The 57671-nt window shown below is 30.8% G+C and carries 43 protein-coding genes (1 of these 43 running past the window's edge); 18 read left to right on the forward strand and 25 right to left on the reverse strand.

The window, feature by feature from the left end; translation table 11 throughout:
* Window positions 1-306: the beginning of an NAD(P)H-quinone oxidoreductase subunit N gene (locus LPC16_RS03890; RefSeq protein WP_229636883.1), read on the reverse strand. Its footprint begins 1257 nt before the window's first position; 306 of the gene's 1563 nt are visible here — the first part of the coding sequence; the start codon lies at window positions 304-306; its stop codon lies off the left edge, out of view.
* A 235-nt stretch (window positions 307-541) separates the two neighbouring features.
* The gene (locus LPC16_RS03895; protein WP_229636884.1) at window positions 542-1084 is read right to left on the reverse strand and encodes a DciA family protein; all 543 of its coding nucleotides are present in this window, start codon (window positions 1082-1084) and stop codon (window positions 542-544) included.
* Between the two features lie 247 nt (window positions 1085-1331).
* Between LPC16_RS03895 and LPC16_RS03900 the strand changes: the two genes are divergently transcribed.
* Window positions 1332-2492, forward strand: coding sequence for a cysteine desulfurase family protein (locus tag LPC16_RS03900; protein ID WP_229636885.1), 1161 nt, complete (start codon window positions 1332-1334; stop codon window positions 2490-2492).
* Window positions 2493-2501: 9 nt separating this feature from the next.
* Here LPC16_RS03900 and LPC16_RS03905 read toward each other — a convergent pair whose 3' ends face one another.
* The 3 genes from LPC16_RS03905 to LPC16_RS03915 all read right to left on the reverse strand — a co-directional run bounded on the left by LPC16_RS03905 (window position 2502) and on the right by LPC16_RS03915 (window position 5342).
* Complete coding sequence (locus LPC16_RS03905) at window positions 2502-3893, reverse strand: TldD/PmbA family protein (protein ID WP_229636886.1); 1392 nt, start codon at window positions 3891-3893, stop codon at window positions 2502-2504.
* A 217-nt stretch (window positions 3894-4110) separates the two neighbouring features.
* A complete protein-coding gene (locus LPC16_RS03910) occupies window positions 4111-4572 on the reverse strand; it encodes an anti-sigma factor family protein (protein ID WP_229636887.1) in 462 nt (153 codons plus the stop codon).
* Window positions 4573-4688: 116 nt separating this feature from the next.
* Window positions 4689-5342, reverse strand: a complete 654-nt coding sequence (locus LPC16_RS03915) for a sigma-70 family RNA polymerase sigma factor (protein ID WP_040054247.1) — start codon at window positions 5340-5342, stop codon at window positions 4689-4691.
* 233 nt (window positions 5343-5575) lie between these two features.
* Between LPC16_RS03915 and dapF the strand changes: the two genes are divergently transcribed.
* Window positions 5576-6415: a diaminopimelate epimerase gene (gene dapF / locus LPC16_RS03920; RefSeq protein ID WP_229636888.1), complete on the forward strand. Its 840-nt coding sequence runs from the start codon at window positions 5576-5578 to the stop codon at window positions 6413-6415.
* A gap of 142 nt (window positions 6416-6557) precedes the next feature.
* Window positions 6558-7334, forward strand: coding sequence for a hypothetical protein (locus LPC16_RS03925; protein ID WP_040054249.1), 777 nt, complete (start codon window positions 6558-6560; stop codon window positions 7332-7334).
* 330 nt (window positions 7335-7664) lie between these two features.
* Here the strand turns inward: LPC16_RS03925 and LPC16_RS03930 are convergent, their stop codons facing one another.
* The 6 genes from LPC16_RS03930 to LPC16_RS03955 form a co-directional block, all read right to left on the reverse strand.
* The gene (locus LPC16_RS03930) at window positions 7665-8555 is read right to left on the reverse strand and encodes a hypothetical protein (RefSeq protein WP_229636889.1); all 891 of its coding nucleotides are present in this window, start codon (window positions 8553-8555) and stop codon (window positions 7665-7667) included.
* A 171-nt stretch (window positions 8556-8726) separates the two neighbouring features.
* Window positions 8727-9392: a translation elongation factor Ts gene (tsf, locus tag LPC16_RS03935; RefSeq protein ID WP_040054250.1), complete on the reverse strand. Its 666-nt coding sequence runs from the start codon at window positions 9390-9392 to the stop codon at window positions 8727-8729.
* A gap of 216 nt (window positions 9393-9608) precedes the next feature.
* Window positions 9609-10421: a 30S ribosomal protein S2 gene (rpsB, locus tag LPC16_RS03940; RefSeq protein WP_229636890.1), complete on the reverse strand. Its 813-nt coding sequence runs from the start codon at window positions 10419-10421 to the stop codon at window positions 9609-9611.
* A 301-nt stretch (window positions 10422-10722) separates the two neighbouring features.
* On the reverse strand, window positions 10723-11931 hold the full coding sequence (locus LPC16_RS03945) for an LptF/LptG family permease (protein ID WP_229636891.1): 1209 nt from the start codon (window positions 11929-11931) through the stop codon (window positions 10723-10725).
* 551 nt (window positions 11932-12482) lie between these two features.
* Complete coding sequence (topA, locus tag LPC16_RS03950; protein ID WP_229636892.1) at window positions 12483-15098, reverse strand: type I DNA topoisomerase; 2616 nt, start codon at window positions 15096-15098, stop codon at window positions 12483-12485.
* 272 nt (window positions 15099-15370) lie between these two features.
* Window positions 15371-16315: a bifunctional riboflavin kinase/FAD synthetase gene (locus tag LPC16_RS03955; protein WP_229636893.1), complete on the reverse strand. Its 945-nt coding sequence runs from the start codon at window positions 16313-16315 to the stop codon at window positions 15371-15373.
* Window positions 16316-16835: 520 nt separating this feature from the next.
* Here LPC16_RS03955 and LPC16_RS03960 point away from each other — a divergent pair.
* The 5 genes from LPC16_RS03960 (at window position 16836) to LPC16_RS03980 (ending at window position 23931) form a co-directional block, all read left to right on the forward strand.
* Window positions 16836-17954 (forward strand): glycosyltransferase, encoded by a 1119-nt coding sequence (locus LPC16_RS03960; protein ID WP_229636894.1) that lies wholly within the window; start codon window positions 16836-16838, stop codon window positions 17952-17954.
* A gap of 339 nt (window positions 17955-18293) precedes the next feature.
* Window positions 18294-18779, forward strand: a complete 486-nt coding sequence (gene ispF / locus LPC16_RS03965) for a 2-C-methyl-D-erythritol 2,4-cyclodiphosphate synthase (protein ID WP_040054256.1) — start codon at window positions 18294-18296, stop codon at window positions 18777-18779.
* Between the two features lie 86 nt (window positions 18780-18865).
* Window positions 18866-21487 (forward strand): ATP-dependent chaperone ClpB, encoded by a 2622-nt coding sequence (clpB, locus tag LPC16_RS03970; protein ID WP_229636895.1) that lies wholly within the window; start codon window positions 18866-18868, stop codon window positions 21485-21487.
* Between the two features lie 124 nt (window positions 21488-21611).
* Window positions 21612-21932, forward strand: coding sequence for a phosphomannose isomerase type II C-terminal cupin domain (locus LPC16_RS03975; RefSeq protein ID WP_229636896.1), 321 nt, complete (start codon window positions 21612-21614; stop codon window positions 21930-21932).
* Window positions 21933-22215: 283 nt separating this feature from the next.
* On the forward strand, window positions 22216-23931 hold the full coding sequence (locus LPC16_RS03980) for a peptidoglycan D,D-transpeptidase FtsI family protein (protein ID WP_229636897.1): 1716 nt from the start codon (window positions 22216-22218) through the stop codon (window positions 23929-23931).
* A gap of 150 nt (window positions 23932-24081) precedes the next feature.
* Here the strand turns inward: LPC16_RS03980 and LPC16_RS03985 are convergent, their stop codons facing one another.
* On the reverse strand, window positions 24082-25659 hold the full coding sequence (locus tag LPC16_RS03985) for an NAD(P)H-quinone oxidoreductase subunit 4 (RefSeq protein WP_229636898.1): 1578 nt from the start codon (window positions 25657-25659) through the stop codon (window positions 24082-24084).
* A 292-nt stretch (window positions 25660-25951) separates the two neighbouring features.
* Here LPC16_RS03985 and LPC16_RS03990 point away from each other — a divergent pair, with 292 nt between their 5' ends.
* Window positions 25952-27286, forward strand: coding sequence for a TIGR03279 family radical SAM protein (locus LPC16_RS03990; protein WP_229636899.1), 1335 nt, complete (start codon window positions 25952-25954; stop codon window positions 27284-27286).
* A gap of 27 nt (window positions 27287-27313) precedes the next feature.
* Here LPC16_RS03990 and LPC16_RS03995 read toward each other — a convergent pair whose 3' ends face one another.
* Together LPC16_RS03995 and ctpC are read right to left on the reverse strand one after the other, a co-directional pair.
* Window positions 27314-27823: a hypothetical protein gene (locus LPC16_RS03995; protein WP_229636900.1), complete on the reverse strand. Its 510-nt coding sequence runs from the start codon at window positions 27821-27823 to the stop codon at window positions 27314-27316.
* A gap of 342 nt (window positions 27824-28165) precedes the next feature.
* The gene (gene ctpC / locus LPC16_RS04000) at window positions 28166-29458 is read right to left on the reverse strand and encodes a carboxyl-terminal processing protease CtpC (RefSeq protein WP_229636901.1); all 1293 of its coding nucleotides are present in this window, start codon (window positions 29456-29458) and stop codon (window positions 28166-28168) included.
* A gap of 200 nt (window positions 29459-29658) precedes the next feature.
* On the opposite strand from ctpC, the gene LPC16_RS04005 reads away from it, so the two are divergent.
* From LPC16_RS04005 to bchB, 6 genes are all read left to right on the forward strand, one after another.
* The gene (locus LPC16_RS04005; protein WP_229636902.1) at window positions 29659-30492 is read left to right on the forward strand and encodes a cell division protein FtsQ/DivIB; all 834 of its coding nucleotides are present in this window, start codon (window positions 29659-29661) and stop codon (window positions 30490-30492) included.
* Between the two features lie 81 nt (window positions 30493-30573).
* Window positions 30574-31845, forward strand: coding sequence for a cell division protein FtsZ (gene ftsZ, locus LPC16_RS04010; RefSeq protein WP_229636903.1), 1272 nt, complete (start codon window positions 30574-30576; stop codon window positions 31843-31845).
* Window positions 31846-32249: 404 nt separating this feature from the next.
* Window positions 32250-33038, forward strand: coding sequence for a sulfite exporter TauE/SafE family protein (locus LPC16_RS04015; RefSeq protein WP_229636904.1), 789 nt, complete (start codon window positions 32250-32252; stop codon window positions 33036-33038).
* Between the two features lie 234 nt (window positions 33039-33272).
* Window positions 33273-36518 (forward strand): carbamoyl-phosphate synthase large subunit, encoded by a 3246-nt coding sequence (carB, locus tag LPC16_RS04020; RefSeq protein WP_229636905.1) that lies wholly within the window; start codon window positions 33273-33275, stop codon window positions 36516-36518.
* 393 nt (window positions 36519-36911) lie between these two features.
* Entirely contained in the window at window positions 36912-38270 is a 1359-nt protein-coding gene (der, locus tag LPC16_RS04025) for a ribosome biogenesis GTPase Der (protein WP_040054265.1), read from the forward strand.
* Between the two features lie 179 nt (window positions 38271-38449).
* Complete coding sequence (gene bchB, locus LPC16_RS04030; protein WP_229636906.1) at window positions 38450-39976, forward strand: ferredoxin:protochlorophyllide reductase (ATP-dependent) subunit B; 1527 nt, start codon at window positions 38450-38452, stop codon at window positions 39974-39976.
* Window positions 39977-40215: 239 nt separating this feature from the next.
* Here bchB and LPC16_RS04035 read toward each other — a convergent pair whose 3' ends face one another.
* The 4 genes from LPC16_RS04035 to menA form a co-directional block, all read right to left on the reverse strand.
* Window positions 40216-40746 carry a DUF4330 domain-containing protein gene (locus LPC16_RS04035; RefSeq protein ID WP_229636907.1) on the reverse strand — a complete coding sequence of 177 codons (531 nt, stop codon included), beginning with the start codon at window positions 40744-40746 and terminating at the stop codon, window positions 40216-40218.
* A gap of 89 nt (window positions 40747-40835) precedes the next feature.
* On the reverse strand, window positions 40836-42128 hold the full coding sequence (gene stpA, locus LPC16_RS04040; RefSeq protein WP_229636908.1) for a glucosylglycerol 3-phosphatase: 1293 nt from the start codon (window positions 42126-42128) through the stop codon (window positions 40836-40838).
* A 187-nt stretch (window positions 42129-42315) separates the two neighbouring features.
* Complete coding sequence (locus LPC16_RS04045) at window positions 42316-43284, reverse strand: serine hydrolase (protein ID WP_040054269.1); 969 nt, start codon at window positions 43282-43284, stop codon at window positions 42316-42318.
* A gap of 44 nt (window positions 43285-43328) precedes the next feature.
* Complete coding sequence (gene menA, locus LPC16_RS04050) at window positions 43329-44243, reverse strand: 2-carboxy-1,4-naphthoquinone phytyltransferase (protein ID WP_040054270.1); 915 nt, start codon at window positions 44241-44243, stop codon at window positions 43329-43331.
* 134 nt (window positions 44244-44377) lie between these two features.
* On the opposite strand from menA, the gene LPC16_RS04055 reads away from it, so the two are divergent.
* On the forward strand, window positions 44378-45829 hold the full coding sequence (locus LPC16_RS04055; RefSeq protein WP_229636909.1) for an isochorismate synthase: 1452 nt from the start codon (window positions 44378-44380) through the stop codon (window positions 45827-45829).
* Window positions 45830-45887: 58 nt separating this feature from the next.
* Here the strand turns inward: LPC16_RS04055 and LPC16_RS04060 are convergent, their stop codons facing one another.
* The gene (locus tag LPC16_RS04060; protein ID WP_040054272.1) at window positions 45888-46382 is read right to left on the reverse strand and encodes a hypothetical protein; all 495 of its coding nucleotides are present in this window, start codon (window positions 46380-46382) and stop codon (window positions 45888-45890) included.
* Window positions 46383-47303: 921 nt separating this feature from the next.
* Between LPC16_RS04060 and LPC16_RS04065 the strand changes: the two genes are divergently transcribed.
* Complete coding sequence (locus LPC16_RS04065; RefSeq protein ID WP_229636910.1) at window positions 47304-48260, forward strand: glycosyltransferase family 2 protein; 957 nt, start codon at window positions 47304-47306, stop codon at window positions 48258-48260.
* A gap of 4 nt (window positions 48261-48264) precedes the next feature.
* Here the strand turns inward: LPC16_RS04065 and LPC16_RS04070 are convergent, their stop codons facing one another.
* Window positions 48265-49002 carry a GUN4 domain-containing protein gene (locus LPC16_RS04070; RefSeq protein WP_229636911.1) on the reverse strand — a complete coding sequence of 246 codons (738 nt, stop codon included), beginning with the start codon at window positions 49000-49002 and terminating at the stop codon, window positions 48265-48267.
* 285 nt (window positions 49003-49287) lie between these two features.
* Window positions 49288-50124 (reverse strand): ribosome biogenesis GTPase YlqF, encoded by an 837-nt coding sequence (gene ylqF, locus LPC16_RS04075; protein WP_040055005.1) that lies wholly within the window; start codon window positions 50122-50124, stop codon window positions 49288-49290.
* 51 nt (window positions 50125-50175) lie between these two features.
* On the opposite strand from ylqF, the gene recJ reads away from it, so the two are divergent.
* Window positions 50176-52128: a single-stranded-DNA-specific exonuclease RecJ gene (recJ, locus tag LPC16_RS04080; RefSeq protein ID WP_229636912.1), complete on the forward strand. Its 1953-nt coding sequence runs from the start codon at window positions 50176-50178 to the stop codon at window positions 52126-52128.
* Window positions 52129-52252: 124 nt separating this feature from the next.
* Here recJ and LPC16_RS04085 read toward each other — a convergent pair whose 3' ends face one another.
* The 4 genes from LPC16_RS04085 to bioD all read right to left on the reverse strand — a co-directional run bounded on the left by LPC16_RS04085 (window position 52253) and on the right by bioD (window position 57284).
* On the reverse strand, window positions 52253-53221 hold the full coding sequence (locus LPC16_RS04085) for a heme o synthase (RefSeq protein ID WP_040055007.1): 969 nt from the start codon (window positions 53219-53221) through the stop codon (window positions 52253-52255).
* Between the two features lie 52 nt (window positions 53222-53273).
* On the reverse strand, window positions 53274-54188 hold the full coding sequence (locus tag LPC16_RS04090; protein WP_229636913.1) for a COX15/CtaA family protein: 915 nt from the start codon (window positions 54186-54188) through the stop codon (window positions 53274-53276).
* A gap of 495 nt (window positions 54189-54683) precedes the next feature.
* Complete coding sequence (gene argS, locus LPC16_RS04095) at window positions 54684-56441, reverse strand: arginine--tRNA ligase (protein ID WP_229636914.1); 1758 nt, start codon at window positions 56439-56441, stop codon at window positions 54684-54686.
* A gap of 171 nt (window positions 56442-56612) precedes the next feature.
* Window positions 56613-57284, reverse strand: coding sequence for an ATP-dependent dethiobiotin synthetase BioD (gene bioD / locus LPC16_RS04100; protein WP_229636915.1), 672 nt, complete (start codon window positions 57282-57284; stop codon window positions 56613-56615).
* Window positions 57285-57671 lie beyond the last annotated feature (387 nt).

Genomic DNA, 57671 nt, shown 5'->3' on the forward strand with positions numbered 1-57671 from the left:
ATATCGAATAGACATAGAAATAGTAATAATTGTAGATAAAGCAATAATTACTCTAAAAATAATACTTAAATGATCTCCATTAAAGCCTCCTAAAAAACTTATAGTAGAGGGATTGTTCCAATTAATGTAAAGAGAAATTAGTGAAGCAAACAAGCCAATTATTGCTCCATAAGGAAGCCATATTCTGGCGTTACGTCCTCCAATTAAATCTCCAACGAGAATCAAGATCAAAGTGATAATGACAATTCCTTCAGGAAGAATTGTTCCAGCATTGAGTTGGCTGGCAATATTGCTAGAAAAGTCCATAAGTTAATTAGTAACAGAGGTTCGTAAAAAATATCTAAGCTCTTAAACTTGAGATATCTGTATTTGATGAGATAAACGTCCTTCTGCAATCATAAGATATAGAAGTAAAATCATGCTAGTTTTTATACAAGTAATCACGTCTCAAAAAAATTATTTCAATATCGTTACTATTATTTTTTATTTAAAATACTCATTTTTTGCCAATAATTCTTAACTTTATGTGTCGTTAGAGTATCTATCTTATACAAAGATAACATTTGGACCATCTCTGTAATTCGCGTAAAGAGGCTGGACGTTGGCATTTTGGACAAATTGAAAAAGATGTTAATTTATTTTTTACGGCCATAGTCCATTTCTCAAAAGCTTCTTGAGCGGTTTCATCTTTTCTTATAGTAATTTTAGAAACAGATGAATAAGAATTTTTATGTGAGAAAAAACAAGCTTTTTCTTTCTTATATGGAGGACTTTTAAAAAGTTTCTTTTCAGACCATTTAGCTGAAGAGAAGTGAAGTTTATTAATGGAAGTAACTAATAAATGCTGATTAATTTTTTTAAGTAAAGAATATTGTTGGAATGATAATTCTTGAGACCATCCTGAGCTTGAAGTTGCAATATAAACAATATCTTGACTAATAGATAATATATCTGTGTTGATTAGAATATCATGTGTAACTATAGCTTTCCATATGTTACATATCTCCATATACCTATGGTAATCAATCCAATGTCCTTGTTTTGCTAGTGATTCTAGTGGTGTATCGAGTGAAGTAAGTGCCATCTTGACAAAAGTGGTAAATATAAAAGTATTTTTGTTTTAGTCTATTTTTGCGGAATATGTATTAATTTACTATATGGCTAAATAATAAAATATGTGTTCATATTGTTATTAGCAATCTCTTAAAACAATATAAAATCTGTTAATAAAATTACGACATATCTATTATAAAAATGTTGTTTTAATATAAATAAGTTAATTAATTTTGTTAGTATAAATATTTTAATCAAATTACTATTGTCACTATATTATGCAGATTTATCTCGACTATAGTTCTACAACTCCTCCCCGGCCAGAAGTAGTTACTTGTGTTAATCAAGTGCTTTCAGAAAATTGGGGTAATCCCTCCAGCATACATCAGTGGGGAAAGAAAGCTTCTATGATTCTAGAAACAGCAAGAAAACAAATAACTAATTCAATCAAAGCTAATGATCTAGAATCAATTATTTTTACGTCAGGGGGAACTGAAGCTAACAATTTAGCTATTTTAGGTATTGCCAAACAATATAAAAAAAGACAACATATTATTATTTCTAGTGTTGAACATTCATCAATTAATAAACCTATAAAGTTTTTAGAAACTCATGGGTGGAAAGTAACTCGTTTACCTGTAAATTGTCAGGGTAGAATTAATCCTCATGATTTAAAAGCTGCTATTAGAAAAGATACTATTCTTATTTCTATAATTTATGGGCAAAGTGAAGTAGGAACAGTACAACCTATTAAAGAACTATGTCAAATTGCAAAAAGTTATGATATTCTTTTTCATACAGATGCAGCACAAGCAATTGGTAAATTAGCTATTAATGTTCAAGATTTAAATGTTGACTTATTATCTTTCTCAGCTCATAAAATTTATGGAATTCAAGGGGCCGGAGCTTTATATATACGTCCAGGAATTAAAATTTCTCCTTTACTTTATGGAGGAGGACAAGAGCAGGAAATACGTTCTGGAACTCAATCCTTAGCTACTATCGCTGGTTTTGGAGTCGCTACGGAATTAGTCTGCGAGGAAATAATTGAAGAAAATAATAGATTAATACAGTTACGAAATCAATTATTTAAGTATATGTCTGATTGTCCTTATCTAATTCTTAGTGGACATCAAGAATATCGTCTTCCTCATCATGTAAGCTTTATTGTTTCGAATTTATCAAAGAACCAAAAATTGAAAAAAATCACTGGTCAAACTATTGTTCGTCATATGAACTTAGCAGGTATTGGTATTAGTGCTGGCTCAGCCTGTCATAGCGGTAAATTGATTCCCAGTCCAATACTATTAGCCATGGGATACTCCGCAAGTGATGCAATAAGCGGAATTCGTTTAACTTTAGGCAAAGACACTACTATAAATGATATTACTTGGACAGCTACTGTTTTAAAACAAATTCTTAGTCATTTATTTGAATAATTTATATTATTATATTTCCCCTCCAATAATTATGTTATTAATACGTAAACTTGGCCCTCCACAACCTACAGGTAAGCCATTTTGACCTTCTTTACAACAACCTCCTGATTCATCCCAATCAAAATCATTACCAATTGCCTCAATATTTCTTAGTGTCTTAAATGTATTTCCTGATAGTGTAACATCTCTTATTGGTTCGGCAATTTGACCATTCCTTATCATCCAAGCTTCCCCTGCACTAAAAGTATATGTTTCTCCATTAGTCATCCCTCCCAACCAATTTTTCGCATAGACTCCTTTCTTAATACCATCGAATAAATTTTTAACTGGAGTTTTTCCTCGTTCAATCCAAGTATTAGTCATCCGAACCAAAGGAGGATAGTAGTAGTTTAAACAACGTGCATTACCGGTAGGACGTTCATTAAGTTTTCCTGCTGTTTCACGAGAATGAAGTCTACCAACTACTAAGCCATTTTCAACAAGTTGAGTAGTTGTAGCTGGAACTCCTTCATCATCATAGAAATAGCTTCCTCTATGTCCCTGAGGTGCTGCTCCATCAAAAATTTGTAATATTTTAGGTCCAAATTTTCTCCCTAAGCTAATTACTTCTGAAAGTTCTGGATTTTTACAAAATATATCAGCTTCTGAAAAATGTCCAAAAGCCTCATGAACAAACAATCCGGTTAAAATTGGATCTATAACTACTGTATAGCAACCGCCCTTTACTGAGGGCATGGTCAAAGCATTGATAGCTCTTGTTGCTGCACTTCGTACTTTTTTATCTAGTCCAGTTAATTTGTCATAGCCCTCCCTGGATCCAGTAGTTTCTCGCCCGATCTTTAAATTTTCACCATTTTGTGCAATTGCAGAAAATCTCATTTCGATATCAATCCAGGATTGATCAATCATCATTCCTTCAGATGTTACAATAATTACGTGATGAGAACTATCATTGTAACTAACTAAAGTAGTTGTAATCTGATGACTTACAGTTTGTAAAATATCATTATATTTATAACATAGTTCTTTTTTCTCTAATAAACTAACCTTGAATGGATTACGACTAGTTAAAGGAAGTTCACATGTAGTCTGAATAGGGATGACAGGTGCAAGAATAGTTCTATTTGTCCCTACAAAAATTGCTGAGCCAATTGCTTTTTCTATACTTTGAAACAAATGAGAAAATGAATCAAAAGAAGAAAAACCCCATCCTCCTTTATGACAAGCACGTACTTGTCCCCCTTTTGAAGTAGTTTCACTAAAATTTTCTGTTGTATTTGTCCGTAATTGAATATTAGTTCCTTCACAAGTTTCAAGTCTAATAGCTAAATAGTCAACACGATAGCGATTTTTAGCTATTAAATCATAAAGTATATTTTTATAGCTGTTAATATTATGCATAACTAGAAAATTGTCTTAGTCATTAGAATCATACGATAATAATTAACTTAATTAAAATTATTTTTTTTTAATACTATTAATAACTATATAGGTAAAATTATGGAATGATAAATTGAACTAAAAGTTATTTTGGTGTTATGGAGGTTGAATCAACTTTTAGAGTGTACTAATATCCACGATATCAACAATTACGTAGTATAAGATGGTAAAGTTTCTATTATCTATTTCTAGTGTTTGGTATCTCTAACACAGGTCTATTTAAAGCAATTGTTAGAGCTTGATTTTCATTTTTCTGAACATAATGATGAAATATAAATCCGTCTTGTAACCAAATACCACTGAATATCATAACCATAGTACCTAAGCTGCCAAGAATAGTATTAAATTTTTTACGCTGTTGACGATCAATTTTATCAAAGATGTCTTGAGAAAAAGCGGATTTAGATTTAATACTTACAGGTGTAGAAATAATAAAGGTTTCTCTTTTAATTCGTAGTAATGCTTTATATGATTTATTAAAATTTGGATCAGTATCTAACCAATATTTTATCATTCTACTTTCTTTAGATGTAACTTCACCATCGATATAGGCACTTAATAATTCGAAACGCTTAGATTCGTCTTTTACGTTATTGTATTGTTCTGTTATAGACCTTTTCTTATGTTTAGAATTAGACAATGTGACTAAACTCCCTATATATAGACCAAGAACTTTGGTTGCAGAGGCGGGAATTAATATTAGTATTGTCGTGATACTCCTTATTAATGAAGAAGAAAACCACAATGAAACTAAAATTAATCAATATATTTTTGTAAAACAGTTTGAAGCTTTGCTCTAGCCCTCGCAATTCTTGACTTAACTGTTCCTAAAGAAACTTCTGTCATTTCTGCAATTTCTTCATAGGCTAAGCCTTCTATTTCACGAAGAACTATTGCAACACGAAATGCCTCTGGTAGGCCAGCAATTGCAGCTTGTAAGCGGTCGTAAAATTCACGAGTCGCAAGATTGTCGTCAGGACTTGGATAATCTGAAACAATATCCCATTCTATTTCTCCATCATCTACTCTTCTAGGTGCGTCTAGGGACATAGGATGGCGAACTCGTTTACGTTTCCGGAGTTCATCATAAAATAAGTTTGTTGCTATACGACTTAACCATCCTCTAAATTTTACTGGTTCATTAAGTCTTTTTACATTTCTATAAACACGAATCCAAACCTCTTGAGCAAGATCTGCACGATCCTGCCAATCAGGTGCTAAGTGATAAAGAACTCTGTCAACATGAGATTGGTAGCGATTTAATAATTCGGTAAATGCTCCTCTATCAGGATTAACTCCTTTCTGACATAAGATAATAAGATCATAATTGGAGAGCTTTTCTGGAGGCACTTTAGATTGATACTTTTGCCATTGGCTGAACAGACCAGGTGCCGAAATTGCTTGACTCATAAGTTTACCCAAGATATATCTTTTTATCCCTGATATTCTTCATCAGAGGACGTAAATCCATAAAAATAGTTCCTTAAACTTCGAAATTTTAGAATAGTCTAATTTTAGTTACTAATAGTATGGAGAATAACTTATTACACTTACAATAATAATGCTGTAGATAGTCAGTAATTTTTGCGTATTATTATTCTAATATCAAAGAATTATTTCAATAGTTAAATTAGAGCTAAATTATGTATTTTGCTAAATATCAAGGTTTAGGTAATGATTTTATTTTGATTGATAACAGAAGTAGTTCTAAGCTTCTATTATCTTCTGAACAAATATTGAAAATGTGTAATCGTCATTTTGGAATTGGGGCTGATGGAATTATTTTTGTTTTAGCTGGAAATGAAATTAGCGACTATGGTATGCGCATTTTTAATTCTGATGGCTCAGAGCCGGAAATGTGTGGTAATGGGATTCGTTGCTTAGTAAGTTTTATTAGTACTTTAGAAAAGTTTGAAAAGACTAGTAAAACTTATAAGATAAGTACATTGGCAGGTATTATAAGCGCTGAACTACAAACTAAAAAACAAGTAAAGGTAGAAATGGGAATTCCTCTACTTTTAAATAAACAAATTCCTACAACTTTAAAAGACAAGAACAACACAGTTATAAATTATCCATTAGAGATAGAAAAAGAAATTTGGCCGGTTACCTGTATTAATATCGGCAATCCTCATTGTGTTACTTTTATTAAAAATAGTGATTTGATTGATTTGGAGAAGTTGGGTCCATTATTTGAACATCACTCTGTTTTTCCAGAACGTATTAATACAGAGTTTGTTGAAGTTATACGTTCTAATTACTTAAAAATGCGAGTTTGGGAGAGAGGTGCAGGAGCTACTTTAGCTTGCGGAACAGGTGCTTGTGCATCAGTTGTTGCAGGAGTTGTGGCTAAAAAAAATGATCGAATATGTACTGTTGAATTACCTGGAGGATGTCTTTCTATTGAGTGGATGGAAGATAACGGTAAAGTATATATGACCGGAAGTGCAGAAGAAGTTTTTACAGGACAATATACTCAATAAATTCTATTGTACTAATCTAGTAGATGGTTTTCTAAATACTCTTTGAGTATAGATTAGGGCATTTATCTTTTAAAACAATAAATACTCTAATCTATATACTTTATATATGAATATATAAAAACCACGTTTAATAGTTCTATGTATGGTATTTTTTAATTATCTTAAATTACTGATTATTATTTTTGGCTTATTCATACCAAAAATATCTACACTATGCGCACAAGATAATGATTTTATCAATTTTTTGTCTTTGCCTCAGACACATCCTTTACCAATTACCCTAAAACAAGTCAATGATCAGTCATATTCAAATAATTATTTGAATATTATTAAAAGTGATCTTATAGGGTATCTCGTGTGGTCTAGATTCCCTGTAAAAGTCTACATAGACAAAATTAATTACTCAAATATTGATCAAATATCTACTGAACAACTAAGAATCAATCAATGGTTCAGTATTGTCAAGAAGGCTATTTTTGAGTGGAGTTTTTACTTACCTATAGTAGAAACTTCTAATATCGAGCTTGCAGAAATTATTATTTCAAGAACGGAACCACCATTAATGATCAAAAACCTTTTAAGGAAAGAACACTTACAAATAATAAAAGCGAAAACTGCACAAACTAGTTATAAATTTTATATCCATAATGACATATTGCTTCATAGTATGATGATAAATATTAGTTCAAATTTAGGAGAAATTTCTACTTTGTCTGCAGCACGACATGAACTAGGACACGGGCTAGGTATTTGGGGACATAGTATGGACAAAGGTGATGTTCTTTACTATTCTTCAACTAATTTACTTACTCCTATATCTTCAAAAGATATTAATACATTAAAACAAATATACAAGCAACCCACTCGTTTAGGATGGAAAGTATTTAATAATAAGAAGTTAAGCATAGGAGAACTGTAAAGTATATAAGTTCTTATTATCCTCAGAAAAATTTTATATACTATAGGTAGTACATAATCTATAGCAATATGATTACTCAATAAACATACTAGATTTTTAAATAATATTTCTCTATATTAGATTTAGAAGTTTTCTAAAAATTAATATTTAAATACAATATTGAGTTAACGAGATTTTTTTCTGGAGTAATTAATCTTTACTCATAATTGACAAAGCGGTTAAGCTATAGATTTAATTTGGTGTATTGATACTATCAAGTTTCTTTAAGTTTGAAATTATATATTTATAATAATTTTTAATATCTACTATTACATAATTTCAATAGTAACTTTAATCGCAGCAACTTAATTCCCATAGCGATTCTGCTTTTGATTGAGTATATTCTTTTTTTATTTTTTGATAGTTCTTTTCTATTTCATTCAGTTTCTCAACTTGTTGATTTATTTTTTTTCTCTGAAAACTTAATTGAGAATCATTAAACTCAATATCAGATAATTTGAGATAAAGTGTAGATATTTTTATATTAGAAGGTTCTCTACTATCTTTCCCATCTAAATCTAATGTTTTATTATTTACATTTTCTTCTACTTGTAAGTTAAGGATATTAGGATAACTTTCTGGTAAAAATCTCTTTTCTTCTACTTGCGATGTTACTTCAAGTAAATGAGATGGTAAATGATTAGAGATGATTTTATTTTTTTTCAATTTATTGTTAACTTCTTGAGAGAGGCTATTCAAAGTTATTTGAATTCCTTGTTCAATATCTCCACACCACTTAACTAAATCTTCAGGATTTATAGTTTCAGGTACATCGTACTTATCTAATTTGTTTGCAAAAAATAGCTTTTTTTTCTCATTTTTGAGGTGCTTCATATTATTTTTTTTGTACGGGAATAGATTTTTTGATATATATCTAATAACCATTTTTGAAGTTATAGGTTGTGGAAAAGTCACATATGATAACAATTCGGATTCAGATTTATTACACAGTTCTCTAATTTTCTCTTGCATCTCTCTTCTTTGATCATTAGATAATCTTAAAAATGATTCAGGGTAGATATGGGTGCAAATTTGATAAACTGCTAATATTAATTGTTTATTTAATGCAGAACCTAACAACTTTAAGTAATCTCTATAAATGTTATTCAATTCAGTAAAAAGCTTTATTGACTTTTTTTCTAATTCTTTTTTTTCCTTATTAATTTTTTGGAAAGATCTCATAATATACTGAACATTGCAAATAAATTTAAACATAAAAAAGACAAAAGTTAGAAATATTTTCCTACTTTTGTCTCATTATTAGACAATCATCTTTTAAAGAATCTACTTTCTTTTTACTTTTCTTTGTAAATATCAAGTTTTTGCTTAAATAAAAGTTATTCTTAGGATAACTTACCCTATACTTTGCCCTGTTTGCGCAGCAACTTCAGCAGCAAAGTTAGTTTCACGTTTTTCAATTCCTTCTCCTAAAATAAAACGAGTAAAACGACGAACTTGAATGTTTTCTCCAAGCTGTGAAATATTGCGTTTCAATAATTCTTCAACTGTAATATTAGAATCTTTAATAAAAGGTTGATCTAGTAAAGAAAGCTCTTTTTTACGCTTCTCGATACGCCCTTGGACTATCTTCTCTTTGATATTTTCAGGTTTATTTCCTAAATCATCTCTTCCCATCTCAATTTCTTTTTCTTTATCGACAATTGTTTTAGGAATATTATCCTGATTAACATACTCAACATTAGGGCAAGCAGCTATTTGCATAGCAATATTTTGAGCTAATTCTTTAAACTCGTCTCTACGTGCGACAAAATCTGTTTCGCAATTAACCTCTACAAGAACTCCTATACGACCTCCTGTGTGTATATAACTATGAACTAAACCTTCTGCTGTTTGTCTACCTGATTTCTTCTCAGCAGAAGTGATTCCTTTTTGTCGTAGCCATTCTGTTGCTTTCTCTACTTCACCTTGATTTTCCTGAAGTGCTTTTTTGCAATCCATCATGCCTGCACCAGTTTTTTCGCGGAGTGTTTTAACCAGTTTTGCTGAAATTTCAACCATTTTAGTTTTTGTTTTTACTGTAGATGATCATGACATAAGAGAGGATAACATTAAGAGTAGTTTAAATGAACTTTTTTTTATATAACTGAAAAGATTAATTAGCTGACTCACCTGAGTGAAAAAAGTGTCCTGGGACGTTGTCAGCTTAAACTTTAGTAAAAGCTTCTTTAACAACTCTTATTTTGTTAAGACTATGTCTTAACAAAATAAGAGTTGTTAAATTTCTTTCTCTTCTACATTTTCACTTTCTATATTGGGTAATAGAGGATCAACTTCTTCACTTTTCTCATCATTATTTTCTGTGAGACTTTCGCCAAGAGTCTCGTAGTCATCGTTTGCCTCTAAACGACTATGAGAGCCTTCATGTATAGCATCCGCCAATTTTCCTAAAATTAGTTTAATAGAACGAATTGCATCATCATTAGCTGGGATAGGAATATCTGCATAGTCAGGATCACAGTTAGTATCCAATAAAGAAATCATTGGAATACCTAGTTTTTGACATTCTTGGATAGCATTGTATTCACGTCGTTGATCTACAATAACAACAACATCAGGAGGTCGTCGCATTGTTTTAATACCTCCTAAATATTTTTGCAATTTACCTAATTCTCTTCTCAATACTGCGCCTTCTTTTTTTGGACGTCTTTCAATCTGACCATCTTCTTCCATTGCTTCTAATTCTTTTAGACGCTCAACTCGGGTTTTAATAGTCTCCCAATTAGTAAGCATTCCACCTAACCAACGTTGATTAACATAGTTAGCTCCACAGCGAGAAGCCTCTTGAGCAATAATTCCTGCTGCTTGTCTTTTAGTCCCCACAAACAAAAATCTTTTTCCTTTATCAGACCCATTACGGACATACCGATAAGCATCTTCCATTAACTGTGCAGTCTGCACTAAGTCAATAATATGAACTCCATTACGAGCTGTATAGATATACTGGGACATCTTGGGATTCCAGCGACGGGTTTGGTGTCCAAAATGAACTCCAGATTCTAGTAATTCAGAAAGAGATACTACTGGCATAATTTATTTTCTCCTATTTCGGGTTAATCCTCCATTCAAGTGGATTTCGTTTCGGAAACACCCGAAGTCTTGAATGTGTGGTATTTTAACGACCTTTATAAACTAACATAATTTTGTCTAACTTTAAACTTAATTATCAATAGGAGAATCTTTCCTTTTATATTAATTGACTCACTACTTAATATATTTTTTGTTGTCGCATAGACATAACAAAAAAAATTATAGCTTTGAAAAATATTATGTAAAAAATAAAAAGTATATTAATTTCTCTGGTTGAGAATAGAACTATCTCACACTTTGTTTAAGATTCAGCAAACCAATAAAGTAAATATACTCCTATACCCAATCCAATAATATTTGGTAGCCAACCAGCAATAAATGGTGAAACTAGACCTATCAACCCCAAACTACCAATCAAGAAACCAAGAAGATAGTATACAAATACTACTACTACACTTAAGCCAAATCCTATAGCACGGTTTATATATTGAGGGCTTGTACCTAGAGCAGATCCAATCACTCCAAATACAACACATATAAATGGAAAGGCTATCTTCTGTTGAATTCTAACCTGAAAAGTACGGAGTTTTTGCTCATCTTCCATAACTCTTAAAATTTTCATATATTTTTGTGCTTGAAAAATATTCATTTCATAAGGGTCACGTCCTTGTTGAGCAAACTCAAAAGCAGCCTTAGTGAGAGGTAATTGTCTATGTTTAAAAGAGTAAGTATCTTGATAGGAAGAATCTGGAGCTAATTGATAAATAGTACCATTGAAAAAATCCCAGGTTTCTTCTTGTCTATTCCATGTTGCTGAATCTGAAACGACAATACGATTTAATTTCTTTTCAAGCCACTCTAATACTGTTAAGGTTTCAAGCTTGTGACCATCAAATTTTTCTGCAAAAAATAAATGCTTAAGTTGTTTTTCAGTACTTCCATCAGGAAGAACTACTTTTTCATAATCAGGATAAAAAATATCTTTATTTTGCCAATACGGTCGTTCTTCCTGAAGATGTTCAACTAATATACTAGTAACACGATAATTAGCTGCTGGAACTATCAATTCACTAAACATAAAAGTTATGCCTGTCATTATCAGACTTACGATAAAAGCGGGTATAACTAAGCGGTAAAGACTAGCTCCACAAACTCGTAAGGCAATTAATTCACTATCATTGCTTAGACGCCCATAAGTTAATAAAGTACTTAACATCATGGAGATCGGTAATGCATAGGCAGTAAATTCTGGAATTTTTAATAGTATTATTTCTAATGCTTGTATTAAAGGTAAATTAGACTCTACTACTTTATTCGCCAGATCAGATAAATAACCAATAGCTACTCCAAGTACGGACACTAAACCAACTGAAAAAACTAGTGGTCCTACTAGTTGTGATAGGATGTAGCGGTCTATCAAATAAAAGGACCAAACATTCTCAACTGGTAATATTTTTAGAAAGTGGCCTAAAAATTTAATAGCTTTCATAAATATTGTTTGTAGAGGCATAATAAATATTATTCGAGAAAAAAGTTGAGAGATTCACAAAAGTTAATTTTCTCAAATTTGGTCATTAAATTTTTTCATATACATCATATATATTAGAGCTATAAATAATACTAACCCTCTTAAAATTTTAGGAAGCTTGATATACAAACTTATTTACAAGAAATATTTTATCGACTTTTGATAAAAATATGGTGAAACATAGATTTTTTATCGAATTATTTTTTTTTGAAATAGATTACAGATGTCATTTCAACATCATATTACTGTATTTTGTATATAACAAAAGTATTGCTCTAATTCTCAAAATAGTACTATTAGTTAATAAGTTCAAAATTAAATAGTTATAAAAGTATAAAAATACTTTTATAACTATTTAATTTTAAATGTACTTTTTATACTTATAAAGTCAAGCTTATATAATTTTATGTTAGTTTAATAATATTTTATGAAGCAAATATCTAAATAAAATCAAGAAAAGCAAAGTTAAGTAAGTTCTATTTAAAGATTTTCGATATTTTAAATAGTAATATGTTATTAGGAATCTAATCTAATTAATCCTTTTTTCTTTTCTTTGTAGCAGTTGTTTTCTTTTTTACGGTTTTCCTAGTATTTTTCTTCTTAACAGGTGTTTTCTTTGATAACAATTTTAATGCTTTTTCTAAGGTAATACTATCAACTGTTTCCTTTTCTGATAAGCCCACATTTATTTTTTTATGGTTAATATAAATACCATAAGGTCCTTCGTAAATATTAATAGGCTCGCTATCTTCAGGATGAAGCCCTAATTCTTTTAATGGTTTTTTTGCTTTTCGACCTCTCATAAGTTTCGGCTGAGATAGTAATTCCAGTGCTCTATCTAGAGAAATGGTTAATAGATCATCTTCTTTTTTAAGGGATCTATAATCTTTTCCTTTTTTTCCTTGATCATGTACTACATAGGGCCCAAATCTTCCGATGTTAACTTTAATATTCGCTTGGGTATCTGGATGAGTTCCCAGTAGAAGAGGTAATGCTAGTAATCCTAGAGCTATTTCTAAGTTTACATCTTCAGGATTAATATTTTTAGGTAAAGAAGTTCTTTTAGGCTTTTTGTTTTCTTCTGTAATTTCTCCTAGCTGAACATATGGCCCATAACTACCAATTAATAAATAAATAGGTTCACCAGTCTCAGGATGTAATCCAATCTTCTCTGGGCCTTCAGTTTTTTGTTTTAATAATTTTATGACTTGATCAATATTTAAATCGGATGGAGTCAAATTTGTTGGAATGGAAGCAGTTATGATCTTCCCGTCTTGTTCTACTTCTATATAAGGACCAAACTTCCCAATTTTAATTGTTGTATCCAAATTATTTAGATTAATAGCCTTGGCTAAATTTGGATTAATTTCGTCAGTACGTACTTTTACTTGAGTATCTAAACCCTTGTCACCAAAATAGAATTGTTCCAAATAAGGAACTCTTTGTACTTCTCCTGTAGCAATTTCATCAAGTGCCTGTTCCATTGTTGAAGTAAACGTTGTATCTACTAAATCAGGAAAGTAGGTCTCTAGTAAGCTTACAACAGCAAATGCTGTGAAAGTTGGTACTAATGCTTTACTGCGCATTTGAGAATAACCACGATCACGTATAGTCCCAATGATACTAGCATATGTACTAGGACGACCAATACCTTCTTTCTCCAATACTTTCACTAAAGATGCCTCAGTGTAACGTGCAGGAGGCTGAGTTTTATGATCTAGTACATCTATCTTTTCGCATTTTAGCTGATCTCTTTCTTGAAGATATGGAAGTATAATTTCTTGGCTCTCTAGTACTGTTTCAGGATTGTCTGATCCTTCAACATAGGCACGGAAAAATCCTGGGAAATCTATACGTTTTCCATAAGCTCGAAATTCTGCATTGTCTACTTCTATGACTACTGAAATTTGTGTTAACTTTGCATCAGCCATTTGACATGCTACAGTCCTTTTCCAGATAAGATCATAAAGAGAAAATGCTTGATCAGACAATTCTGTTTCTTTAGGTGTAAGAAAATTATTGCCTGCTGGACGGATTGCTTCATGAGCTTCTTGTGCTCCTTTACTTGTAGTGGTATATTTGCGTGGGCGAGGACTTAAAAATTCTTCTCCATATTTTTGAGTTACACATGCTCTGGCTGCATTAATAGCTTCACTAGACAGATTCACAGAATCTGTACGCATATAAGTAATATAGCCTTCCTCATAAAGCTTCTGAGCTGTTCGCATAGTATCCCGTGCCGAGATACCTAACTTTCGATTAGATTCTTGCTGCAAGGTTGAGGTTGTAAAAGGAGGAGAAGGTTTATTATTAACCTGTTTTTCTTCAACTTTAGCTATATTCCAAAGTTTAGTTTCATCTTCTAATTTTTCTTTCAGAATATTAGCTTCTTGTTCATTAAGAAGAATAACATTTCGATTATGAGATACTTTGCCAGTTTTAGAATCAAAGTCTGAACCTACGGCAACTTTTTTTCCAGAGATACTTATTAATTTAGCTTCAAAAAAAAATTTTTCTTTTTCTAATAAAACCTTTAAATTCCAATATTCACCAGATTCAAAACTAAGACGTTCTTGTTCTTTTTGCACTAGTAAACGCACTGCTACTGATTGTACTCTACCAGCAGATAATCCCCAAGCAATCTTTTTCCAAAGCAAAGGAGAAAGTGTATAACCATATAAACGGTCCAGTATCCTCCTAGTTTCTTGAGCATGGACTAAGTTTTCGTTAATATCACGACAATTATTCAAAGATTTCTTAATTGCATCTCTGGTAATTTCATGAAAAACCATACGCTTAATAGGTACTTTAGGTTTTAAAATTTGCAGTAAATGCCAACTAATACTTTCTCCTTCTCTATCTTCATCTGTAGCTAATATCAGCTCATCTACATTTTTTAAAGCTATTTTCAACCCTTGGACTACTTTCTTTTTATCTTTTGGAATAACATAAATAGGATCGAAATTATTTTCTATATTAACACCTAAATTTGCCCAGTTTTTACCTTTATAAGAAGCAGGAATTTCACTTGCTGAGGCTGGAAGATCTCGTACATGTCCCATAGAAGCTTCTACCTGATATTCATTAGGTAAAAAATTTCTTATAGTGCGAGCTTTAGTAGGTGATTCAACAATAACAAGAGTTGACATAATCGTTGTTAGTAATCAAACAAATTTAGTAAATAAATAGGATTTCTTAAAATTGAGTTTAATGCTCATTTGTTAGTTGGAATAATTCTAACTAACAAATGAGCACCACTAAAGTTTATACATAAACATGATTTTTAATTATAAAAAGAAAATTACTCTGAAAATTCTTTTGTTAACTACTAAGTACCTAATAAAATTTATTTACTAGGTACTTAGTTAGCCTAATGGAAATTCTATTAAACCACTATAGATGTAGTCAAGTTATGACTTTTTTATATTAATATTGACCTTGCTTTTCTACAATCTTGTTCAATTTGATCTTTTAGAGTTTTTAAAGATGAAAACTTTTGCTCAGAACGTAAAAACTTTTCTAAATAAACAGTTAGTGTTTTACCATACAAATTACCAGACCAATCTAATAAGTGTACTTCTACTGTCGAACCACTATTAATCGTTGGACGTTTTCCTATGTTAATTACTCCTTTACTGATATTTTTATTTTCAAGTTCTACATAAACACAATAAACTCCATCACAAGGTAATAGTTTATCCTCAGGTAGTTTTAGGTTAGCAGTAGGAAATCCAATTGTTCTTCCTATTTTTTGTCCAGAGACAACAAGACCTCTTAAAAAATAGGAGTATCCTAACATTTGCTTAACTTCTGTCATATTTCCATCTGTTAAATATTTACGAATTCTAGAGCTACTAATTCGTAAAGGAGTCTTTCTATTAGAATTCAAAAAAGTTTGTAATTTTGTAGTGTGGACAGAAATCCCAAATCTTTCTGTAAAATCTCTTAAAAGCTCGACTGTTCCTGTCCTTTTGTATCCAAAGTAAAAATTTTCTCCAACTGAAATATATTTTACGTTTAACTTATTAATTAAAATGTCTACGACAAACTCTAAAGGACTAAGAGATGCTAAATCTTGATTAAATGGCAATCGGATTAATTGTTTAATTTTAAGAGAGCTTAGTATTTGAATTTTTTCGTTTGTAGGCGTTAACAGCTGACGAGATTCTCCACTAAAAAACTCTTGGGGATGGGGTTCAAAAGTAACTACAGTAGGAGTATATTCCTTAGTTAGTTTTAAAATTGGTTTAAGGACCTGTCGATGCCCAAGATGAATTCCATCAAAGTTTCCTAAAGCGACTGCTGTGGGTGTCCTAGCATTATTAATTGAAGATGGTATCCATACACCGAATTTCCTGTGTATCATTTTGTATTTATATACTTCAGCAGTACTTTTGAACTAACATTTACGGAATCATACCCCAAATATACACTCAATTAATAGTCTTTTCCATAGTCCATACAATAATTGTTAACTTATTGAAATTTTGGTGAATAGGAGGATTACACTCTTATCAGCTTTAATAAACATAATCTTAATATGTATTAAGAGTTGCAACAATTTGCAAAATTTTTAAATAATAGAAATATGATTCTATTAGAAGTAGTTAGTGATAATAAAAAGTATTATAAATTTAAGAAAGTTATGTATATCTTATAAGTATTAATTAATATAAATAAATAGAAACTAATTTTTTTTATTTAAAGTGAATAATAATTGATTACGTAAATAGTTATCATAATAAATAAATGATAGAATGCTTTGCTGTTACAAGTTTATAAGAATAAGGTATGTTCCTGAACATACCTTATTCTTATAAACTTGTAACCCAAAAGGCGTTTAATCGCCTACTATATTTATTGTGATTCTCAAAATTAATAGTAGTATGCGAATTGCTTTATTCACAGAAACTTTCTTACCTAAAATTGATGGTATTGTTACACGTTTATGTCAAACGATTGACTATCTACAACGTTCTGGCGATCAAGTCATGGTATTTTCTCCTAATGGAGGAATAGAAGAATATAAGGGAGCAGAAATTTATGGAGCTAACGGTATTCCATTACCTCTTTATCCTGAATTGAAATTAGCTTTTCCTACTCCTACTATTGGCAAAAAGTTAGAAATATTCAAACCAGATTTAATACATGTAGTAAATCCGGCCTTTCTTGGATTAGGAGGAATCTATTTTTCTAAATCTAAAAATATTCCCTTAGTTGCCTCGTATCATACCCATTTACCTCAATATCTAAAACATTATGGTTTGGGTTCATTAGAAGGATTATTGTGGAAATTTTTAAAGTTAGCTCATAATCAGGCACAGCTAAATTTATGCACTTCGACGGCAATGGTGAAAGCACTAGAAAATCAAGGTATTCAAAGGGTGAAACTATGGCAAAAAGGTGTAGATACAGAAATGTTCCAGCCCGGATTAGCATCTAATAAAATGCGTTCATATCTATCAGAAGGACATCCTAATGATTCTTTATTACTTTATGTGGGAAGGGTTTCATCTGAAAAACAAATTGATAAAATAAAACCTATTTTAGAAGCAATACCGAATACTCGCTTAGCGATTGTTGGTAATGGCCCTAACAGAGAAGCATTAAAAGTACATTTCTCTGGTACTAAAACTCATTTTGTTGGCTATCTTCAAGGATTAGAGCTAGTATCGGCTTTTGCTTCTGCAGATGCTTTTATTTTCCCTTCTAGTACTGAAACACTGGGACTAGTTTTGTTAGAATCCATGGCTGCAGGGTGTCCTGTCATAGCAGCTAATTCTGGAGGAATTCCTGATATTGTGACTGACAAAATTAATGGTTACTTATTTGATCCTGATGATCCAAATGGAGCAATTGTTGCAACTAAACGTTTATTAGAAAATAAAACTGAGAGAGAACAGGTACAAAAAAATGCTCGTAAAGAAGCAGAGAAGTGGGCATGGCCTATGGCTACTAATCAATTAAGAAATTACTATAAGACTGTAATTAATTCAAAATTGTGAATTTTTGATTACTTTGCTTTCAAAGCAATAAGAATTTGACTTTTTCTATACCAAAAAATTATAAATTGTATTTTATATTTATAACTATAATTTACTGTCCTGATTAATAAACTCAGATGATATATAACATTCTCTAACAACTTAATATTAGCTGTTTTAGCTAAAAAGTGAATATTGAACTGAGATGGCCAATGTTTAACTATTGTTAATTTTAAGCCTAAACAATTAGTATCTTAGGCTTAGGAAATATATATTGAGAGTACCTTATTCTTTCATGTAGAGTATATTTTAGGAATAAACAACCTGTTTACTAGTTTAAAAACTTAAATTTTATAGATCATGGTAGATATTCGAATTGGCAATGGATATGATATTCACCGCCTTGTCTTAGGAAGACCTTTAATTTTAGGAGGTGTTCAAATTCCTCATAAATTTGGTTTACTAGGTCATAGTGATGCAGATGTCTTAACTCATTCTATTATGGACGCAATGCTAGGAGCATTAAGTTTAGGAGATATTGGTCACTATTTTCCACCTTCTGATTCTCAATGGGCAAATGCCAATAGTTTGGTATTATTGAAACAAGTAGATCAGCTGGTTAAATCAGAAGGATGGTATGTTGGAAATATAGATTCAACGATTATTGCTGAAAAACCTAAAATAAAACCTCATATTCAAGTTATTAAGGAAAGACTTTCTCAAACTTTAAATATTTGTGAAAATGAAATATCTATCAAGGCAACTACTAATGAGAGGTTAGGACCAGTAGGAAGAGAAAAAGGAATATCTTCTTATGCGGTAATCTTATTATTTAAAGGCTTATAGAATTAATCATTAAAAATAATAATGACTGAAACTTGATATCTATTCTTTGTAATTGTTATTATATCAAGAGATTTATTGAGCTGTTCATGCAACCAACTGATTCTGCAAAATTTACCGAACAAGCTTGGGATGCCATTGTAAAATCGCAAGAAGTAGCCCGACGTTTCCAAAATCAAAACCTAGAAGTAGAACATTTGATGCTTTCACTTCTCGAGCAAGAAAAGGGGTTAACTTTACAAATACTGGAACAATTAGAAATCAATAAAATTGAATTTGTTCAATATGTAGAAACTTTTACAGATAAACAACCCAAGTTAATTGCTGTTGATCAGCTATATCTGGGAAGAAATTTAGATTTGTTGCTAGATAAAGCTAATGTTTTATGCACACAATGGAATGATAAATATATTACAGTTCAACATCTTTTGATTAGCTTCACTGAAGATAAGAGACTTGGAAAACACTTCTTGAAAAGTTTTCAGTTAGAAAGAAAAGATGTAGAAAAAGCAGTCAAGATAGTGAAAGAGATTCAGAAAATTACCCAAAATGATCAAGGGATAGCTTACGAAGCTTTAAAAAAATTTGGACGAGACCTTACTGAACAAGCTAAGCAAGGTAAGCTAGATCCAGTTATTGGAAGAGATGAAGAGATACGTCGTCTGATCCAAATTTTATCTCGTCGCTCTAAAAATAATCCTGTTTTAATTGGAGAACCTGGTGTTGGCAAAACTGCTATAGCTGAGGGGTTAGCACAACGTATTATTAATGGTGACGTTCCTGACTCTCTTAAAAATCGTCAATTAATATCTCTAGATATGGGAAGTTTAGTTGCTGGTGCAAAATATAGGGGAGAATTTGAAGAACGTTTACATAAAGTTATGCGGGAAGTTACAAATTCTAATGGACAAATTGTATTATTTATTGATGAAGTCCACACTGTTGTAGGAGCGGGATCACGAGAAGGAAGCTCTATGGATGCAGGTAATCTCTTAAAGCCTATGCTAGCAAGAGGAGAACTACGTTGTATTGGTGCAAGTACATTAGATGAGTATCGTAAACATATCGAAAAAGATCCAGCATTAGAAAGACGTTTTCAACAAGTATATGTGAATCAGCCTAGTGTGGAAGATACTATATCTATTTTACGAGGGCTTAAAGAACGTTATGAAGTTCACCATGGAGTTAAAATTACAGATGCTGCCTTAGTGGCTGCGTCTAAGCTCTCTGATAGGTATATCACTGGAAGATTCTTGCCTGACAAAGCGATTGATCTTGTTGATGAAGCTGCAGCAAAACTAAAAATGGAAATTACGTCTAAACCAGTTGAATTAGAAGATATTGACCGCCGTTTAATGCAATTACAAATGGAAAAACTTTCTTTACAAAGTGAAGAGAAAAGAGCAACTTTGAAAGTAGACTCAGTTTCCCAAAAAAGTTTAGAAAGAATTGAAAGAGAAATTAAAGATTTAGAAAATATTCATAAGAGATTAGATGACCAGTGGAGATTAGAAAAACAAATGCTAGAAGAAATTAATACTTTGAAAGAAGAAGAAGAGCAGTTAAGAGTTCAAGTAGAACAGGCAGAAAGAGCATATGATTTAAATAAGGCAGCTCAACTTAAATATGGTAGGCTTGAAGGCCTACAAAATGATTTAAAAGAGAAAGAGACAAAATTAATTAATATTCAATCTCAAAGCGAAACCTTTTTTCGAGAACAAGTAACTGAATCTGATATTGCGGAAATAGTAGCTGGATGGTCTGGAATTCCAACTAATCGTTTGCTAGGTTCAGAAAGAAAAAAGTTACTTGAATTGGAAGGTTATTTACATAAACAAATTATTGGCCAAGAAGAAGCAGTTGCGGCTGTTGCGGCTGCAATTCGTAGAGCTAGAGCTGGAATTAAGGACCCTTCTCGTCCTATTGGCTCTTTTCTCTTTATGGGACCTACTGGAGTAGGTAAAACTGAATTGGCTCGTGCAATTGCTGCATTTCTTTTTGATTCTCAAGATGCAATGATTCGTATTGATATGTCAGAATATATGGAAAAACATACTGTTTCTAAGCTAATTGGTGCTCCTCCTGGTTATATAGGCTATGACCAGGGTGGTCAGCTTTCAGAAGCAGTACGTCGTAGGCCTTATTCAGTAATTTTATTAGATGAAATAGAGAAAGCTCATGTTGATGTTTTTAACATTCTTTTACAAATTCTTGATGATGGTCGTGTAACTGATTCTCAAGGACGTATAGTAGATTTTTGTAATACTATTATTATTATGACTAGCAATATTGGAAGTGAATACATTTTAGATATAGTAGGAAATAATAATAGCTATGAGGTAATGAGAAAAGAAGTCCTAATGTCACTGAGCAAACACTTTAGACCAGAATTTTTAAATCGTATTGATGATTTAATAATATTTCATGCACTTCAAAAAGAACATTTGAGACGTATCGTGACACTACAAATTAAACGTATAGAACGTTTACTAGAAGAACAAAACATTTGTTTACAATTAAGTGGTGCAGCCCTTGACCATATTGTAGATACTGGATACGATCCAGTATATGGGGTAAGACCTTTAAAGAGAGCAATCCAACGGGAGTTAGAAAATCCAGTAGCTACAAAAATTCTAGATATGACTTTTACTTCTGGTGATGTTATTTTAGTTGATTTAGAATCTAATAAGCTATTTTTTCGTAAAAAGTGAATAATTGTAAAACCTATTTATTTTATTGACCGCTTCTATTCAGGAATTTATAAGTAAAATAATAATATATGAAAGAATGGCTAAGCTAATATGAATAACGAGAAAAAAAAAATCTGGTGAACTTATGCGTACACCTCCTTGGGGTACTGTAACTATTTTAGAAGAAAGTATTCATTATCGTATTAATCGTATCGAGGTTAAGCCTGGTCAACATATCAGTACTCAAATGCACTATCATAGGAGCGAACATTGGATCGTAGTTTCTGGAACAGCTAAAGTTATTTTCAATGGGAAAGAACATCTTCTAAAACAAAAAGAATCAACTTATGTCCCTATGAACACTAGGCATCGTGTAGAAAATCCAGGTGTTATTCCTCTAGTAATGATTGAAGTACAAAATGGAGAATATTTAGGTGATGATGATATTATCCGTTTTTCTGACTGACTAAGACTAAGTATTTATATTTATAATAAATAACGATTTTTTCTAATTAATATTATTTATATTAAAAAATAAGTAATAGGCTTACATAAGTTATCTAATCTTTTATTTTTCTAAAACTAAGTATTTCAGCAATTTTTTATTTCCTGCGTACTTAAGAATGTAACGTTTGATATTAAAACGAATTATAAGCAACTATGTATATTAATAGAGATGGATTTTTTTATATAAATTTTTTATTGTATATTACCTTTCTAATTATTTGGAAATAAGACTTAACATCATAATGAAAAAATTATCTCTACTTAATTTTCGATTACTTATGGTCTGGACAATTATTGTTTCGGCCATACTTGGATTAATTGGAAAAATTTTCTTGTTACAGTTTGTTAAAGTCACTGAATTTAGAAGAAAAGCAGACAGTCAACAAAATGAAGAAATACGTATTGATAACCCTAGACGACCCATTATAGATAGTGAAGGTAATATATTAGCTATGGATATAGAAAAATTCGACCTATTTATTTACCGTGATCGGCTACCAAAAGATGAAGATAAAGAAAAAATAGCAAAACAACTTAGTCAGATACTAAATAAGAATTATTATGATTTAACAAAATTACTGTTAGATAAAAGAAATGTAAATAGGGTTGGATTAGACAAAATAACTACACATGAATATCAAAGAATCCTTAACAAGACTACAAAGAAGTATAGACAAGCTTTTGAATTTATTAAAAACTTTGATCGTTCCTATCCTCAGAAAGAACTAATGTCTGATGTAGTGGGTTTTGTTAACGATAATCAGCAAGGAAAAGCAGGTATCGAAATGAGCCAAAATAATTTATTACACCGACAAACTAAATATGTAACAGTACGGAAAACTGGTTCAGGAGGCATCATACCAACTTCTCTTCCTAGAAACTTTTTCAGATCAAATGATTGGAAATTACAATTAACAGTTAATATACGATTACAAAGAGCTGCACGTTTTGCTTTAAAAGAAAAATTAAATACTTTTCAAGCAAAACGCGGTGCAATAATTATTATGAATGTAATAGATGGTTCTATATTAGCTTTAGTTTGTGAACCAACATTCGATCCTAATGTTTTTTATAATGTTAAAGGTGAGCTATTAAAAAATTGGACGGTTACTGATCTTTATGAACCAGGCTCAACATTTAAGCCTATCAATATTGCTTTAGCTTTAGAAGCTGGAGTAATAAAATTAGATACTGTAATCCAAGATATAGGTTTTATAAAAGTTGATAATTGGAATATCTATAATGCTTCATTATCAGGAAATGGATTAATTAATATTGCTGAAGTTTTACAAACTTCGAGTAATGTAGCTATGGTTCAAATAATGCAACGCTTAAAAAAAGAAGATTACTATAATAGATTACTACAACTAGATATTACTCAAAAAACAAATATTGACCTACCTGGAGAGGTAAAAGGACGATTAAAAAGTAAAGAAGTATTTACTACAAGTTCTATAGAGGCAGCTGCAACTTCTTTTGGACAAGGCTTTTCTTTAACTCCTATTAAGTTGGCACAATTACACGGAGCATTGGCTAATGGAGGAAAATTAGTTACTCCTCATTTAACAAAAGGATTAGTAAATCCTGAAGGATCCTTAGCCTGGATACCAGAATATAAGTCTAAACAAATTTTTTCTCCTTCTGTAAGCACAAAAGTCATAGGACTTATGGAAACTGTAGTTAATAAAGGATCAGGAAAAGCATCTAAAATACAAGGATATCGTATTGGAGGTAAAACGGGCACAGCCCAGAAAGCTGGTAAGGGGGGATATTTACCTAATTCGAAAATCACTAGTTTTGTTTCAATTCTACCTATAACATCTCCAAAATATTTAGTCTTGGTAGTTTTAGATGAACCAAAAGGGAATAATACTTCTGGGTCTACAGTAGCAGCACCTGCTGCAAAAATAGTAACTGATGCTTTGATATATATAGAAGGTATGCCACCAACAAATTAAAGTCCTAATAGGCACTATACATATAGTACAAAGCTAAAGAACAATCTTACTATGAATTAATAACTAAGTTTAAAAGATTAATGTATGTACCATATGGTTATGTTCAAAATTTATAAAAAATACTTTGAACATAACCTATTGATAAAGTGTTTAAATATTTGGTGCTCTAAATATTTTGCTATGAATAGCTGCAACATTAGTTTTTTCAGCCAATGTTGGAGCAGAATTACGCAACAAAGTATTTAACTGATCAGTTGTAGCACTATACATTTGAGTAACAATTTTAGGATATAAACCAATACCAATTATAGGAATTAATAAACATGCAATAATAAATACTTCTCTTGGCTCTGCATCAATAAGCTTTACATGAAATGTTAAATCCTTATTTTCTGGTCCGTATAGTATTTCTTTAAGCATAGAAAGTAAATATACAGGGGTTAGAATAACTCCTACTGCTGCCAAAGTAATAACAACTATTTTGAAAATGGAATTATAGGCATCACTAGTAGCGAATCCAATAAATATCATTAACTCTGCTGCAAAGCCACTCATCCCTGGCAAAGCTAAGGAAGCCATTGAACAGGTAGTCCACATTGCAAACATTTTTTTCATCTTATGACCAATTCCACCCATTTCATCAAGCATAAGAGTATGAGTTCTATCATAGGTGGCGCCAACCATAAAGAATAAGCTTGCACCAATTAATCCATGAGAAATCATTTGTAGCATTGCTCCACTAAGACCTATAGATGTATATGAAGCAATTCCTATTAAAACAAAACCCATATGAGAAATAGAAGAATAAGCAATTTTTCTTTTTAAATTTTGCTGAGCGAAAGCTGTTAATGCTGCATAAATAATATTCACTACTCCTAAAATAATTAATATAGGAGCAAAATAAACATGTGCATCAGGTAACATCCCTACATTCATTCTTAGAAGAGCATATCCTCCCATCTTTAACAAAATACCTGCTAATAGCATGTGGGCAGGAGCAGTTGCTTCTCCATGAGCATCAGGAAGCCAGGTATGAAGGGGAAAAATAGGTAATTTCACGCCATATGCGATAAGAAAACAACCATATAGTAATAGTTGTAGTTTCAAAGGGATATCTTTAGATGCAATTATACTCATATCAAAAGTTACTGTATCACCAAAGAAAGCTAAGGTAAAAGCAGCTAAAAGAATAAATAACGATCCCCCTGCAGTATATAAAATAAATTTAGTTGCAGCATAAAGACGCTTTTTGCCACCCCATATAGAGAGTATTAAGTAAACAGGTACTAACTCTAATTCCCAAACTAAGAAAAAAAGTAACATATCTTGCACGGCAAAAACTGCGATTTGTCCACCATACATAGATAACATTAAAAAATAAAAAAGTTTAGGCTTAAAAGTTACTGGCCATGCAGCCATAATTGCTAATGTTGTTATAAAACCAGTTAATAATATTAAAGGCATGGAAAGTCCATCAGCACCAACGGACCATTTTAGATCGATTTGAGAAATCCAAGTATAACTCTCAACTAATTGAAGATTAGGATTATTGAAGTCATATCCTGTGTAAAAGGCGTAAACAATAAAAATAAAATCAATTAATCCTACTGTTAGTGCATACCAACGTACAGTTTTACCGTTTTCATCAGGAATAAGTGGTATTAATAAAGCACTAATAATCGGAAAAAAAATAATGGTAGTTAACCATGGAAAATTAACAAGGTTCATATGCATTTTCTAAGCATTTATTAATATTTTGGTAATTCACAGAGACAAAAAAGTATTTATCTATTTGCAAATGTGTCAATAACCGTTAGTGTATGATCATGGCAATCCTAAAGCTGTATTAAACACTGTGATATAAAGACTGCCATGTCACTAATAAATTTAACAATATTTTTCAATAGACGCTATAAATGTTATTCTAAAAAATTTAAATTGATTAAGATTATAATTATCTTCAATATAATTTTGATCAGTTTAAATAGTTTTTTATATTTATTATTTTTATCAGTTAATTATGACTTCATCTTTAAATTATTCTGCTAGAGTAAGTAATATTTTACTTAGTTCTATCGCTGAGGAAGTGGGCTTTAAAGTAGGTGATACCATTATTTCTATTAATGGAACAGCGCCTAGGGATTTAATTGATTATAATTTTTTATGTTCTGATGTTTTTTTGCTCTTGCAAGTATTAGACACTCAAGGAGTATCTTATCAAGTAGAAATTGAAAAAGATTATGATGAAGATTTAGGTTTAGAATTTGAAACAGCCTTATTTGATGGATTAATACAATGCAATAATCGTTGTCCTTTTTGTTTTATTGATCAACAACCTTTAGGAAAAAGAGATAGCTTATATCTTAAGGATGATGATTACCGATTAAGTTTTCTTTATGGTAGTTATTTGACTTTGACTAATTTAACAAAAAAAGAATGGAAACGTATTGAGAATATGCGTTTATCTCCCCTTTTTGTTTCAGTTCACGCAATTGAGCCTGACATTAGAGTCAAACTTTTAAAAAATGAGAGAGCTGGAGAAATTAAAAGACAATTACAGTGGTTCCGAGATAAAAGATTACAAATTCATGCACAAATTGTAGTATGTCCTGGAATAAATGATGGTATCCACTTGGAAAAAACTCTGCTTGGATTAGCTGAATTTCACTCAAAGGAAAATCCCACTGTGATATCTACTGCTGTAGTCCCTGTAGGTTTAACTCGCTTTCGTCCTAGAGAGAATGAGTTAATTCCTGTAGACGAAACCAAATCAAAGGAAGTTATCAGACAAGTTCAATTATTGCAAAAAAAATTTCTTTCTGAGCTAAATAGTCATTTTGTTTGGTTAGCAGATGAATGGTTTTTAATAGCAAAAAAAGAATTACCCCCTGAATTTCATTATGAAGACTATCCCCAAATTAGTAATGGAGTTGGATCTATTAGAAAATTTATCAAAGAGTTTTATTCAATATGTGAAAAAAGATTGCCAATAAAAATTGATAAAGAAAAAACTTTGATCTGGGTAGTAGGAAATGCGGTTGAGAAGGTTTTTCAGCCTCTAGTAAAAAAAATTAATCAAGTTGAGAACTTAACGGTTACGTTAGTTGCACTTAAAAGCGAATATTGGGGACAAGAGATAACTGTAACAGGTTTACTTACCGGTAAAGATTTAATATCAGGATTACAAAATATATATTTAGGGGATGGAGTTTTAATACCTTCAGTCATGTTAAAAAACGATAATGATATTTTTTTAGATGATATAACGATTCAGGAAATATCATCAATTCTTAAAACCTCATTGATTCCTATAGATAATATTACGAATTTCATTGAAATTTGCCTATCAGAATAGGTTAAAAAATAACTTAAAGGGTAAAACTTAATTAGGAATGTTTTTTGTTTTAGACTCAAGAAAAACTTTAACATTGGGAATATCAACTGGAGCAAGAAACAAAAGAGATGTATGAGGATTTGGTGGAGTTAAATTGGAGTGGGGTTTTTTAGCTTCTTCTGCTATCGTGTATTTTAAAGATTCACCAAAAGAAGCAAGTGGAATTTCGTACGTTTTTATATTTTTTAATTCAAAATATTTTTTGTTCCATTCAATTGTTTTATTTGCAGTACAGGCATATATCCCCAGCATAGTAGAAACTAATCCTACAGTTAATACTGTAAAACCTTTTTGAATAGACAGCAGAAATTGTAACTCTGAAGGAAATTGCTTGAAACTATTTTTTGTAGCAACACTATCAACTATTTGATTAACACCATAATCGTCAAATTCAATTTTTTCTTTAAAATTATAGTAATATCCAGATTTCAATTTTACTTCACTATTTGTAGAATTATTTGAAGCAGAATTTAGCGAATAATCATATTCAGTATTCATATTTTATGAATCTTAGTTGTTTTCTAGCTAGTCGATATTCTCTAGTTTTCTTGACTTTAGAGTTATTATTAATTGACGGTAAATATCAGGACTATGTTGCATTATAAAATTATTTATTTAAAGTCTTATGAATATACTTGATAACAAGTTATTGTTGATTGTTAAAAAATTAATTTATGTCAGAGTAATTGATAACTTTTTTGTTCAATCTAGCTGTGATTGAATTTGTAGCCCATAGAATATTCTAGACTAATAAACCTGATAAAATCTATTTTATGTATCAGAGCTTTGTATTGTTTATATAATATAGGAACAAACCTTAAACTTTTGGACGTATATTTTTTATTTAATATTAATCTTACTAAAGTGAGATATCTCTTCGTTCAAAATTTCTAAAGCTTTATCAAATTGAGGATCGCCCAAGTACCCTATTTTTTCTCTAGACTGCTGTAAATCCTTTCTTTCTTTATCAGTTAACTCTATTAGAATATCAGGCTCAATTCCTTGTTTATTAATATCTCGACCACTAGGTGTTAAGTATTTAGCTATAGTTACGGCTAATCCTGAAGAACCGTCTCCTAAACGTCTAACCGATTGAACTAATCCTTTACCAAAAGTTTTAGTTCCTACTAAAGTAGCTCTATTATTGTCTTGCAAAGCTCCTGACAAAATTTCGCTAGCACTTGCTGAACCACCATCTATGAGTATTACTAAAGGTTTATTTGTTAAAGCTCTATTAGTAGCTCTTTGTGCTTCTACTTCTCCACTACGACTAACTGTCGAAACAATTTTTCCTTTATCAAGCCACATTCTTGCTATTTCTACACTTGCATAAAGTAAACCTCCTGGATTAGATCTTAAATCTAAAATATAACCTTTGACCTTAGCCGTCTCAGCTTTCCGAATTGAATCACGCATTTCTTTTCCAGCATGAGCACTAAATTGAACTAAGCGAATATACCCAACCTTCCCAGAAGATGTTTTTTGAATACGAGACTTTACTGGATGAAGTTCAATTCTAGCTCTAACAATAGGATAGCTAAATTCTTGGTTAGTACGGCGAATTGTCAATATTACTTTGCTACCTGGTTTTCCTCTAATAAGTTGGACTGCATCTTCTACTTCCATTCCTTCTGTAACTTTACCATTAATTTTAGTTATGACGTCTCTGGATAGTATTCCTGCTTTAAATGCTGGCGTATCTTCTATAGGTGCAACAACAGTTAGTTCTTTTGTTTCTTCGTCCTTAGTTATTTGTATACCGACTCCAGTAAGTTCTCCCGAAGTATCAATCTGCATATTTTTAAACTCTTCTGGATCCATGAAACGAGTATATGGATCGCCAAGTTGCTCTAGCATCTCACGAATTGCTTTATATGCTTCTTCTTTAGTTTGATAAGACTGAGAATCTCCAACAACGTAATCTTGGCGAACTGCAAGCCAGTCTACCTGATTAAAAGTATCATCAACATATGTATCGTTGATTATATGCCATACTTCATCGACAAGTCTTTTAGGGTTATCTTCTAAATAAGCCAAACTACGGGAAAGATGAACTCCTGATCCAGTGACAGCGACAGTAGTCAAAATCGCAGCAGTTGCACCTAGTATCAACCCTTTTTTATAATTAATCATAGACTAAGTATATATTTATTAAACTTACACGAGTTTTCAGTACTAATCCTAAAATAAAAAGTTGTCTGAACTATACTTGAATAGTCATATTCTAGACTTTTTTTACACTACTTAGTTAAACTTAATCTTATTGATTTGTTTTCCAATAAATTAGCACTATTTGAGTATAACATTTTCTGAATATTGATGATTATAGTTTAATGATAGATGGTAACTTGAGTACTTTTAACTTTTTTGAAAAAGATCGTAGGACTTTGTATTATAAACAAAAATTAAAGGTATTACAGAAAGGATGGAGGTTACTAATCTCTTTTTTCTTAACTGGAGGGCTATTATATAGCAGTAGTCTACCTTATTGGCTAATTCGTAATCAGTCACAAATTAGAATTATAGGAAATCAACTATTATCAGAATCTGACATTCTAAAAATGTTAGACATCAGTTATCCTCAATTAATTTGGAAACTACCCATTCACCAGCTAAGAGAAAATCTTAAACCTCAACCTTCTCTTGAAAATGTCTATATTATACGTAGTTTGCTACCGGCAAAAATCAAAATTATAGTTAAAGAGAGAAGACCAGTCGCTTTTGCTCTTATGGCAGAAAAAAAAGGTTTCCTTGACTCTTTAGGAATTTGGATATCGAGTGAATTCTACAATTTAGAATATGAAACTATATCCTCTGTTAAACTAAAAGTTTTTGGTCAAAAACAGCGATCTTTTATCTCCTGGAAAAATATTTATCCTCTATCTTTATATTCTCCTATCAAAATTAAAAATTTTAATTTGCAAGATTCCAATAACCTAATTTTAGACACTGAGTTAGGAATAGTGCATTATGGAATATATGATAAAACTTTTTCAAAAAAACTTATGGCACTAGGCAAGATGAAAGGATTGTCTTTCAAAAATAAAACAGAATTATTAGATTACATAGAAGTGTATAGCTTTGACTCACCATCAATCTACTACAAGCCTTATATATCTTCAAATCAGAAGAACTTACCTACCACTAAAAGATATATATATTATTAATAATATATAGCGATTCAAGTGTCCTTAATGATACACTGATTCCTGAAATTTTTGATTAAAATAACTAATTCGATATTCGATATGGATACTTCTAATAGCAAATTAATGAATGATTATTTTGGTTTTAATCACAATGACAAATCTTTACCATCAAATAAAATAAAAAGTCATCTTAGAAACAATCATGATTTATCTTTCTCACAAGGTAACTTGTCTTCAACAAGTTTTTCAGAAAATAATGAAAAAGGACAAATAATACCAAATAGTACTGCAAGAATTAAAGTTATTGGAGTAGGTGGAGGAGGATGTAATGCAGTTGACAGAATGGTTGAAAGTTCATTAACAGGTATTGACTTTTGGACTATTAATACTGATGCTCAAGCCCTTAGTCAATCTTTAGCTCCTAATCGTATACAAATTGGGAAAAAATTAACTAAGGGATTAGGAGCTGGGGGTAATCCTAATATTGGTAAAGAAGCTGCCATCGAATCTCGTGAAGAAATTACAGAAGCCCTTCAAGACACTGATTTAGTATTTGTTACTGCAGGGATGGGTGGTGGCACAGGAACTGGAGCAGCTTCTGTAGTAGCAGAAATAGCAAAAGAACAGGGTTGCCTCACCATTGGAGTTGTAACTCGTCCTTTTGATTTTGAAGGTAGAAGACGTATGGTACAAGCACGTCAAGGTATTGAGGAATTAACTAATAATGTAGATACTTTAATCGTTATACCTAACAATAAATTGCTACAAGTAATTGATCAAGAGACCTCACTTAAACAAGCATTCCTTTTTGCTGATGATATCCTAAGGCAAGGAGTGCAGGGAATATCTGACATTATAACTATCCCAGGATTAGTTAATGTAGATTTTGCTGATGTTAGAGCGATTATGTCTGATGCAGGTTCTGCTTTAATGGGTAGTGGAAATGGTTCTGGTAAATCACGTGCTCTTGATGCAGCCTCCTTAGCTATTTCTTCTCCATTATTAGAACATTCCATTCGAGGAGCAAAAGGAGTAGTCCTCAATATAACGGGTAGTAGTGACCTTACTTTGCATGAAGTAAGCATTGCTTCAAAAGCTATATACGAAAAGGTTGTAGATAATACTGATGCTAATGTAATTTTCGGTGCGGTAATAGATGAAGAACTGCAGGGAGAAATACGTATAACAGTAATTGCAACTGGGTTTAGCCGAAGCAAGGATTCTGAAGAAAACTTAGAAATGGTATCTAGCGATGATATTAATACCTTAAAAAATTCTTTCGCTACTCCAGAACAGAAAATACACTCTATAGATCTAGGTGGAATAGATATTCCTTCTTTCTTATCTAATCGTCGTGATACTTCTGAATAATAATATTTCACTTTTATAAAAAAAACTGAATTCTGTTTGAATTATTATTTATTAATAATAATATGGCTAATGTATAATTAAATAATTCTTTACAAATAATGTAATTCAAAGAATAATACTAATGTGACTTAATAAGAAACGTAAAATCTTTTTACATGAATTAAGAATACTCAACCAAATAGTATTAAACGAAGCACAGAAATTGAAAAATTAGATTGCTAACTATAAAATCTTTTATTTAGTTACAGATTTAAAACTTACCTCTATGTAGTAAATAATCTTTGATTTTATCCAAAAAAATGACATTATTTTTTAATACTTTACCTTTAAAGGACTAATATATATGTAAGGTAAGAAATAATTTTTTTGTTTTAAAAAGGCTTACATCTACATGTAAATAAAAAATGTTAGATTACATTCTTATATTGAGTATTAGTGGGCTGCTTTCTGGATTATTAGCAGGAGTTTTAGGGATAGGAGGAGGAGCTATTCTAGTTTCCTTACTACTGGCATTCCAAAATACACCATTGCAAGCAGTTGCTACTAGTAGCGTGGCTATTGTAATTATTGCTTTTTCAGGTAGTTTACAAAATCGTCGAATGGGGAATCTAAGTTTACAGAAAGTTTTTTTACTAGGAACACCAGCAATTATAACAGCGCAAATTGGTGTAAAAATTGCTAACTATATTCCTGAGTATTGGTTGTTACTTTTATTTAGCATTCTTTTAACTTTTAATATCTTTTTATATAGTTACCGGCGTTATTTAACTAAAGTGATATATAAAGAGAATAACTCTGTTTTTATATATCACTTTTTAAGCTTATTCACAGGAGGAATAGGCGGTTTACTAGCTGGTTTATTTGGAATTGGAGGAGGAATAATTATGGTTCCTCTACAAATTTTATTATTGCGAGAAACCATGCAGATATCAATTCAAAACAGCTTAGGTGTAATTTTTATTACTTCAATTTCTTCCAGTATAGGCCATGCTTTAAACGATAATGTACTCTGGCTTACTGGCTTTATCTTGGGATGTGGGGGAGTGTTAGGAGTACAAATGGGCACACGTATATTATCAAAATTGTCAAATAGAATGATAACCTTTGGTTTTCATCTGGTGTCGATCATAATATCTATATATACTTTTAAGCAAGCATGGTTCAGTTATTTAAATTTTTTAGAAGTAAATTAAAGAGAAGATTTGAATATATGAATTATCTTAACTTTTTATCAATTTTTGATCTCTTACTAACTAGTCAAGTGAGTAATATTGATTCCTCTTCTAATAAACTCTTTCCGACAGAATAGATGAAAATTTTTCACAAAGAAGATAGTATGTATATAAATTGAATAATTATTCTAGATTAAATCGAGAAATCATAAAATAGCTACACAATAAAACGATATTACATTTATAAATTTGCCTATGCCACGCCGGGATGACTTGAAAAAAATTATGATTTTAGGAGCAGGTCCTATTGTGATTGGACAAGCTTGTGAATTTGACTATTCTGGTACTCAAGCTTGTAAGGCTCTAAGAGAAGAAGGCTATGAAGTTGTGTTAGTCAATTCTAATCCAGCTTCGATCATGACTGATCCTGAAATGTCTGATCGAACTTATATTGAACCTCTTGTTCCTGATATAGTCGAAAAAATTATTGCTAAAGAACTTCCGGATGCATTACTAGCAACGATGGGAGGACAGACTGCACTTAACATAGCTGTATCTTTAGCTAAAAGTGGAGTCTTACAAAAATACAATGTTGAATTAATTGGAGCAAAGCTGTCAGCTATTGAAAAGGCAGAAGATAGGGAATTATTTAAACAAGCAATGAATAATGTTGGAGTCCCTGTCTGTCCTTCTGGTATTGCCAATACTTTAGAAGAAGCCGAACAAATTGCAATTGATATTGGCTCTTATCCTTTAATTATTCGTCCTGCATTTACCTTAGGAGGTACAGGAGGGGGCATCGCTTATAATCAAGAAGAATTTGGAAGTGTTGTACAACTCGGTTTAGATGCATCTCCAGTATCTCAAATATTAGTAGAACAATCATTGCTAGGATGGAAAGAGTATGAGTTGGAAGTAATGCGAGATTTAGCAGATAATGTTGTCATTATCTGTTCTATTGAAAATTTTGATCCAATGGGAGTACATACAGGGGATTCGATTACAGTTGCACCAGCTCAAACTTTAACAGATAAAGAGTATCAAAAGTTGAGAGATTATTCTAAATTAATAATTAGAGAAATAGGTGTAGAAACAGGAGGTGCCAATATCCAGTTTTCTGTAAATCCTTTGAATGGTGATATGATCGTTATCGAGATGAATCCTCGTGTTTCTCGCTCATCTGCTCTAGCTTCTAAAGCTACAGGATTCCCTATTGCTAAGTTTGCCGCTAAGCTCGCTGTTGGTTATATTCTTAATGAAATTAAGAATGATATAACTAGAAAAACTCCAGCTTCATTTGAGCCAACTCTCGATTATATAGTAACAAAAATACCACGATTTGCTTTTGAGAAATTTCCTGGTTCTCAAGCAATTTTGACTACTCAAATGAAATCAGTGGGAGAAGTTATGGCTATTGGTCGTACTTTTCAAGAATCTTTCCAAAAAGCTTTAAGATCATTAGAAACAGGATGTCATGGTTTTACTTGTGATCAAACCTCAGATTTCTCCTCTTTATCCGAAGTACGTTCTAAACTAGAAATTTCAAGTCCTGATAGAATTTTTTTAATTTATAAAGCCTTAAAATTAGGTATGACGATAGAAGAAATTCATGAATTAACTGCTATTGATATGTGGTTTCTAGATAAATTAAGAGATATTTTTAATACTGAAAAATATCTTAAGCAGTTTATTCTCAAGGATATAAGCAAAGTACAAATGAGATTAGTCAAGCAAAAAGGTTTTAGCGATTATCAAATAGCTCAAATTACTGAAACTACAGAAAATGAAGTTAGAGAATATCGTAAAAGTTTAGGTGTTATTCCAGTATATAAAGTCGTAGATACTTGTGCTGCTGAATTCGAAGCATTTACTCCTTATTATTACTCTACATATGAATTAGAAGATACAGAAGTTTTATCGACTCAAAAGCCTAAAATAATGATTTTAGGTGGGGGGCCTAATCGTATTGGACAAGGAATAGAGTTTGATTATTGTTGCTGTCATGCTTCCTTTGCCCTTACTGAGGCTGGTTATGAAACTATAATGGTTAATTCTAATCCAGAAACTGTATCCACAGACTATGATACAAGTGATCGTTTATATTTTGAGCCCTTAACAAAGGAAGACATTTTAAATATTATTGAAGTGGAAAATCCTGAAGGAGTTATCATTCAATTTGGGGGACAGACCCCATTAAAGCTTGCGGTCCCATTACAAAAATATTTTGACAGTCCAAATTGTTCTGTTCAGACAAAAATATGGGGAACCTCTCCTGATTCTATTGATTTAGCAGAAGATAGAGAGCGCTTTGAAAAAATATTATATGATCTTGAAATTAAGAAGCCTCCTAGTGGAATTGCTCGTAGTTTTGAGCAGTCTTTAAATATTGCTTCTCATATTGGATACCCTGTAGTAGTTCGTCCCTCTTATGTATTAGGAGGACGAGCTATGCAAATTGTTTTTTCTGATAAAGAACTACAACACTATATGAATTATGCAATTCAAGTAGAACCTGATCATCCAATTTTAATTGATAAATTTTTAGAGAATGCTATTGAAGTCGATGTTGATGCTCTATGTGACAAGACTGGTATGGTAGTCATTGGAGGAATAATGGAACACATTGAGCAAGCAGGCATACATTCTGGGGATTCAGCTTGCTCAATTCCTTTCATAACACTCTCTCAAAAAGTACTTAATATTATTCGTGGTTGGACATCTCAATTGGCAAATAGTTTAAAAGTTATTGGACTAATTAATATTCAGTATGCAGTACAGGGAGAAGAAGTTTATATCTTAGAAGCCAATCCACGTGCATCTCGTACTGTTCCATATGTATCTAAAACTACGGGAAGACCTCTTGCAAAAATTGCTTCCTTGCTCATTTCAGGAAAAACTTTGTGTGAATTAGGCGTGCATACAGAACTTATTCCTCGCTATGTTTCTGTTAAAGAAGCTGTTTTACCTTTTCAAAAATTTCCTGGGACAGATACTTTGCTAGGACCAGAGATGCGTTCTACAGGTGAAGTTATGGGTATAGATAATGATTTTGGTAAAGCGTTTGCAAAAGCAGCAATTGCCTCTGGCGTAAATTTACCTATTAGTGGAACCGTTTTTATTTCCACTAGCGATATAGATAAAATTCTAACTGTTCCAATAGCTAAAAATTTAGAAGAATTAGGATTTAAAATAGTTGCAACATTAGGCACTCAAAAAGTCTTAGAAAATAATGGAATCAAAGGAGTAGAAATAGTTCCAAAGCTTCATGAAGGTCGTCCCCATGTTATTGACTGGATTAAGAATAAAAAAATTCAACTTATTATAAACACTCCAAATGGAGAAGAATCACAGGTAGATGCGCAAAAAATCAGAAGAACAGCATTAGATTATCAATTACCAGTAGTTACAACAATAGCTGGTGCGAAAGCTACAGTTACTGCTATTCGTTCTTTACAAAGTCAACCTCTTAAAGTTAAAGCATTACAAGACTATATCTGCTAATATTCTATAGTATTTTTTAGTGGTAAAGATTCTTAGTTTATACTTAAATTTAAAGATATTTCATAGAATTGTAATAACAAAACACATCATGTTTTATACAATATATTGACTCGGGTTTATATGAATAATTTCTGTGGGACTTGCTATAAAGAACATTCTTATATAAATAGAAATATCTTCTATAAAAAGTCTACTTAATTACTAATAATTAATAGTATGTTTTTTTATTATTACTCTAGTAATATTAGCAGTCTTATAACTTCCATGATATTTTTATTAGCAATTAAGGTAATATTTGCAGATATATACTACAGACTCTAACTCTAGAAGTATTTTAATATATGACAAAGTAGAATTATTATTCTAAGATCTATTAATTTAAAATTTGATTATATGACATTACCCATTGTTGCAATTATTGGACGTCCTAATGTAGGTAAATCAACATTAGTTAATCGTTTGGCAAAAGACCGACAAGCAATTGTTCATGATGAACCAGGAATTACCCGCGATCGCACTTATCGGCAAGCTTTTTGGCGTACTCATGATTTCCTTGTAGTAGACACAGGGGGTTTAGTATTTAATGATAATACTGAATTTCTTCCTTTAATTCGAGAGCAGGCCATGACAGCATTAAGTGAGGCTCATGTGGCTGTTTTTGTAGTAGATGGACAATTAGGACCTACTGCAGGAGATTATGAAATAGGAGGCTGGTTGAGACAACAAAAAGTTCCAGTGTTACTTGTAGTTAATAAGTGTGAATCCCCTGAATATGGCTTGATACAAGCAGCACAGTTTTGGGAGTTAGGGTTAGGAGAACCTTATCCAATTTCAGGAATTCATGGAAATGGAACAGGAGAATTTTTAGATAAACTTATTTTAAATTTACCATCTTCTAATAGTATATTTAATACTGAAGAAATAAATGTTTCTATTGTTGGACGTCCTAATGTAGGTAAATCAAGTCTTCTAAACGCATTCTTAGGAGAGAATAGAGCTATTGTTAGTCCTATCTCTGGTACTACAAGAGATACCATTGATACAGTTGTAGAACGCAAAGGAAAAGTTTATCGTTTAGTTGATACAGCAGGAATTCGTCGTAAAAAGAATGTTGAATATGGGGCTGAATTCTTTAGTATTAATCGAGCCTTTAAGGCAATCCGGAGAGCAGATGTAGTGTTACTAGTTATTGATGCTATTGATGGAGTCACAGAACAAGATATTAAGCTAGCAGATCGTATTATTGAGGAAGGAAGATCAGCAATAATTGTTGTCAATAAATGGGATGCTGTGGAAAAAGATGCTTACACTATTTATTCACATAAAAAAAATGTAATGAATCGATTATATTTCATGGAGTGGGCAGATATTATCTTTATTAGTGCAAAATCAGGACAACGCATTGAAAAAATTTTTCCTCTTGTAAATACAGCAGTAAAAGAGCATCGTCGCCGTATTAACACTTCTGTAATTAATGAAGTTTTGGAGGAAGCTATAAGATGGCATTCTCCTCCTACAACAAGACAGGGAAAGCAAGGTAAAATCTACTATGGAACTCAAGTATCTAATCAACCTCCAACTATCGTTTTATTTGTTAACGATCCTAAAAGATTTAATGATAATTACCGACGGTATATAGAAGGTCAGTTTCGTCAACAAATTGGTTTTTCTGGAACTCCTATTCGCTTGCTCTGGAAAGGTAAAAAAATACGAGATGTTGAGTCGAAATTGGACCATACGGTTAAGATTTAAAAATTAAGATGATTTTTTATCATCTTAATTAACTTCTATAAACTTTAAATACTTAGTATTTATTAAATATGCTTATTGTTAATATAAGATTTTTTAAGCAACAATTTAGTAAATGCAATTGTTTTGAGATAATGAAGAGGATTGAAATTATTTTATGAAGTGTGTATGAGGAGAAATTTATGAAACTTGCTTATTGGATGTATGCTGGACCAGCCCATATTGGTACCCTTCGTATTGCTAGTTCTTTCCATAATGTTCATGCAATTATGCATGCACCTCTTGGTGACGACTACTTTAATGTTATGAGATCTATGTTGGAAAGAGAAAGAAATTTTACCCCTGTTACTACAAGTGTAGTAGACCGTAATGTTTTAGCTCGCGGATCTCAAGAGAAAGTTATTGATAATATTGTTAGGAAAGATCAAGAAGAAAGTCCGGATCTTATTGTCTTAACTCCTACATGCACTTCAAGTATTCTGCAAGAAGATTTAGGTAATTTTGTAGAACGTGCACAGATGGATACAAAGGGAGATGTTATTCTAGCTGACGTTAATCATTATCGTTACAATGAGTTGCAAGCAGCTGATAGAACTTTACATCAAATTGTAAAATTTTATCTAGATAAGGCAAAGAAAAAATGTGAATTGGCAATTGAAAAAACGGAAAATCCTTCTGTTAATATAATAGGTATATCGACTCTTGGTTTCCATGCTAAGCATGATTGTACTGAATTACAAAAATTAATGAAAGATTTAGGAATTACTGTAAATATTATAATTCCTGACCAGGCATCAGTTCACGATTTAAAAAATCTAACTAAAGCATGGTTCAATTTAGTTCCTTACAGAGAGTTAGGATTAAGTGTTGCCAAATATTTAGATTCGGAATTTGATATTCCCTATGTTGATATAACACCGATAGGAGTTGTTGAAACTGCAAAGTGTATTCGCAAAATTCAGCAAATAATCAATACACAAGGTAAAGATGTAAATTTTGAAGATTATATTAATAAGCAAACATTATATGTTTCTGAAGCGGCATGGTTTTCAAGGTCCATTGATTGTCAGAATTTGACTGGTAAAAGAGCAGTGGTTTTTGGTGATAACACTCATGCTGCAGCTATGACTAAAATTTTAGCTAGAGAGATGGGAATTCATGTTGTCTTAGCTGGCACATATTGTAAGTATGATGCTGAATGGTTTAGAGAACAAGTTGGCGATTATTGCAGTGAGATATTGATTAGTGAAGATAATGGTGAAATTGCCAACACGATAGCACGCTTAGAACCTGCTGCAATATTTGGAACACAAATGGAGCGTCATGTTGGTAAAAGGTTGAATATTCCATGTGGAGTAATTGCATCACCAATTCACATTCAGAACTTCCCTATAGGATATAAGCCTTTTGTTGGATATGAAGGAACAAACCAAATTACCGATTTAATTTATAATTCTTTTACACTAGGAATGGAAGATCACTTACTTGAAATTTTTGGGGGACACGATACTAAAGAAATGATTACTAAAGGAATATCTAACAATTCTGATTTAGCTTGGAATAAAGAAGCACAAGTAGAATTAAATAAAATTCCTGGTTTTGTACGTGGTAAGGTAAAGCGTAATACAGAGAAATTTGCTCGTGAACGTAACTGCTCTGAAATTACACTTGAATTAATGTATGCAGCCAAAGAAGCAGTTGGAACTTAAATTTATCCAAAATTGATATAGATCTCATAAATAAGTTACTAAAACATAAATTAGTTATGTTTTAGTAACTATATACTACTAGTGTCGCCCACTAAGTAGAATAAAAAAGCTTAAAAAGTTATTTATAGCCTAGATAACACATGACAGTATTTATGTATAAAAGTATATACATAAATTTGAATTCTATTGAAATAGAAGAGCAGTCTATTATAGTTTTGCAATGATAGTAGATTAATAATTTATTTTAAAATTCTTACTGCGATAGTACTTGTATTAAAATTATAATCCTTACCTTCTAATTCAATTTTAGTACCAATTTTAATTTTTTGCTTTCCGACAACTGCTCCTGTATCCGTAAGTTGTGCATTTCCTTTCAATGTCAAAATCATGTCTTGGAAAAATATAATTTCTGGCCTTGGATCAGGAAGAGCTTTTACAGAACCATCAGGCTGAGGAACTGCTATAGTTCTAGGAAGTGGTGTAATCTTCCTGATTTCAAATTCTCCAGCAGGTTGATGACGAATTACGATGTTGGTAACTTTAGTTTTTTTAAATTGATTAATGAAGGAATTTGGATCACCTACTCCTAGGCCTCTCACGATAACATCAACTTCAATTGGGGTTCTAACAACTTGAGCGATAGTGCTTGTTCCAGACTTATTTGGAACAATAAAAATACTAACAATAGCTAAAATAATAGCTAATCCAGCTCCCAGATCTAGAATGCTAATTCTTCCCAGTAAACGACCTTTAGAATCTAATAGTTCCATAAATATATCCAGTTGCTATGAAAAAAAAATTTATTAAAGAGACGAAATATTGAAGGCAAAATATCCCTAGTCTTTAAATAAAGTACAAATTATTTATATATTTTCAAAAAATTTTTTCTTATCCTAGATGCCTTTTTAAAACAGTTTATATATTGTTGGTAACCCTTAGAAAAAACAATATTTAATTTGAGAGGATCATCTTGAAGTTTATCCATGCCATTTATAGTGATGTTTTTACTTTTATGAGAGCTGATTTTTAATGCTTTATGATTCCTAACTTCTCCGGTACTACTATTAACATAAGCAATAATATTGCGTTTATTAAATCTTTCGCCTATTAACTGAATTAATTCTAAAAAATTTCTATCACTACCTCCCCTAACACAACTGAATTTACCACAACTTTCTATAATTTCATTAGTAACTGTATCACCCACACCTATAATAGTTGGAATATAAGAAGGATTAAAGTGATCTCTTATCAAAGATAATATTTCTTGCCTGGTTGTCGGTACTTGTTTAAAATTAAAATCTTTTCCTAAAGGATAATCACCAGTTTTTTTGTACATATAATTATTTAAAATTAATAACACTCCAGCCTCTTTTGTAGCGTCCTTTAGCATAAATTGAAAATCGGTTGTCCCAGAACTTTTATCTTTAGCAAATTGTATAATTTCTTGTCCTTGTTCATCTTTACCTAAATTAGCTGTGCAATGTATAGAAAAAGAATTATATAAATCTTCTTGTTGAGCTTTTTTCAACAATTTATACATTAATTGATAAGTAAATTTTTGTAATTTTATATAATTATCTGTTTGTTGACTTAAAAGATCATACAATATATTGAGGTTAACAGTAGGAGATACCTTGTTATATAAAACTGTTTTTTTTATTGACTTTCTTATTGTCTCTTCACTTAAATTAAAATTATTTTTAGAAAAAAACTTTATAAAGTTTTTTTGAATATATTCAGGTACTGAAGCTAAAAAAAACAATTCTTTTTCACTTACGCCTGGATAAGTAACATCTCCATTAGATTCTTGCCATTGTGCACTTCCTGCTGCTAATCCTGGTAAATATAATTTTTTATCTTTTACTAATTTAATTTTATTTTGGTAAGCTTTTTCTATAATGAAGTTAACTCCATTTTTTCCTATATGTTCTCCATTTGTTAGGACATAAAAATGATCTTTGAATATTTGTACAGCCTCTACATACTTTTTATCTATAGTTCTAGCTGAAGGTTCCTTTACTAATTCCATACAAACTCCATCGAGGTCTTGAATTATAAGTAAATTTGACTCACTAGCTAATTGTTTAATAAATTTTTTATAGTTGAAAAGTGAAGAATATTTGTCGAGTTTTAATGATGAAGTTGACATAATATCTTAAAGTATAAAATCATGTTAACAATAATAAATTTTAAAACAGCGATTAGTTTTGTTTTTTTAATTTCTTCTAACTTTTTGTTAATACTAAAAATTAAAAGAAATACAGTTAATTCAACAAACTATATAATATTTTAAATTATTTTGAAAAAGTTATTGTGTAGAATTGAGTAAATAATACTTATTTTTTATCATTTAAATAATGAAAATACTCTTTATTTAAATGAAGAATCTCTATTATTAATTTAGAGACAAAAGGAAAAATTTTCTTGTTTGCACTATTTTTGTTCCCCTCTATAAACATCACAAAAAGGAAGGAAGGTAAGCCTGGTACTCTTATATATGCTGCATCGTGGCGAACTTGACTAGTCCATCCTGCTTTTGACCATAATTCAGCATTCTTAGGAAGACCTTCTCCAAGAAAACCTGTAACTTGGTTTTCTATTAAATCATTACTAGAAACAGTATTGACTGTTCTTTTTAATAAGCTCATCATTTGCAATGACCGTACTAAAGAAACAGCTGTACCAGAAACAATATCATGAAACAATCTTGCAACTGCATTAGTAGTTAAAATATTTTGATTTCTTTTAATGTCTCCAAGAAATTCTTTCTCTCTTCCATAAGGTCCATCAGACCAAGTCTTTTGATTAATATTAATTTTTTCTAATTCTTTCCAGCCTAGTGCTTTAAAATAAATGTTGACAATATTTCGTTTGTATTTCCAAGCTAAAAAATTGTTATTAACTAATTCTGGTCCACTATTCGTATTTGTTAAACTATCTATTACTAAACTAGTTGCATCATTGCTAGATTGGACTATCATATCATTTATAGAACGACTTAGCTCAGAAGAAAGGTGTACTTTTCCTATTTCTAACCATTGGTGAATAGCAACTAAATAAAATAATTTAACAATACTAGCTGGATAAATAGATTCAACACCACGATGATTAAATCCATATATTGAATTTTTAAAAAATTTTTGCGGAAAAACCGATTGTTTATTTTTAATAGTTCTTGTTTTTTTATAAAGAATCCAAGTAAATGAACACTGTTCAGCATTAAGCGTGGGAAATCTTACTAAGGTTCTTTCTAAAATTTCATTTCCTAACGATTCTAAGGTGCTATCTGATCTAAAAAAAGTCATAGAATTATTCTCATTATTTTGCCGACATAATATTCAATTTTCTTTTATACTAATTTTGATAAAATTAAACTTACTGATAATAGTATTCCATTGAAAAAGTGAAATTTAATAGCTATAAACTTGCTATTTTTTACATTACTAGCTTGATTGTGATATTTTAAAACATGACATACAAGTTGATAAGCGATAGGAAAGCTAAGTAAGCTTAAAAAGGTCCAGAAAGATAATATTTTTAATATTGGAAATAATAATACTAAAAACATTAAGAGAACAGTTATTATTGTTAATACTATAGATCCTAATTCTGTGCCAAGAAATACGATTGGTGATCGTTTTCCTGCAGAAAAATCATCCTCTATTTGATGAAAATGAGAACAAAATAAAATAATAGATGTACTAATTCCAATCAAAATTCCAGATGCTAAACTTATAATGGAGAAATGTTGAACTTGAGAATAGTAAGATGCTGACACTGCCATTGGGCCAAATGTGATAAAGCATATAATTTCACCCAGCCCTTTGTATCCTAGCCGAAAAGGTGGGCCTTGGTAACTATAACCTAAAATACAACAGACAGTTACTATACATAATACTGTTAAGTCTTTTTGCCACCAAGAAATTAATATAATTCCCACAATACCTAGGATCAAAAATATATTAGACAACCAAAATATTAGAGATTTATTTTTAGTCAAATTAACAATAGAGTGGGCTTTGTTTTTATCAATTCCTGTGTCAGCATCAAAAATATCATTACTAACATTTATCCAAGCAATAATTAAAATAGAAGATATTAAAAAGGTAGTAAAAATTCTAAAATTGAATGTTGAAATATTCTCGAATGCAGCCGAACTTCCTACAATTATCGGAATAATAGATACACTGTATACTGGTATTTTAATTGCAGCAAGCCATAATTTTTGTTTAGATGTTAATTTTTTTGTGGATACTATACTCATAAAATTTCTTATTTAGAATAATCTCTATGATATGATTTTCAGAAGAACTGTAATTCGAAATATGTTTAATATTCAAGGCGTGGCATTAATATTAATATTGTACAAAAGTGGAACAAATTATAAATAAATTTACGATGTCTATTACCCCAATATTTATTCCTAATAGTACTAGCTTTATAAATAACCCATGCTATCTCGAAAATTTATTTGAGACTTATCAAACAAAGTTTAAAAGTCATGATCAATCAGTCATTATAAGCTTATCTTATGTTATCAATGCAGTTGACACCTTGTCTGTTTTAAATTTTTTGACTAACAAAAACAAATCACCCTCTTCATCAGATACAATTTATTTCTATTGGGAGAATAAGGTCAATAATGAAGAAATATTAGGGTATGGTGCAACTCAATACTTTTGTATTGATTCCTCAGATAGGTTTTTTAGATCTAAAAATTTCATTAAAGATTGTTTAATAAAGATTATTAGAATAAAAGAAAAAAAAGAAATAAAATCTACCCCTCGCATTTTCTCTAGTTTCACTTTTTTTGAAAAGATCGATGATCCTCATTACCCTTTTCCACCAGCCCTTGCTTTTTTACCTTATGTTCAATTAATCAAATTTAAGAACAGTAGTATTTTGACTTTCAATATATTAATTGAAAAGAAAACAGATATAAAGCAAACAGTTTTTAATATTTTAGCTACAAAAAAATCAATTTTATCTTTAAAGGCATACCAAAATAAAAAAAGAAAATCAAAAGATATAGATCGCCTTGATATTAATTTAGCAAAAATTCAAAAATTCAAGAATTCTGTTAATTTGATATTGAAGTCTATAAAAAATAATGAATTTAAAAAGTTAGTATTAGCTGATTTTTTAGATTTAAAAAATTCTGTGAATTTTTCTATTCCTAATTGTCTAGATAATTTGCGTTTCCACTATCCAGATTGTTATGTTTTTGCAATTAATAATGGAAAAAATCATTGTTTTATTGGAGCCAGCCCCGAACGATTACTCAGCATCAAAAATCAAAAACTGATAACTGATGCTTTAGCAGGTTCTTCTTCGAGAGATAAAGATAAATACAAAGATTATTACCTGTCCCAGAAACTTTTAAAAAGTTATAAAGAAAGATATGAGCATCAAGTAGTAATTAAATATATTGTGAAAAGTTTATTAAATATAGGTCTAAGTCCAAAAGTTCTTCCTCTTAAAATTTTAAAATTGTCTAATATACAACATCTCTGGACTCCGATTTATAGTAAATTAGAACTTAATATTCATCCTATAGATATAGTTGCTACTTTACATCCGACTCCTGCTGTTTCTGGTTTTCCTACAGCTATAACTTGCAGAAAAATTGAGCATTATGAACAATTTATACGTGGACTTTACGCAGCTCCTTTAGGTTGGATTGATTCTAATAAAAATAGTGAATTCATTGTAGGTATTCGCTCTGCTCTTATTTCTCATAATAATGCTAGAGTGTACGCTGGTGCTGGTATTGTTAAGGGATCTCAATCAGAACAAGAGCTTGCAGAAATTCAATTAAAATTTGAAGGATTGCTTAAAGCATTATCTTAAATCAATTTTAAAAACCTATAATTAAACTATATATCAGTATTTAGTTATGAGTTGGATACTAGTGAAACTCGTAATAGCTAAGTAAACCACATCCAAATCCACCAAAACAGGTAATAAATAAATTAACTATGATTTGATATCTTGAAATATTAAATTTCTGCATTTCTAATTTAGCTAAAACTGTACTACAAATTAGTAAAAATATTGTAGAAACATTTACAATCCAACGTAATAAAAAAACTGTTATGAGTGACCACAAGAAAACAGTTATCATAGCTTTACTGTCTGATTTAAAACTACTTCCAAAAACTACAGTTAAGATGGCATCAGGATTAGATAATCCTATAATAATTAAGAGGATTATCAAGACTGCTATTAAGTGTATCAATAAAAAAAACGTTTCATTTTTTATTGACAGACCATAAGCGTTGACTTTTTGCCCTAGCCAATAACTCCAATCAGAAGCTGAACTTCCTAAATACCAACCAAAAGAACAATATGTAAGTAAAATGATAATTAAAGACAAAAAAGGAAATTTAATTAATCTTTTCATAGTTCTAAACTAGAATTTATATATTGATAAATAAAATACAAATTTTTTAAATAGATAATACTAAGATACTTAGAAATTAAGCTTAAATACAAATATTGTAGATAAGTTAACTTCAAAAACAATTAAATTAACAGCAAAGATACAAAAAAACATATTTAATTAGTATCTGTAGATTTATCTCATTCAAGAAACTTCAACATAGATATATTAACTAATAAAGCACTCTACATTTAGTAATTCTTTAATACTTATCTTATAAATTAGATTTTGAAAACAACGGTTATTTACTTTTTTAGTCTATGTAAATTAACAAGTAAATATGTATACGTGAACTATGATGTTTTATATACATATATTTAATGAATGGAACTGCAGACTTTAGGAAAAGTAGTTTTTGAATATTTATTTTACATTCGTTACAATTTTTTTCCAGTTTTCATATTACTTACTAAGTAGAAGTTTACACAGTTTAAGTTTTATTTATGATAAATTTAATATGCTAAATAATAAAAAATATTGGTAAAGCCTTTAAAGAAAAAATGGTAGATATATCGATTAATCTTTATTTTTGCCAATATCTTTGAAAGAGAACTAATGTTTTAATTTAAAGTACTTTTAAAAAAAGCAAAGTTACTCTTATTTGATAAATATATGATTTTAAACGTAATCTTTTAAAACTTACTCTGTGTAAAATTAGGAGACAAATTAGTAATAAACAGAATAAATCTAACTTTATACTTTATTTATTTTAAACTATGAAATTAAATAGCACAGATATTTTAGATTTTATTTATAAGGACTTTTTTTACATGTATTGCTATTACTAATTAATAAATTTTTTAATGCGAATAATTAATTTAATATACAGTAAATACAAGTAGTTGTTAAACCTTATATAATATTGGTATTTAGTGAGTAGCCATGCATTCTAATCCAAACCAGACTGAGATGTCAGTTATCATTCCTTGTTATAATGAAGAGCAGGGTTTAGAGCACCTTTTCACAAGAGTTTTAGAAGTTTTAGATCGTCTTAATTTATCCTACGAAGTTATTTGTGTAGATGACGGTAGTCAGGATCAAACTTTAAAATATTTGATTAATTATCATTATCTTAATCCTCAAATTAAAGTTATTAGTTTATCTCGTAATTTTGGCAAAGATATTGCTTTAACTGCAGGATTAGAAAATGCTCGAGGACAGGTTATTATTCCTATTGATGCAGATTTGCAAGACCCTCCTGAACTTATTGAAAAATTACTTCAAAAGTGGTATGAAGGTTATGACGTCGTTTATGGTAAACGACGATCTAGACAAGGTGAAAGTTTTATAAAAAGATTTACAGCTAACGCATTTTATAGAGTTATTAGTAAGATTGGTAGCGTTTCTATTCCCCAAGATACAGGAGACTTTCGCTTATTAGACAGAAAAGTAGTAGATGCTTTAAAAGCTATGCCAGAACGTACTCGCTTCATGAAAGGACTTTTTGCTTGGGTAGGTTTCAAGCAAACTTATATCGTATATGATCGTCCTAGTCGGTTCCAAGGAACTAGTAAATGGAATTATTGGCAGTTATGGAATTTTGCCCTGGACGGCATTACTTCCTTTAGTTTAATTCCCTTAAAAGTTTGGAGTTATCTAGGAGTTTTTGTCTCATTCTTATCTTTCATATATGGTAGCTTTTTAATTATTAGAACATTAGCTTTAGGGATTGATGTACCAGGGTATGCTTCTTTAATGGTCACAACTCTTTTTATAGGAGGTCTACAGTTAATTACATTAGGTATTTTAGGAGAATATTTAGGTCGTATTTATGAAGAAACAAAACAGCGTCCCCTATATTTAATTAAAGAGCGTCATGGATTTCGTATAGATTCTTAAAATCTTACCAATTTTTTTCAGACCAAACAGGATGTAAAAAAATAGAATTTGCAACTCTTACACCTCTTAATTGGTTAAGAAGAGGAAGGTGACCAATCGGTGCATTTAAATTCCAAGTAAATTCTTTTGGATACTGTGTCCAATGATTATCTTTTTTCCAGCCAATTTTTCGCCATAATGTATTAAAGTCTTTTCCAACAGACAACCAAAGTTTTCTCTGTACAGAGAAACCAAATTTTCCACCAGAATACAACCACCATAAAGTATTTATTGTATGAAGATCAATAACAGGAAAATTTGCAACCTCTGTAAAATAAACCCATTTACGTTCTAAAGCTCCTTCACCAGCTAATTCCCATAAAATATGACGAGTCAAAGTATCTGCTTCTTGAAAATTTTCCTCAAGTAATGATTTACTAAGTAATTTATAATCAATATTAGCCTGAGAATCAAGAGATACTAATCCATTAGGGAAATAGTTTTTAATAAATAACTCCGTTTCAGGCGTTTTAGCTTTATACAGTTCTCGATAGATTTCTCCTTGTATAAGATCAAGACTGTTTACATCTGATAACTTTAAAAAGTCTATTAAAATTTCCCATCCAGAATTTCCCATACTAGTTAACTGGGGGATTAATTTAAACTGCTCTTTCGAGGTTCCATTTATAAACTGATGTGCTAATTTTGAACTTGAAAAGTTATTATCTAAATTGTTAATTGTAGAGATATTTTCGTTGGTCATAAAATTATCGATTAGAATTAATTATAATTTTTAAAAGATCTAATAAACGCTTTAAAATAAAGTTTTAATTACTAGATTAATAGTTATTTTATGCGCTAATTGCATGATGGTATTATAACTTAGAAGATCTTATCAATATGATCTTCTAAAGAGAACAAAACTTTAATTTGATAAGTTTATTTCATTCACTTAAAAGAATAAGCGACTATAGGTTCCTATAATGTATTGTTAGAAGTTTTATTAAATAAAAACTTCTAAATTTAAAGATAAAAAAATTAATAATAATTAACTGTTAGGTAGTTCTAAAGGAACACAGCCCATCATACCTTTTCGAAAGTCATTCAACAGTTGTATAGTGGCTCTTTCCTTGTCACCCCTATACAAATTATTTCCTAATTTTTCAATATACTCTTCTCCAGTAATATTTAAAGGGTCAATCTTATAGCGAAGCTTTAAAATGTTTTCAAAATTTAATTCTAATAAAAAGTCGATTAGTGCAGCTGCAACTTGTTGATTATCATAAGCAGCTTCTCCAATATCTTCACAAATTGCAAGCTTAACAGCATCTTTTTGATTTTCTAATTTCACTGGAATAACTCCTGGAGCATCTAAAAGTTCAATAGTTTTAGAAATGCGTATCCATCGAAGCTGACGAGTGACACCTGCACGTCTAGCACTGATGACTACTTTACGTCCCAACAGGCGATTAATTAACGCTGATTTACCTACATTCGGAAAACCAATTACTACTGCTCTAATTGGTCTAGGTTTCATGCCACGATGAGCCCTCTTGATGTTGACTAAATTCCCGGCTTCTTGAGCTAATTGATTTAAAAATTTGATTCCTTTCCCTTGCTTAGCATTGGTAAAATGAGCTGTCTCTCCTTTTTCTTTAAACCAACTTAGCCACTTTTTATATAACGTTTCTGGTATCATATCCATTCGGTTAAGTACAATAATTTTAGGTTTACCTTCAATCCACCGATCAATATTAGGATGATGTGAAGCAATTGGAATTCTTGCATCTAGGACTTCAAAGATAACGTCAATATTTTTTATTTGTTCTTTAAGTTGTCGCTCTGCTTTAGATATATGACCTGGATACCATTGAATTATTGACATGATTAAATAGTTGTTAAAATAATTGCCTAAGGATTATTAGAATAGACTGTAATGAAATTACCGAATCAAAGATGGGATATTGCTTCACCTAACCCTAAAAAAATTGAATTACTAGCTAAGGAGATGCAAGTCTCTAACTTAATTATTAAGATAATTTTAAATCGGGGAGTAGATACATCAGATCTAGCTCGTATTTATTTAAATCCTAATGAAGAGATTTTACCTCCTCCTTTAGCAGAATTTCCAGATCTGTATAAAAGTATTAACCTTTTAATAATAGCGATTGAGAAAAAGCATAAAATTGCAATTTGTGGAGATTATGACGCTGATGGTATGACTAGTACTTCTTTATTATTAAGGGCCTTGAAATATTTTGGGGGAGATGTTTATTATAAAATTCCTAACAGAATTAAAGATGGTTATGGTATTAATAAACAAATTGTAGAAGATTTTTCCAAAAATGGTGTCAAATTAATATTAACGGTGGATAATGGCATCACAGCCTATGAGCCGATCAAAAGGGCTGCAGAATTAGGATTAAATGTTATTATCACAGATCATCATGATATACCTAAAAGGTTACCACCTGCAGATGCAATTCTAAATCCTAAATTATTACCTAATGAATCACCTTATAGTGGATTGGCTGGGGTAGGAGTTGCGTATGTTTTAGCTTTAACGCTTTCTCAAACTTTAAATAAGACAGAAGGTATCATAGCTTCTTTATTAGAACTTTTTACATTAGGTACCATTGCAGATTTAGCTCCTTTAACTGGGGTTAATCGTCGATGGCTTAAGCAAGGATTGAAACAATTACCTAATTCTCAACTACCAGGTATTCAGGCTCTGATAAAAGTTTCAGGGATTAGTGATGAACAAAAGCAATTAAAATCGGATGATATTGGATTTAAATTAGGACCCAGAATTAACGCAGTAGGGCGCATTGGTGAACCAAAAACTGCTATTGAATTGTTGACAACTGACAATCTAGAAGTTGCACTAGAAAAGGCACTGGAATGTGAAGAAATTAATAAGATAAGAAAATCTTTATGTGAAAGAATTGAAAAAGAGGCTATAGATTTGATAGAAAATATTCCTCTAGATTATCAAGAGAAAAGAGTCTTAATAGTAATTCAACACAAATGGCACCATGGAGTAATTGGAATTGTAGCTTCTCGATTAGTTGAACGTTATGGAGTACCAGTTTTTATCGGAACTTATGAAGAAGACGATATAAACAAAATTCGTGGATCAGCTAGAGGAATTCCGGAATTCGATGTTTTTCATGCTTTACAATATTGCGATGATTTATTAGATAAATTTGGAGGACATAAAGCTGCAGGTGGATTTAATTTAAAACAAAAAAACTTGAGCTTTTTTGAAAAAAAATTGAGTGAGTTTGCTCATCAATATCTTCAGTTACATCATATTAAGCCTTTAATTAAAATTGATAGTGCGATTAACTTTAAAGATATAGATAATAACTTATATGAAACGCTCGATTCTCTTCAACCTTGGGGTATTGGAAATGCTATTCCTATATTTTGGACACCCAATATAATAATATTGAAACAAAAAGTTATAGGAGATAATCATCTCAAAATATTGTTAGCTCAAAATGATGGTCAACAAATTGAGGCTGTAGCTTGGCGTTTTGGATCGTATTATCCTTTACCAAAACAATTAGACATAGCCTACAAATTATCTAAAAATTTTTGGAATGGTAAAAACAATATTCAGTTAGAAATTGTAGGAATACGTATTCCTTCATCTATGAATAAGGAATTTCAAAGTACATTTGAGTTCAATGGTAAGCAATATATTTGTTCTATAAAAGGCAACAAATTAAAGATTAAAAATTTGCAAGGAAAAACTTTATCCATTGATAAAGGCAAAAGAGAGGGATTGCTAGAAAATGGTTATGAAAAAATTAAAACAATTGATGTCACACATCAGCCATACTACACCATAGTTAAAATGGCTCTACACTCTTTAAATCTATAATTCAACTATTTCTAGTATGAGATTTATAATGAATATTCTTACAAAATATATTAGTATTCTTATTTACTCAAGTTTACTAAAGTGAGAGAGTGAAGGAGTTATCACTCCACCATCTCATTTAGCCTTAAAACCATATGTAATTTGCAAAAGTACTAAGATTACTTCCTAACATTGTTATTATTTTATGGGTTATGGGAAGACTATCAAACACCATAGCTGTACATAGCAACATTAAATATAAAATAGAAAATTTAAATAATGATCGTGCCAAACTTTTATCTAAAGGATTTTGTTTTAACAGCCAGGTTTTTTGAGCAAATATAGCCCCTAGAATAACTGCAGATATACCATATAACAAGCCTAAAGTTTTAGTTGGATATACTAATAAAAAAGTACATGGTATTACTAATAAAGTATATAACCAAATTTGATGTACTGTTGATTCTTCTCCCTCTACTACCGGCATCATAGGAACATCGACTTGAGCATAATCATCTTTAAGCATAAGTGCTAGCGCCCAAAAATGAGGAGGCGTCCACAAAAAAATTATAGTAAATAATATCCAAGGTGCCCAACTCAAATCTCCTGTAACTGCTGCCCAACCTACAAGAGGAGGGATAGAACCTGCTGCACCACCGATAACAATATTTTGTGAACTATTACGTTTAAGAAAATGAGTATAAACTAGCATGTAAAATACTATGCCAGACATAGCTAATAATCCACTAAGAAGATTAATATAGGCAACGAAAAGACTAAAAGATAAAAATCCTAATATAAAAGCAAAAACTAAAGCATGGCGAGATCTAACACGACCTGATGGAATAGGACGAGTTCTAGTTCTCAGCATTTCATAATCGATATCTCGATCATAGATGCAATTCATTACTTGAGCTGAGGCAGCTGCAAGGGTTCCTCCAAATAAAGTTATAAATAATTTAAAAGAATTAACTTCACCATTAGAAGCAATCCACATTGATGCAGCAGTGGTAATAAGTAACAAAGGAATAATCCTAGGTTTAGTTAACTGATAATAACTTTTGATAACTTGTAAAAAGTTTTCGTTACGGTAAACAACGTCAGTCCCAATCATGAATTCACACCATATTCTATTAATTTATAATTTATGAGTTATCGAGAGAAAATTAGGTTTCTCTCGGAACACTACGCATTGCTAAAGTTGTTAGAGCTACTAAAGTCCCAAATAACATAACGCCGACAGTATGGTGAGCTATGGTTAAAGGTTCCACCTGTAAATGTAAATAGAATGTCGCAGTTCCTAGGAGAATTTGACACATCACTATTCCTCCAGCAAGCCAAACAAGTTTTTTTAAAGAAGGGTGAAGATTTGAAGTTCGCCAAGCCATAAGAACTAAGCTAATTACTCCGAGGGTTGTCGGTATAACACCAATAATGTGACTATTCATAACAGTGCATAACTGAGATTCTTCAAAGCATTGATGTAAAGCCCAACGAGAACCTACTAATCCTCCCAATAGGCATTGAACATATACTAAACAAGTTACTAATAAACCAACCCAACGTAGATTACTATTATCCTGAGCTTCTAAAGGAGGACTTAATGATAACGCTATGATTACTAATACTCCAAAAAAAAGTAAAGCAGTACCTAGATGTGCAGTAACAATATCGAATCGTAACATTCTAGTAACAGTAAGTCCTCCTAGAACTCCTTGAAATAAGATCAGAGCAAGTGCTAGTAATGCAGACCACGGTAGCCATCTAGGTAGCTGCTCGCGAAACCAACAAGATATCATCAACAAGATTATAGTGCTTATTCCAATCAAAGAAGCATCAAGACGGTGAAACCATTCCAAAAAAACTTGTAAGTTCATTTGTCTAGTAGGAATTAGCTGACCATAACACAGCGGCCAATCTGGACAAGCTAAACCTGCATTCATAACTCTTGTTGCACTTCCTACTGCCATTAATAGAAGAGTGGCAATGGCAATTTTCCATATAAAAAACTTCGTCCATTTTCGGACTTTTAGGCTATTATCTTGAGTGTCTATTTCTTCTATTAGAACAGTTCTTGTCATAACATTTTATTTATCTAATCAAACAAATCTTGTGATTTATAAAGTATAAACTCCACCACACAAAATTTTTGTTATACAGCCAAACTAGTTCAAATCTTACTGAAGAGTTTATGATTTATGCATTTATTTTCAAAAAACTTTGCTAATCCTTTAGATTCAGTTAATGATTACTTTACATTACTTAATAATAAAAACAAAGTTATTAACGGTTTAGTTATTTTTAAACTTTTAAAAAAATATTCAAAATAAGTTTAACTTCATTCAGAATTAGCACTTGTAATAGATTTACGAATACTAATTTAAATAAAATACATTTTATTAAGTATTTTTAGAAGATGATATTATATGTTTAACTAGATTTTAAAAATTAAACCAATAATAAGTAATGCTTACCAATAGTTAATCCTAAGTTTTATAACATTTTTGATAACTGAAATTTACATTTTTTCTTATTTATGTAGATTTTTCGATAAATAATTTATAAGAAAGGATAATCTACATTCTTTCTAATACATCAATTCCCAATAAAGAAAGACCTAAATTAAGAGTCCTAGCTGTCAGATTACATAGTATTAATCGAGAAATTTTAACAGAATCTACTGATTTTAATACTGGACAATTTTCATAAAAACGGTTGAATCTTTTGCTTAATTCATATAAGTATTCACAAAGACGGTTAGGAAGAAGCGTATTCTCAACTATTTCAATTACTTCATTTAGTTGTAATAAATACTTAGCTAAATCTATTTCTGTTTCGTCCTGCAAAATAATTTTATTACTTTTTTCTAAGATAGCATAATCTATATCTTCTTCTCTTAAAATACTTTTAATCCTAGCATAGGCGTAAAGCATATAAGGGGCAGTATTACCCTGCAATGAAAGCATCTTGTCATAACTAAATACATAATCACTATTTCGATTTTGGCTAAGATCAGCATATTTCACAGCACCAATACCTACTACATTAGCTACATTGTCGATAAATTCTTGAGACTCCTGTCGACTTTCTGTCTGTAACCGATGTTCTAAGTTTTCACGGGCATAATATACCGCTTTATCCAATAAGTCTCTAAGCTTAATAGTTTCGCCTGAACGAGTTTTTAATTTTTTTCCATCTTCTCCTTTAACGAGACCGAAAGGAACATGTAACACATTAGTCTCTTCTGATAAAAAACTAGCTTTTTTAGCAACCTGAAAAACTTGTGCAAAATGATTAGATTGTCCTGCATCAGTTATATAAATAATACGTTTAGCTTTATCTATATCAATTCTATATTTCAAAGCAGCTAAGTCTGTAGTAGCATAATTGTAACCATCGTCAGATTTTTGAACAATTAAGGGAAGAGGATTACCATATTTATTCGTAAATCCTTCTAGGAAAACACATTTAGCTCCATCATTGACTTCTAAAATTTTTTGTCTATCTAAATTATTAATAGTTTCTTCTAAGAATGGATTATAAAAAGATTCTCCTCTTTCAATCAGTCGAACTTTTAACATATCATAAATAAATTGAAACTCTTGGCGAGACTGTTCACATAATAATTTCCATGCCCTACGATGCTCTTTATCACCTAACTGTAATTTAACTACTGCTTCTCTAGATATTTTTTGAAATTGAGAATCTTCATCAAAACGTTTTTTTGCTTGTTTATAGAAATTGACTAAATCTTTAATTTGCAGGGCATTCGCTTCACATAAGGCATCAGGAAATACTTCTTTTAGATAAGAAATAAGCATTCCAAACTGCGTTCCCCAATCTCCCACATGATTTAATCTCAAAACATCATGACCTATGAATTCTAGAGTACGGGCAAGAGAATCACCGATAATAGTAGATCTAAGATGACCAACATGCATCTCCTTAGCTATATTTGGACTAGAAAAATCAACAATTATTTTTAAGGAATTGTTAGTTTTCACAATTCCTAGTCTTTCATCTTCATATAATAATTTAAGTTGATTCTCCAAATAACCTTTATTAATTCTTAAATTAATAAAGCCAGGACCACCTATAGAAGGAATATCATATACTTGGCTTTTAGGTAAATTTTCAATAATTATTTGAGCGATCTCTTTTGGTTTTTTTTTTAATTTTTTAGATAATGAAAGAGCAATATTTACTTGGTAATCTGCATATCTAGAATCTTTAGCTACTGATACTTGAGGATCAGTAGTTTTCAATTCTTCACCAAATGATGTAACCAGTGCATAGCTAAAATCTTGAATTATTTTTTTATTAAGAGGAATCATTTAAATTATTAATGTTCTAAAAAGGCTAGCATTTTTAGGTTATCATAACAAAGACTATAGATATTCTAGATCATGATAAAAGTTGAATAAATCCAATATTTTATTTATAAAAAATAAATAGATTAGGTAAAAAAATAGATTATTACTTTGATTTTAAATAATAATCTGATTTTAATAGAATAGAAATTCTAAATCAATTTCAGAAGCAGCATTGAGTAATTCTTTAGTATCTTCTGTATCTTTTATATAAGGCAATATCCCTAAAACTGGAATATGTGTTAGAGATTGAACAAGATTAACTGGTACTAGATTAGAAATTTTTTCTTGAGCAAGAGGACATATACAATTTAATATTATTCCTTTCACATTCACTTTATTCTTCACTGCCAATGCAATATTAGCTACTACTTGGTTAAGCGCACCTGATTCTACTGACACTATTAAAATAGTGGGTAGATACCATATTCCAACAATATCAGATATTAATAGTTCTTTCGTAATAGGAGAACCTAAACTATTTGCTCCTTCGACTAAGACGAAATCTAATTCTTTCTGTAAAGAACTTAATTTTTCCCATAATTCACCCAAAAGATTAGAGCATAAATCATTCAAACTCATAAGAGTTTCAAAATCAGGTAGTTGACAATTAACAATTTTTGTATTACTTGATGAATTAGAAAGAAAACTCTCTAGTAGTTTGTTTTCATGTTTTTCTTTCTGTATTAGTTCTATAATACCTAAAGATTTTTCAGAAAAATAGGTCTGCCTATAAATAGCTAAAATTTTTGTTAGTAGAGTTTTTCCAGAATTTGGGACTGTTCCTGTAATAAATAAGGTTTGCATTTAATTATGTAAAAAAAACGATTTGTTGACTTATTAGGACTATGTGCTTATTAAAAATATTTTTTTTATAAATTAGTAAACATATTCTAAGAGTAAGTTAATATTTATTTCCATGCAAAAAATCACTATAAATTTCTATGACATATATAAAATATAGTTTTTCTAAAAGATTATATAACTGAATCATGCAACATATAAATTTTAATAAAATATAAGCATTAATTATATTTATATAAAGATAATCAAATCATGTAAACTTAAAAGAAGACTACTAAAATTCTTATATTATCAAGATCAGTTTCACTCTTTAGTGATATCTCTAATTAGAAGTAATAATTTTTTTACTCGGCACACAAAAATAAAAACGTTGTAATCATATTATCATGA

Source organism: cyanobacterium endosymbiont of Braarudosphaera bigelowii (assembly GCF_020885515.1).
In the GTDB taxonomy this organism is placed as follows: Bacteria; Cyanobacteriota; Cyanobacteriia; order Cyanobacteriales; family Microcystaceae; genus Atelocyanobacterium; species Atelocyanobacterium thalassa_A.

Coding starts and splice junctions, on each gene's coding strand:
- LPC16_RS04090 (WP_229636913.1), bottom strand. CDS start 54,188: ATGACAAGAACTGTTCTAATAGAAGAAATAGACACTCAAGATAATAGC.
- dapF (WP_229636888.1), top strand. CDS start 5,576: ATGTATTTTGCTAAATATCAAGGTTTAGGTAATGATTTTATTTTGATT.
- LPC16_RS04065 (WP_229636910.1), top strand. CDS start 47,304: ATGCATTCTAATCCAAACCAGACTGAGATGTCAGTTATCATTCCTTGT.
- argS (WP_229636914.1), bottom strand. CDS start 56,441: ATGATTCCTCTTAATAAAAAAATAATTCAAGATTTTAGCTATGCACTG.
- rpsB (WP_229636890.1), bottom strand. CDS start 10,421: ATGCCAGTAGTATCTCTTTCTGAATTACTAGAATCTGGAGTTCATTTT.
- LPC16_RS03980 (WP_229636897.1), top strand. CDS start 22,216: ATGAAAAAATTATCTCTACTTAATTTTCGATTACTTATGGTCTGGACA.
- stpA (WP_229636908.1), bottom strand. CDS start 42,128: ATGTCAACTTCATCATTAAAACTCGACAAATATTCTTCACTTTTCAAC.
- LPC16_RS03955 (WP_229636893.1), bottom strand. CDS start 16,315: ATGATACACAGGAAATTCGGTGTATGGATACCATCTTCAATTAATAAT.
- clpB (WP_229636895.1), top strand. CDS start 18,866: ATGCAACCAACTGATTCTGCAAAATTTACCGAACAAGCTTGGGATGCC.
- LPC16_RS03945 (WP_229636891.1), bottom strand. CDS start 11,931: ATGCCTCTACAAACAATATTTATGAAAGCTATTAAATTTTTAGGCCAC.
- LPC16_RS04055 (WP_229636909.1), top strand. CDS start 44,378: ATGTCTATTACCCCAATATTTATTCCTAATAGTACTAGCTTTATAAAT.
- LPC16_RS03975 (WP_229636896.1), top strand. CDS start 21,612: ATGCGTACACCTCCTTGGGGTACTGTAACTATTTTAGAAGAAAGTATT.
- bioD (WP_229636915.1), bottom strand. CDS start 57,284: ATGCAAACCTTATTTATTACAGGAACAGTCCCAAATTCTGGAAAAACT.
- LPC16_RS03915 (WP_040054247.1), bottom strand. CDS start 5,342: ATGAGTCAAGCAATTTCGGCACCTGGTCTGTTCAGCCAATGGCAAAAG.
- LPC16_RS03895 (WP_229636884.1), bottom strand. CDS start 1,084: ATGGCACTTACTTCACTCGATACACCACTAGAATCACTAGCAAAACAA.
- LPC16_RS03925 (WP_040054249.1), top strand. CDS start 6,558: ATGGTATTTTTTAATTATCTTAAATTACTGATTATTATTTTTGGCTTA.
- LPC16_RS03990 (WP_229636899.1), top strand. CDS start 25,952: ATGACTTCATCTTTAAATTATTCTGCTAGAGTAAGTAATATTTTACTT.
- LPC16_RS03905 (WP_229636886.1), bottom strand. CDS start 3,893: ATGCATAATATTAACAGCTATAAAAATATACTTTATGATTTAATAGCT.
- LPC16_RS04015 (WP_229636904.1), top strand. CDS start 32,250: ATGTTAGATTACATTCTTATATTGAGTATTAGTGGGCTGCTTTCTGGA.
- LPC16_RS04035 (WP_229636907.1), bottom strand. CDS start 40,746: ATGGAACTATTAGATTCTAAAGGTCGTTTACTGGGAAGAATTAGCATT.
- LPC16_RS03985 (WP_229636898.1), bottom strand. CDS start 25,659: ATGAACCTTGTTAATTTTCCATGGTTAACTACCATTATTTTTTTTCCG.
- LPC16_RS03960 (WP_229636894.1), top strand. CDS start 16,836: ATGCGAATTGCTTTATTCACAGAAACTTTCTTACCTAAAATTGATGGT.
- topA (WP_229636892.1), bottom strand. CDS start 15,098: ATGTCAACTCTTGTTATTGTTGAATCACCTACTAAAGCTCGCACTATA.
- carB (WP_229636905.1), top strand. CDS start 33,273: ATGCCACGCCGGGATGACTTGAAAAAAATTATGATTTTAGGAGCAGGT.
- der (WP_040054265.1), top strand. CDS start 36,912: ATGACATTACCCATTGTTGCAATTATTGGACGTCCTAATGTAGGTAAA.
- LPC16_RS03995 (WP_229636900.1), bottom strand. CDS start 27,823: ATGAATACTGAATATGATTATTCGCTAAATTCTGCTTCAAATAATTCT.
- recJ (WP_229636912.1), top strand. CDS start 50,176: ATGAAATTACCGAATCAAAGATGGGATATTGCTTCACCTAACCCTAAA.
- ftsZ (WP_229636903.1), top strand. CDS start 30,574: ATGGATACTTCTAATAGCAAATTAATGAATGATTATTTTGGTTTTAAT.
- ispF (WP_040054256.1), top strand. CDS start 18,294: ATGGTAGATATTCGAATTGGCAATGGATATGATATTCACCGCCTTGTC.
- ylqF (WP_040055005.1), bottom strand. CDS start 50,124: ATGTCAATAATTCAATGGTATCCAGGTCATATATCTAAAGCAGAGCGA.
- bchB (WP_229636906.1), top strand. CDS start 38,450: ATGAAACTTGCTTATTGGATGTATGCTGGACCAGCCCATATTGGTACC.
- ctpC (WP_229636901.1), bottom strand. CDS start 29,458: ATGATTAATTATAAAAAAGGGTTGATACTAGGTGCAACTGCTGCGATT.
- LPC16_RS04060 (WP_040054272.1), bottom strand. CDS start 46,382: ATGAAAAGATTAATTAAATTTCCTTTTTTGTCTTTAATTATCATTTTA.
- LPC16_RS04070 (WP_229636911.1), bottom strand. CDS start 49,002: ATGACCAACGAAAATATCTCTACAATTAACAATTTAGATAATAACTTT.
- LPC16_RS04005 (WP_229636902.1), top strand. CDS start 29,659: ATGATAGATGGTAACTTGAGTACTTTTAACTTTTTTGAAAAAGATCGT.
- LPC16_RS03900 (WP_229636885.1), top strand. CDS start 1,332: ATGCAGATTTATCTCGACTATAGTTCTACAACTCCTCCCCGGCCAGAA.
- menA (WP_040054270.1), bottom strand. CDS start 44,243: ATGAGTATAGTATCCACAAAAAAATTAACATCTAAACAAAAATTATGG.
- LPC16_RS04045 (WP_040054269.1), bottom strand. CDS start 43,284: ATGACTTTTTTTAGATCAGATAGCACCTTAGAATCGTTAGGAAATGAA.
- tsf (WP_040054250.1), bottom strand. CDS start 9,392: ATGGTTGAAATTTCAGCAAAACTGGTTAAAACACTCCGCGAAAAAACT.
- LPC16_RS04085 (WP_040055007.1), bottom strand. CDS start 53,221: ATGATTGGGACTGACGTTGTTTACCGTAACGAAAACTTTTTACAAGTT.
- LPC16_RS03930 (WP_229636889.1), bottom strand. CDS start 8,555: ATGAGATCTTTCCAAAAAATTAATAAGGAAAAAAAAGAATTAGAAAAA.